We start from the raw sequence: 54,823 nt of genomic DNA on the forward strand, positions 1-54,823 counted from the left end.
CCCGGTCCCAGACCACTGTGGTCTCGCGCTGGTTGGTGATACCCACGGCGGCCAGCCCATCCGGCCCGGTGCCGGCGGCGGCGAGTGCCTCCTGCACCACCTGCTGGACGTTGGCCCAGATCTCCTCGGCGTCGTGCTCCACCCAGCCCGGCCGCGGGAAGATCTGCCGGTGTTCGCGCTGGGCCGAGGCGACGATCTCCCCGGCCCGGTCGAAGACGATGCACCGCGAGGAGGTGGTGCCCTGATCGATGGCGACGACGAACTCTCCGGTCACGGCAGCACCGTACCCGCCGGGAGCGTCCACCGTCTCTCCCCGTTCCACCCGTACGATCAACAGACGTGCGTGACATTGCCGTGTTCAGCGGGACCGCCCACCCGGAACTCGCCGCCGAGATCTGTGCCCACCTCGACGTTCCGCTGCACCCGGTGCGGGTGTCCCGGTTCGCCAACGACTGCCTCGAGGTGCAGTTGCAGGCGAACTGCCGGGAGCGGGACGTCTTCCTCATCCAGCCGTTGGTGCCGCCGGTGCAGGAGCATCTGGTCGAGCTGCTGCTCATGATCGACGCGGCCCGCGGCGCGTCCGCCGGCCGGATCACGGTGGTGCTGCCGCACTACGCGTACGCGCGGTCGGACAAGAAGGACGCCCCGCGCATCTCGATCGGCGGCCGGCTGGTCGCCGACCTGCTCACCTCGGCCGGCGCGCACCGGGTGCTCGCCATGACCCTGCACTCGCCGCAGGTGCACGGCTTCTTCAGCGTCCCGGTGGACCACCTGCACGCGCTGCGTGAGCTGGCCGCCCACTTCAAGGGCCGGGACCTGAGCAACACGGTGGTGGTGTCGCCGGACCTGGGCAACGCCAAGGAGGCGGCGGCGTTCGCCCGGATGCTCGGCACCCCGGTCGCGGCCGGCGCGAAGCAGCGGTTCAGCGACGACCGGGTGCAGATCAGCGCGATCATCGGTGACGTGGCGGACCGGGACGTCATCGTGCTCGACGACGAGATCGCCAAGGGCAGCACGGTGATCGAGCTGATGAGCCACCTGCGTGAGCGGAAGGTCCGCTCGATCCGGCTGGCCTGCACCCACGGCCTCTTCTCCAGCGGCGCGTTGAAGCGGCTGAGCGAGCAGGACGGGGTGCTGGAGGTGGTCTGCACCAACACGGTGCCGATCCCGGAGGAGAAGCGGGTGCCGAAGCTGGAGGTGCTCTCGGTGGCGCCGGCCCTGGCCGAGGCGATGCGGCGGATCCACAACGGCGAGTCGGTGAGCGCGCTCTTCGGCTGAGGCCGGCCCGGATGCCGGGCGGGTCAGCCGTCGGACGGGTGGGTGACCTGCCGGGCGGCCAGCCCCGTCGTGATCCGAACGACGGTGCCGGCCTCGCCGGTCTCCACCGCCATGGTGTCGCTGAGCTCCCGGGCCAGCCAGAGGCCCCAGCCGCCGGCGGTGTCCGGGGCGGGCCGCGCACGGTCGCTGAGCCGCCGCGCGCTGATCCCGTGACCGTGGTCGGCGACCTCGCAGACCAGCTCGCCGGCGCCACGCCACAGCCGCAGCCGGCCCTGCCCGCCGCCGTGCCGGACCGCGTTGGTGATCAGCTCGTTGACCGCCAGCACGAAGTCGTCGAGCCGCTGCCCCACCAGCCCCGCCGCGTGCGCGCACGAGGTGACCGAGTGCCGGAGCTCGGTCACCTGGGCCTGGGTGAAGGCCTCGGCGATGAGGAGGGAAGGTTCGATGGGCACAACCGTACGCGGTGCGGGGGGTTCTGCGTTCGTCATGGCCCCGTCCCGGCGATGGCTCTCGGTCATTTTCGCGGCATTTCCACCGTACGTCAGGGTTTCTCGCGCCGCACCTCGCGACCCGGCGGTGCGCGGCTGTGGCAGGGTGTCGCGCATGCCGTCGTCCCCGGAGGGCCTGGAGGTCCCGCTCTGGCGGTCCATCGCGGTGTTCCGCTTCGCCTCGCTCGCGTACGTGGGGGTGCTGGTCCTCCGCGACGCCCACCGCTACGCGCACCCGGTCGCCGCCGGCGGCGTACTCCTGGCGATGCTGGCCTGGACCGGGGTGACCACTGCCGGCTACGGGCGCCCGGCCGGACGACGCTGGCCCCTGCTCCTGGCCGACCTCGGCGTGGTGCTGGCGATCATGCTGGCCACGCCGTGGGTGATCGGCCACGCGGCGCTCTCCTCCGGCGTGCCCACGCTGACCGTCGCCTGGCTGGCCGGGCCGGTGCTGGCCTGGGCGGTCTCCGGCGGCCGGCGGCGCGGTGCGGTGGCCGCGCTCGTGCTCGGCGCGGCCGACCTGGCCACCCGGGAGCGGATCGGCCAGTCCTCGCTCACCGGGGTGATCCTCCTGCTGCTGGCCGGCGTGGTGGTGGGGCACGTGGCCCGGCTGGCCGTGGAGGCGGAGGCGCGGCTGCAACGCGCGGTGGAGCTGGAGGCGGCCACCCGGGAGCGGGAGCGGCTGGCCCGGGACATCCACGACTCGGTGCTCCAGGTGCTGGCGCTGGTCCGGCGGCGCGGCGCGGACCTGGACGGCGAGGCCGCCGAGCTGGCCCGGCTGGCCGGCGAGCAGGAGGCCGCGCTGCGCGCGCTGATCGGGCGGGCGGGCGCCGCGCCGGACGGGGCGGGGGACGCCCGGGACCTGCGCGACCTGCTCGACCGGTACGCCTCGGCGACCGTGCAGGTGGCCGCGCCGGCCACCCCGGTGCCGCTGCCCGGGCGGGTGGCCGGCGAACTGGCCGCCGCGGTCGGCGCGGCGCTGGACAACGTCACCCGGCACGCCGGCGGGCGCGCCTGGGTGCTGATCGAGGACGAGGGGGAGACGGTGACCGTCTCGGTACGCGACGAGGGCCCGGGAATCCCGGACGGACGGCTGGCCGAGGCCGCCGCGCAGGGCCGGCTCGGGGTGGCCCAGTCCATCCGCGGCCGGGTGGCCGACCTGGGCGGCGAGGTGCGCATCCTCTCCGGCCCGGGCACCGGCACCGAGATCGAGCTGACCGTGCCGCGGAGCGGCCGGTGAGCATCCGGGTGATGGTGGTCGACGACCACCCGATGTGGCGGGAGGGCGTGGCCCGCGACCTCACCGAGGCCGGGCACGTGGTGGTGGCGACCAGCGGGGAGGGGCGCCAGGCGGTGCGGGTGGCCGCGGCGGCCCGCCCCGACGTGGTGGTGCTCGACCTGCAACTGCCGGACGTCTCCGGCGTCGAGGTGGTCCAGGGGCTGCGCGCCGTCCTCCCCGAGGTGCGGGTGCTGATGCTGTCGGCCAGTGGCGAGCCCCAGAGCGTGCTGGACGCGGTCAAGGCCGGCGCCACCGGCTACCTGCTGAAGTCGGCCGCGCCGGCCGAGTTCCTGGACGCGGTGCGCCGCACGGCGGCCGGTGAGCCGGTCTTCACCCCGGGCCTGGCCGGGCTGGTGCTGGGGGAGTACCGCCGGCTGGCCGCCGCGCCGCCCGCCCCGCACGACGACGCACCCCGGCTCACCGAGCGGGAGACCGAGGTGCTGCGTCTGGTGGCGAAGGGGCTGTCGTACAAGCAGATCGCCGAGCGTCTCGGGCTCTCGCACCGGACGGTGCAGAACCACGTGCAGAACACGCTCGGCAAGCTCCAGCTGCACAACCGGGTCGAGCTGACCCGGTACGCGATCGAGCGGGGCCTGGACGGCTGAGGCTCAGCTCGCCTCCGGCGGCCGGGTCTCGTGGACGGCCAGCTCCTCCGCGGTCGCCCCGCCCCCGGCCGAGCCGGCGTCGTAGGCGACGTTGTCGGTCTCCTGGTCGGTGTGCGCGCCCTCGTCCGGCTCGACCAGCCGCCCGACCTGGTGGTCGGCGACGGTGCCGAGCTGGCCGTGGTCGTAGATGGAGACCGGGGAGTGCGGGTCGGAGGTCGGGCCCGGGTCGATCACGTCGGCGTCGAGCTGGGCCTGCGCGGCGGCCTCCTCGCTGTCCGCCTCCGCCGCGATGTCCGGGTCGACCGGGCCGGCCAGCGGGTCGTCGGCGGGCCGTTCGTACTGCTCGCGCTGGAGCTTGTAGTCCAGCGACTCGCCGTCGAGCTGCTCCTCGGCGGTGGTGCCGAAGCGGTCCACGGCGACCGGGGTGCGGTCGGCGGGCAGCTGGGCCGGCTCCGGCCCGTCCGCCTCGCGTCCGGTCAGCACGTCGTCGTTGGCGCTGGAGTCGTCGTCGGCGGTGTCCGGCAGGCCCTCCGCCTCGGGGTCGGACACGGGGGTGGGGTACTCGTCGTCGCGCATGACCGGGAACTACCCACTGCGCTCGCCGGATTAACCGCAACCGGCGGGGTGGATCGGGAGGAACGGGGTTAAAAGGGGCCTCAGCCGCGGAGCGGGGCCTCGTCCTCGGCGTGCAGCACGCACCAGACGACCTTGCCGTCGGGCAGCGGCGTGCTGCCCCAGCGCCGGGCCACCGTGTCGATGAGCAGCAGCCCCCGGCCTCCCGTGGAGGTGAGCGGGGCCAGCCCGGCGTACGCGGGCCGACGGTGGGAGTGGTCCCGGACCGCCAGGTGCAGGGCGCTGTCCCGGGGCGCCACCCGGACGGTCATGGGCGTCCCGGTGTGCGCCACCACGTTGTTGACCATCTCGGTGACCGCGATCGTGGCCGGCTCGGCCAACTCGGGCACGTTCCACCGGGCGCAGCCGTCGCTGACCAGTGCCCGCGCCTCCCGGGCCGCCGCCACGACCGGGGGCAGGTCGGCGGTGAGCACCGCGGCCAGCGGCGCGTCGCGCAGCGCGGCCTGCGCCGCGTCGAGGGACCGGTGGACCGGCGCGGCGCCGCCCGGCCGCCCGGCCGGGTCCAGCACCAGCAGGCCGGCGGCCGGCCAGTCGGCCGCCGCGAGATGCACCTCGTCGAGGACGGCCCGGGCCTCCGGATCGGCGATCCGCACGCCCGACAGGTCGACGATCACCGCCCCCGGCCGCTGCCAGAGACGGGCGAGCAGCGCGCCCCGGACGGCGTCGAGCCCGGCCAGGTCCAGCACGCCGGTCAGCCGGACCACGGCGGAGGACTCGTCCGTCTCCACCAGGCAGCGTACGTCCGTCGGCATGATCGTCCCATTGTGCATGCCCGCCCCCCGACGCGCATCAGTCCGGTCGGCGGGACTCATCAGCGGTCCGTCCGGGAACGCCGGCTCATCGCCGCCACGGTGCCGACGGCCGTGCCGGCCGCCGCCAGGCCGAAGGCCGCCGTCAGCCGGATCAGCTGCGCCCGCCGGCCCTGCCACCCGTCGGTCCGTTCCGCCGCCGCGTCGGCCCGGAAGACGTTGCCGGTGGCGTCCAGGCGTACGCCCGGGCCGAACTGGGTGCGTGCGGTGTACCAGCCCAGCACCCGCTCGGCCAGCGCCGGGGCGAGCCGCCACTGGAGCCCCATGAGCCGGGCCGCGCCCCCGGCGTACGCCTCCCGCCGTGGCCGGCGCAGCAGCCGGACGATCGTCTCGGCCACCATCTCGGGCGGGTAGACCGGCGGGGGCGGGGTCAGCTCCCGGCCGGTGTGGTTGGCGGCGTGCCGGAAGAACGGGGTGTCGATGCTGGCCGGCAGCACCGTGCAGAGCGAGATGTGGCCCCGGCCGGTGACCCGCAGCTCCTGCCGCACCGTGTCGGCCAGCCCCCGGATCGCGTGCTTCGTGGCGTTGTACGCCGACTGGTACGGCATGGCCACCTCGGCCAGCACCGAGGCGTTGTTGACCAGCACCCCGCCGCCGGCCGCGTCCAGCCAGGGCAGCGCCGCCTTCGTCCCGTACACGGTGCCGAGGAGGTTCACCTCGACCACCCGGCGGAACTCGGTCACCGGGATCTCGTCGAAGAGCCCCACCGTGCCCACCGCCGCGTTGTTGACCCAGGCGTCGATCCGGCCGAACTCGCCCGCCGCCCGCGCCGCGAGCCCCACCACCGCCTCCGGGTCGGTCACGTCGGTCGGCACGACCAGGGCGCGCCCGCCCAGCTCCCGGCAGCGGTCGGCGACCCGGCGCAGCGCCTCCTCGCTCCGGGCGGCCAGCACCACGTCGGCGCCCCGGCGGGCCAGCGCGTACGCGGTGGCCGCGCCGATTCCGCTGGAGGCGCCGGTGATCACGACAGTGGCGTCGTCGAGGCTGCGGGTGAGAGGCATTCTCCGCCGGTACCCCCGGTCCGGCCGGGTCATGCCGACGGAGTCGCCCGGATCACGGTTGCCGGGAGTCCGGGCGGGGCAGATTGACACGAACCCGACCGGGCCGCGCTGTCACCTTCGTGCGACGGTCTGCCGGGCGGGCTCCCGATCTGCCAGGTTTCGGCGCACCGGGGTCTGGTTAATGGGACCCTCTGACCGGAGGACCCCACCGCTCGCGAGAACGCATGGAGGTGCACCATGCGCGTCGGCCTTGTGTGTGCGCACGCCGGCCCGTCCGTCGACGGTCCCACCGTCGGGACGCACCAGCACATCGCGCGGGTGGCGGCCGAGCTCGCCGCACGGGGCCACGACGTCCGGGTGTACGAGCGCCGCGACGCGCCGGCCCAGGAGTCCGTCGACGTGGACGGCTACCACCTGGAGCGTGTCCCGGTCGGCCCGCCCGCCCCGCTGCCCACCGCCGAGCTGGTGCCGTACGTGACCGAGTTCGGCCGCTGGCTGGCGCAGCGGTGGTCCGGCGACTGGGCCCCCGAAGTGGTGCACGGGCACTACTGGGTCGGCGGGCTGGCCGCGGCCCACGCCGTCCGCGAGACCGACATCCCGGTGGTGCAGACCTTCCACTCCCTCGGCGTCGAGCAGTTGCGCCACCTCGGCGGGCGGTACGACGGGCCGGGGGAGCGGATCCCGCTGGAACGGGCGCTGACCCGGGCCGTCGACATCGCGGTCGCCCAGTGCAACGACGAGGTCGACGAGCTGACCCGGATGGGACTCCAGCGCACCTCGGTGGCGATGGTGCCGACCGGCGTGGACACCGCGCAGTTCCACCCCGACGGCGAGGCGGCGCCCCGCGACCAGCGGGCACGCATCCTCTCCGTCGGCGGGCTCACGCCGGGGCACGGCCAGGAGGACCTGATCCGCGCCATGCGGCTGGTCGGCGACGCCGAGCTGGTGATCGCCGGCGGCCCGCCGGCCGAGCAGCTCGCCAACCACGCCGAGGCGCGCCGGCTCCGTGAGCTGGCCGAGCGGACGGGGGTGGCCGAGCAGGTGAAGCTGGTCGGCGCGGTCCCGCACGACCAGATGGCCACCTGGTACCGCTCCGCCGACGTGGTCGCCTGCACCCCGCACTACTCGTCCGCCGGCCGGGTGTCGCTGGAGGCCATGGCCTGCGGAGTGCCCGTGGTCGGCTACGCCATGGGCGGCATCGCCGACGCGGTGGTCGACGAGGTGACCGGCAAGCTGGTGCCACCCGGGGACGTGCGCACGCTCGGGGTCACCCTGCGCCGGATCCTCGCCGACAACGCCGGGCGGTTCGCGTACGGGCACGCCGCGGTGGACCGGGTCCGGTGCAGCTACACCTGGGAACGGACGGCCGGGGCGCTGGAGCGGCTCTACGAGCGGGTGATCGGGCGCCGGAAGCCGGCCGAGACGCCGGCCCCCGTCGAGGTCGAGGTGGCCGCCGAGCAGCGCGGACCCGTCGAGGCGGCCTGACTCAGCGCCGCGCGCGGACGGCCGAGCCGGCGCCGATCATCGTCGGTTCCCGGTCCCGCGCCACCGCGTGGTGGTGCTGCGGCTCGGCGTAGCGGGTCAGGCCGACCACGGCGGCCAGCGTGACAAGGAAACCGAGCCCGGCCAGCCACTCCCGGCCCGGCCAGATCCGGTCGTTGAGCAGCAGCAGGCCGACGACCGCCGCGGGCACCGCCCCGGCGGCGTCCATCGCGGCCACGGCGGCGGTGGTCGAGCCGCGCTGCATGGCCAGGCCGAGCAGGAGCTGGCCCACGACCGAGTGGGCGATCAGCAGGTAGAGCAGCGGGTCCCGGACGAACGCCTCCACCGAGTCGGCCGAGGCGAGGGGCCGGGCCGCCACCGCGGCGGCGGAGAACGCCATCCCGGCCAGCGAGCCCAGCACCACCGAGCCGGGCGCGCCGTGCAGCCGGACGGCGAAGAAGCCGAGCACCGCGATCACACCGAGCGCCACCGCCAGGCCGACCAGCCCGGCGGTGCCGAGCTGCCGGGACGGCGCCGGCTGGGCGGCCAGCACCAGCGCGGTGATCCCGCCGAACAGGAGCACCAGCAGCGCCACCTCGGCGGCCGGCAGGCGCCACTTGAGCACCAGCACGCCGAGCACTGCGGTGACCCCCAGCCCGGCCGCCACGCTCGCCTGGACCAGGAACAGCGGCAGGTCGCGGCGGGCCAGGAAGGCCAGCACGAAGCCGACGACCTGGCAGGAGAGCCCGACCAGGTACGTCCGGTGACTGGCCAGCCGCAGCAGCAGCCCGGGATCGAAGGTGTGGTGCACGGTGGTCCGCGCCGCGGCCACCGACTGGAGGAGGTTGGCGAAGCCGTACGCGACGATCATCGCCGCCAGGAAGCACCAACCGGAGGAGACCACCTGGCGAGGATAGAGGTTACCGGTGGGTCAGCGCGCGGCCGGCCGGCCGAGCCGCGCCAGGATGTCGCCGTGCAGCGGGCCGTTGCTGGCGATGGCGCTGAGGTCGCCCGCGCCGTCCCCGGCCAGGGTCGGCCGCCCGGCCAGGTCGGTGAACGTGCCACCGGCCTCGGTGACGATCGGGACCAGCGCGGCGACGTCCCAGAGCGACAGTTCCGGCTCCACCATCACGTCCAGTGCACCCTCGGCCAGCAGCATGTAGCCGTAGAAGTCGCCGTACGCCCGGCTGCGCCAGGCGTCCCGCATGATCTGGAGCACCGGCCCCAGCCGGCCGGCCTCCTCCCAGCCGGTGAGCGAGGAGTAGCAGAAGCTCGCGTCGGCCAGGGTGGTCACCCCGGAGACCCGGATGGGCGCTCCGGAGGCCGGGCCCGGGCCCGCGAAGGCGCCCGCGCCGCTCGCCGCCCACCAGCGCCGGCCGAGCGCCGGCGCGGACACCAGCCCGAGCACGGCCCGATCCCCCTCCAGCAGCGCGATGAGGGTGGCCCAGACGGGTACGCCCCGGACGAAGTTCTTCGTGCCGTCGATCGGGTCGACGACCCAGCGCCGCCCGTCCGGGCCGGTGGCCGGCTGCTCGCCGTACTCCTCGCCGATCAGCCCGTCGCCGGGGCGGTGAGCGGCCAGCAGGGCGCGGATCTCCCGCTCGACGGCGGTGTCCGCGTCGGAGACGGGCGTCAGGTCGGGCTTTGACTCGACCCGCAGGTCGAGGGCGCGGAACCGGGCCGTGGAGAGGGCGTCGGCGGCGTCCGCGAGCCGGTGGGCGAGGGCGAGGTCGTCGGCGTACCCGGTCATGGTCGACACGCTAGCGACGCCCGCGCGGTCGCGAGCGGCGGGTCGCCGGGGTTCCGCCGGTCAGGAACCGGCGAGCGGGTCGCCGGGGTTCCGCTCCGGCTCGCGCGGATCGCCCTCACCGCTGCGGGAGGCCAGCAGCCGGCGGTACGAGGCCAGCCGGCGCGGGTCGGCCTTGCCGCCGGCCACCCAGGCGTCCAGCGCGCAGTCCGCCTCGTCGGCGGTGTGCTGGCAGTTGGCCGGGCAGTCGACGGTCGCCTCCACCAGGTCCGGGAAGCCGTGCAGCAGGCTCTCCGCGGAGACGTGGGCCAGCCCGAAGCTGCGCACCCCCGGGGTGTCGATGATCCAGCCCGGATCGCCGTCGGCATCCGGCTGCGGGGGCAGCCGGAGCGCCACGGCGCTCGTCGACGTGTGCCGGCCCCGGCCGATCGCGCTGACCGTGCCGACCGCCCGGCCGGCCTCCGGGACGAGGCGGTTGACGAGCGTCGACTTGCCCACCCCGGAGTGCCCCACCATGACCGACACCCGGCCGGCGAGCAGCGCGCGCAGCGCGGCCAGGTCCGAGTCCGGGCGGATCAGCACGTACGGCAGCTCCAGCTCGGTGTAGTAGCCGAGCACCGCCTCCGGGCCGGCCAGGTCGGCCTTGGTCAGGCAGAGCAGCGGCTCGATGTCGGCGTCGTACGCGGCCACCAGGCAGCGGTCGATGAACCCGGTGCGCGGCGGCGGGTCGGCCAGCGCGCTGACGATCACGAGCTGGTCGGCGTTCGCCACGACCACCCGTTCCAGCCGCCCCTCGGCCGTGGTGGCGTCGTCCTCGGCGGTGCGCCGCAGCACCGAGCGGCGCTCGGCGATCCGGACGATCCGGGCCAGCGCGCCGGGGGCGCCGGAGGTGTCGCCGACCAGGCTCACCCGGTCGCCCACCACCACCGACTTGCGGCCCAGCTCGCGGGCGCGCATGGCGGTGACGGTCGGGTCGTCCGGCCCGGCGTCGGGGAACACGCAGGTGTAGCGCCCCCGGTCGACGGCGATCACGAACCCGTCGACGGCGTCCTCGTGGCGGGGCCGGGTGCGCGTACGCGGGCGCGACGACCTGCCGGGTCGGACCCGGACGTCGTCCTCGTCGTACTCCCGCCGCTTCGTCGCCAGGACGTCCCCCCGTCGTCAGCTCTTGCCGGTCACCATCCCCGACCATAGTGCCGGGAACTCCGGCATGGTCTTCGAGGTGCACGAGACGTCGTCGACCTCGATGCCGGGGACGGCCAGCCCGGCCACCGCCGCGGCGTGCGCCATCCGGTGGTCGTCGTACGTCCGGAACGTCCCGCCGCGCAGCGGGCGGGGGCGGATCTCCAGCCCGTCGGTGGTCTCGGTGAGGTCCGCGCCCAGCGCGGCGAACTCCTTCGCCAGCGCGGCGACCCGGTCGGTCTCGTGCCCCCGGATGTGGCCGACGCCGGTCAGCCGGGACGGGGAGTCGGCGAGCATGGCCAGCGCGGTCAGCACGGGGGTCAGCTCGCCGACGTCGGAGAGGTCGGCGTCCAGCCCGCGGACCGTGCCGGTGCCCCGCACGGTCAGGCCGGCGGTGCCCAGCGTCACCTCGCCGCCCATCCGGTGCAGCAGCCCGCGGAGCTGCTCGACCGGCTGGAGGCTGCTGCGCGGCCAGCCCTGGAGGGTCACCTCACCGCCGGTGACCAGTGCGGCGGCGAAGAACGGCGCCGCGCCGGAGAGGTCCGGCTCGATCTCCCAGCCACGCCCGGTCAGCGGGCCCGGCTCGACGGTCCAGACGTCGGGGGTGGTGTCGTCGACCGCGGCTCCGGCGGCGCGCAGCATCTGCACGGTCATCCGCAGGTGCGGCGCGGACGGCACCGGCGGACCCTCGTGCCGGACCACCACACCCCTGTCGAAGCGGGGCCCGGCCAGCAGCAGCCCGGAGACGAGCTGGCTGGAGGCGGAGGCGTCGATGACCACCTCGCCGCCGGTGACCCGGCCAGCGCCCTGGACGACGAGCGGGAGGCTGCCGGTCGGCGGGGCGTCGATGCGGACGCCGAGGGAGCGCAGCGCGCCGATCAGCGGGCCGAGCGGGCGGGTCCGGGCGTGCGGGTCGCCGTCGAAGGTGACCCGGCCTTCGGCCAGGCCGGCCACCGGTGGAAGGAACCGCATCACCGTGCCGGCCAGGCCCACGTCGACGTGCGCGGGGCCGACCAGCGGATGGGGCCGGACCAGCCAGCGGTCGTCGTCGGAGACCGACATGTACGCGCCGAGCGCGCGCAGGCCACCGGCCATCAGCTCGGTGTCCCGGGCGCGCAGCGGCCGGTCGAGCGTCGACGGGCCGCTGGCCAGCGCGCCGAGCACCAGGGCCCGGGCGGTCATCGACTTGGAGCCGGGCAGGCGCAGCGTCGCGGCGACCGGGTCGCTCGCGGTCGGCGCGGTCCACGGCTGCGGCGGCCGCGTCGCGGTCAGATTCCCCACGCTCACATTCTGCCAACTCCGCGGGCCGGTGGAACCGGGCGTCGCGCCTGCTCCCGGTTGGCGGGACAGCCGGAACGCCGGCGGCGGGTTAGCGTTGGCGCCATGTGCGGGAGGTACGCGACGACCCGGAGCGCGGGGGACCTGAGCGCGCTGTTCGAGTCGTCCGACTCGACCGGCGGGGTCGGGCCCGACTTCAACGTGGCGCCCACCGATCCCGTGCCGCTCGTCCGGCTGGCGCCCGAGGGGCACCGGCTGCTCTCCGTCGGCCGCTGGGGGCTCGTCCCGCACTGGTCGCGCACCGCCGCGGGCGCCGCCCGCATGATCAACGCGCGGGTGGAGACGATCGCCACGAGCCGGGCGTACGCCCCGTCGTTCGCCCGCCGGCGCTGCCTCGTCCCGGCCGACGGCTGGTACGAGTGGGTCCGGCAGGCCGACGGCCGGCGGCAGCCCTACTTCATGACCCCGCGCGACGGCTCCGTGCTGGCCTTCGCCGGCATCTGGTCGGTCTGGGACCCGGACGGCGAGGCCCGGCTCACGTTCAGCGTGCTGACCACCGCAGCGGTCGGCGAGCTGGCCGAGGTGCACGACCGGATGCCGCTGCTGCTGCCCCGGGAGCGCTGGGCGTCCTGGCTCGGCCCGACCGACGAGCCCACCACGCTGCTCGCGCCGCCCGCTCCGGAGTGGCTCGCCGGGCTGGAGATCCGCCCGGTCTCCCCGGCGGTCGGCGACGTCCGCAACGACGGCCCGGAGCTGACCGCCCGGGTCCCGCTGGCGCGCGCGGAGGCCGACACGGAAATGACGCTGTTCTGATCACACTCCGCACATTGTCGTGTGCTGATTTGCCGGGGTTGCGCCTGAAACGTCGCCCGGCCGTTTAGCCATGTTTACCGAAGACTCTTGTCCCCGCCTGCGCAAGTGCGATAGAACACAGCGCCGGTGGTGGGCGTCTGTTCGCACGGGGCGGATGACACCCATCGATCCTTTGTGATCTTTGCCGGTCCCACGGGGGAGGTGGGTGTATTGACACGGGCACGTATGCCCCGCCCGCACGAGGTGGCCGCCGCGCGGCGAGATCCGCGACTGCTGCGGGCCCTGCGCGAGCGGCGCCAGGACGAGGCGTGGCGGACCAGAGGAACCTGCCAGAGCGTGGACCCGGAGACGTTCTTTCCGGCACCCAACGAGCCGGCCGACGCGGCCGTCGCGCTCTGCCGCAGTTGTGACGTCCAGGGGTCCTGCCTGGCCTGGGCGCTGGAGGTGGGCGACTGCCACGGCGTCTGGGGCGGCACCACGCCCCGCGAGCGGCGGGCCATGCTTGTCGCCTGGCGCGGCGAGGTGCAACCGGATCCGGACGCGGTCGACGAGGCCGGCCCGCCGGTCCGTGACCGCCTGCTCACGCTGGTGCCATCGGGCTGATTTTCGTTTCACCGTCGCCCGCGTTTCCCGCCATCGGGGGCGCGGGCGACCGCATTTCCGCACCTGACGGACGGAGGAGCCGGCGCCGCCCGCAGAATGGGCCGGTGCGGCACAGCGACGAGATCGGGACACCCCGCGGACCGGCCCGCGTCCACACCGACCTGCCGGCGGGCGGCGGCACCACCGTGCTGGTGCTCGGCCACGGCGCGGGCGGGGACGTGGACGCCCCGGACCTGGTGGCGGTCCGGGACGCGCTGGTCGGCGCCGGGGCGGGCGTGATCCGAGTGACCCAGCCGTACCGGGTGGCCGGCCGGCGCGCCCCCGCCCCGGCGGGGCACCTCGACGAGGCGTGGACGGCGGTGCTGGCCGAACTCCGCTCCCGCCACCCGGAGGCGGCCCGTTGGCTGGTCGGCGGCCGGTCCAGCGGCGCCCGGGTCGCCTGCCGCACCGCGCACACCGTCGGCGCGGCCGGGATCGTCGCGCTGGCGTTCCCGCTGCACCCGCCCGGGCGTCCCGACCGGTCGCGGGACGGGGAACTGCGCACCGGCCTGCCCACGCTCGTGGTCAACGGCGACCGGGACCCGTTCGGGGTGCCCGAGCCGGGCCCCGGCGTCGAGGTGGTGACCCGCCCGGGGGAGCGGCACGACCTCCGCGGCGACCCGGAGGGCACGGCCGCCGTCGTCCGCGACTGGCTCCGCGCCCGCGGCTGGCTCCCCGCCTGACCTGGTCTCCCGGACCCGCGACCGTCGGGCGCCGGGCGGGGCGACACGCGGCGGCGGCGTCGGGCCGGCGTGACCGTCGGTGGCGGCGGGTCGTTGCTACGGATGGTGTCGGGCGTTCCGGTTCGGGCGTCCGGGGCCACCCTCCCAGGCCCTTCCTGGTCCCAGCGTCGGTCGCGGCCGAGGCCGGGGCCAGGAACGGGTGGGGCGGTGACGGAATGTCCCGCCCCACGGCGCGCGTTACTACCTCCGGATGACGATTCCAGCCGAGGGGGGTGACCGGTGCCGACCGAGACACGGAGCCGGGAGCGGGACGAACGGGACGCGCGGCAGCTCAGGCAGCTGCTCGACGCGCCGGAGTGGCCCGCGGGGGCGACGACCGTGAGCACCGGCACACAGTCCGGAAGTGAATCTGCCGACAGGTGGGTACGCGTATCCTCGGCGGGAAAGCATCCGACGCGAGGGGACGTGCGGTTGACGACCGAGAAGACGGACGAGCGCAGGGCCCGCTTCGAGCGGGACGCGATGCCCTTCGTCGATCAGCTCTACGCTGCCGGGCTGCGGATGACCCGCAACCCGGCGGATGCCGAGGACCTGGTCCAGGAGACGTACCTGAAGGCGTACGCCGCCTTCCACCAGTTCGAGCAGGGCACCAACCTGAAGGCCTGGTTGTACCGGATCCTGACGAACACCTACATCAACTCCTACCGCAAGCGGCAGCGCCAGCCGGTGCAGGCCCCCACGGACGAGATCACCGACTGGCAGCTCGCCGAGGCGGAGTCGCACACGTCCAGCGGGCTGCGCTCGGCGGAGACCGAGGCGCTGGACCGGCTGCCGGACAGCGACGTCAAGGAGGCCCTCCAGCAGTTGCCGGAGGAGTTCCGCCTGGCCGTCTACCTGACCGATGTCGAGGGCTTCTCCTACAAGGAGGTCGCCGACATCATGAACACGCCGATCGGCACCGTCATGTCCCGGCTGCACCGGGGCCGTCGTAATCTGCGCAAGCTGCTCGAGCAGTACGCGGCGGAGCGGGGCTTCAGCGCCGCGCCGTCGAAGGGTTCGACCGCCGCTGCCGGCCGGGAGGTGTGACCGTGAGCTGTGGACAGCCGCATGAGACGGACTGCCGCGAGGTGCTGGCGGAGGTCTACCTCTACCTGGACCTGGAGTGCGGCGAGGAGCGCCGGGTCCTGATCCGGGAGCACCTGGAGGAGTGCGGGCCCTGCCTGCGCGAGTACGGCCTCGAACAGGAGGTGAAGGCGCTGGTCGCCCGCTGCTGCGGCAACGAGACCGCGCCGGAGCAGCTGCGCGAGCGGCTGCGGGTGCGCCTGACCGAGCTGGTGGTCTTCGAGACCACCGAGTCCCGCGAGCTGGCCGACTGACGGCGGCGGGAACGAGCTGGACACACCGGTGGCCCGGGTCCGTGCGGACCCGGGCCACCGGTGTGTCCGGCCCTGGGAGCCGGCGCCTCGCTGATCCGAAATCAGGAGTTGGGGCGCTTGCCGTGGTTGGCGCCGCTCTTCTTCCGGGCCTTCTTCTTGCGGGCCTTCTTTGCCATGCTCTGCCTCCTTGTGCTGGTCACGGTCCGGCCGCGGGCGAGCGCGGCGGAGGTCGCGTACCGGTTCCCGGGCGCCGGGAACCGACGGCGCTGATGCTAGTGCCGACGGCGGTGCCCGGGGACCGGTGGGGGCGGATCCGGCGTGCCGGGCGCGCGGTGCCGGACGTGAGCGGAGTCATGATTGGATACCGTTCGCAGGAACACCGGTCGAGAGGGAGGGCCCGAAGATGGCCGAGGAGATCCGCGCCGAGATGGTGGCGAACGTCTGGAAGGTCGTCGCGTCGGCCGGGGACACCGTGTCCGAGGGCGACACCCTGGTCATCCTGGAGTCGATGAAGATGGAGATCCCCGTCATCGCCGAGTCCGACGGTGTCGTGCAGCAGATCGCGGTCAACGAGGGCGACGTCGTGCAGGACGGTGACCTCATCGCGGTGATCGGTTGAGCGGGCTGCTGGTCCGCCGCGCCGAGCCGGCGGACTTCCCGGCGGTGGCCCGCCTGACGATCGCCGCGTACGAGGCCGACGGGCAGCTCAAGGGCGAGACCGGCTACGCCCCGGTGCTCGCCGACGTGGCCACCCGGGCGGAGACCGGGGAGGTGCTGGTCGCCGCCGACGAGGTCACCGGCGAGGTGCTGGGCGCCGTGACGTTCGTGCTGCCCGGCACCCCGTACGCCGAACTCGCCGGCCCGGGCGAGGCCGAGTTCCGGATGCTCGCCGTCGACCCCGCGGCGCAGGGCCGGGGCGCCGGGGCGGCCCTGGTCGACGCCTGCGTGGCCCGCGCCACCGAACTGGGCTGCTCGGCTGTGGTGATCTGCGTACGCAGCGGGCTGGCGACCGTGGCGCGGCGGCTCTACGCGCGGCTGGGCTTCGTGCGGGCGCCCGAGAAGGACTGGACCCCGGTGCCCGGCGTGGAACTGCTGGGCCTGCGCCTGGACCTGACGCCGCCCGCCTGACCGCGCCGCCGCACCCCGCCGGCCCGACCGGGCCGGCCCGGATCAGGACTCGTCGGCGATCTTCGCGAGCAGTTCGTCGGCCACCTCGAGGGCGATCTTCTTGCGCTCGTCGTCGGTGATCCCCGGGGTGCGGACCGCGAACCAGCTGCTGTGCACGGCGAACAGGGTCAGCACGGCGCGGAGCTGGGCGGCGGGGGAGTCGTCGCCCCGGCTCAGCTCGTGCCCCAGCCGCATCATCCGCTCGCGCATCTGCTGCCCGGCGGCGAGGCTCTTGAGCACCGTCTGGTTCTGCTCGAAGAACCGCATGACCCTGGGCAGCTCGCCGGCGAACATCGCGTCCGCGTACCGGCTGATCAGCTCGCGCCGGGTCGCCAGCGTGGCCGGTTGGGTGCCGGCCCACTCGATCAGCTCGTCCATCCGGCGCAGCCGGTCGTCGACGAAGCTGCTGACGATCTCGTCCTTGCTCTTGAAGTGGTAGTAGAGGGCGGCCTTGGTCACGCCGAGCCGCTCGGCGATCTCCCGGAGCGAGGTCTTCTCGTAGCCCTGCTCGGTGAAGAGCTCCAGCGCGACGGCCTGAATACGCTCCCGCGTGCCGCCTGTGCTCTCCCTCACCCGTACCACCCAATTCGCTTGACGGTTCCTGGTGTCCAACTTACCGTCCGGCTAGTAAGGTAGCTAGCCGGACGGCAAGTAAGTTGGTCACAGATCTTCGGGGGAGCTTACCCATGAGTCAACCAGCACAGGTGACAGCGAGGCCCAACGTCCGGGTCGTCCTGTTCGGCCTGATGATCGCGATGATGCTCGCGATGCTCGACAACATGATCGTCAGCACCGCGCTGCCGCGGATCGTCTTCGAGTTCGGCGGGGCCGACCACTTCACCTGGGTGGTCACCGCGTACGTGCTGGGCACCACGGTCTCCACCCCGATCTGGGGCAAGCTCGGTGACCTGTACGGCCGCAAGACGGTCTTCCTGACCGCGGTGGTCGTCTTCCTGATCGGCTCCGCGCTCTGCGGCATGTCCGGCTCCGGCTTCTTCGGCGGGGTCGACACCGGCATGATCGAGCTGATCGCGTTCCGCGCGGTCCAGGGCCTCGGCGCCGGCGGCCTGATGGTCGGCGTCATGGCGATCATCGGCGACCTGGTGCCGCCTCGCGAGCGGGGCCGGTACCAGGGCATGATCGCCGGCATCATGGCCATCGCCATGGTGGCCGGCCCGCTGGTCGGCGGCTTCATCACCGACAACCTCTCGTGGCGCTGGGCGTTCTACGTCAACCTGCCGCTCGGCGGCGTGGCCCTGCTGGTCCTCGCCACCACCATGCACCTGCCGAAGTACCGCACCGAGCACAAGATCGACTGGCTGGGCGCCGCGCTGCTCTCCGTCGGCATCACCGCGATCGTGCTGGTCACCACGTGGGGCGGCAACCAGTACGACTGGGCCTCCCCGCAGATCGTCGGCCTCGCGGCGCTCGCCCTGGTCGCCCTGGTGGCCTTCGGTCTCGTCGAGCGGCGCGCCCCCGAGCCGATCCTGCCGCTGGGCCTGTTCGCCAACCGGAACTTCGCCCTCATCTCGGTGATCGGCTTCCTGCTCGGCTTCGCCATGTTCGGCGCCATGAACTTCCTGCCGCTCTACCAGCAGACCGTGCAGGGCGCCTCGGCCACCAACAGCGGCCTGCTGCTGCTCCCGCTGATGTTCGGCATGCTGGTGGTCTCGCTGGTGGTCGGCCGGGCCATCACGAAGACCGGGCGCTACCGGGCCTTCCCGATCGTCGGCGGCGTGGTCATGACCGCCGGCATGGGCCTGCTGACCCAGCTCGACCTGGGCACCAGCAAGACCGTCTCCTCGCTCTACATGGTGGTGCTCGGCGTCGGCATGGGCTTCCTCATGCAGACCTCGATGCTCATCGCGCAGAACAGCGTGGAGCAGAAGGACCTGGGCGCGGCGAGCGGCGCGGCCACCTTCTTCCGGTCGATCGGCGGCTCGTTCGGCGTCTCGCTCTTCGGCGCGATCTTCGCCAACCGGCTCGCCGACTCCCCCGCCGGTCCGGCCTTCGCCAGCGGGGGCGGTGGCGAGGGTGGCGCCATGAACCTCGACAAGCTCAAGGAGCTCTCCGGGCCCGTGCGGGAGGTCGTGCTCGGGGCGCTCTCCGACGCCATCTCGCACGTCTTCTTCTGGGCGGTCTTCTTCACCGTGGCGGTCCCGGTGCTCGCCTGGTTCATCAAGGAGGTCCCGCTGCGGTCGTCGAACGACGCCCCGCCGGCGGACGCCACCCCGGAGGACCAGGCCGAGGCCGCCCTCGGCAAGGCCCCCGTCGCCTGACCCACCCGTCGCGGCCACGCCGAACCCGTCACCGGGTACGGCGTGGCCGCGCCGTTTGCGCGTCAGTGGCGGCGGAAGAGGCCCGTGAGGCGGTGCCAGAGGCGGCGCAGGAGACCGGCCGGGGCGTCCGGCGCCGGGCCGGCGATCAGGCTGTCGGCCAGCGCGCGGGTGGCCGGGTCGAGGTCAGGGGTGGCCAGCGCCAGGTGGGCCAGCGAGACGGCGATCGGCACGCGGCGCTCGCGGGCCACGGCCGCCACGTCGGCCAGCCGCTCGGCCACCGCCCGCGCCACGTCCGGGCGTACGGCGGGGTCCACCCAGGCGGCGGTGACCAGGGCGAACAACGCCGCCTCGGTGATCCAGTCCTCCACGCCCCAGACCAGTTCCAGCAGCGTCCGGCGCCGGGTGGACTCCGCCCACGGCTCGTCGGTGCGGTGGTGCAGCAGGCCGAGGCAGGCCCAGACCTGCACGCAGCGCACCCACAGCGACGGGTCCTGGCCGGCGAGCACCCGCCCCAGCGCGGTGGCCGGCGCGGCCGGCGGGTGCACCAGCAGGGCGAGCAGGTCGGACAGGTCCAGCGTGGCCAGTGCCACCGCGGCGTCGTACGCCGCCGGTGGGTGCGGCCAGGCCGGGTGGGCGAGCTGCCGGATCCGTTCCGCCGCCTCGGCCGAGGGGCTGGGCAGGGTCGGCGCGGCCACCGTGCCTTCGTACCGCCAGAGCTGGCGGGTGGTGGCCCGGCGGGGTTCGCGCGGGTCCGGGTCGGCCACCGCGGCCACCTCGACGGCCAGCCCCGGTGCGGCCGCCGCCGCGGTCCGCATGGCGCTCGGCGGTTCCAGCCCGTCGAGGCGTACGGCGACCGGGGCGCCGGCCTCGGCGGCGAGCGCCTGGCGCAGCGCGTCCAGCACCGGCCCGCCGGCCGGGGTCACCTGGCCGAGCCAGGGGCGGCCCCGGCAGCACTCGGCCAGGTCGCCGTGCTCGTGGGTGTCGTCGGGGTGGTCGCGGACGAAGTCGGCGAGGGCCACCAGGTGGGCCACGTCCCCGTCGCGCTGGAAGCGCAGCCGGTGCGCGGTGTGCACGGCGCAGTCGAAGCTCGGGTCCTTGGCCAGGGCCCGGTCGGTCCAGGTCAGCGCCTCGTCGAGCCGGCCGTTGTCCGCGAGGGTGCCGGCGATGTCGGCGTAGACCGCCAGGTCGTCGGGGTCGAGGGCGACGGCCCGTTCGAGGGCGGCGAGCGCGTCCCGGGTCCGGCCGGCGCTGCGGTACGCGTAACCGAGCCACACCTCGCCGAGTTTGGTGGGCTGTGCGCGTACCCCCCGGGAGGCCCAGGTGACGGCGAGGGCGACCTCGCCGAGGCGCCGGGCCAGCGCGGACGCCGCGCCCAGCAGCAGCGGGTGGGCGGGGTGCACGGTGACCGCGTTGCGGGCCAGGGTGAGGTACGGGCGCAGCGGGTCGCGCAGCCGGCGCGGGACCGGGTCGGGCGCGGCCGCGCAGATCTGCATGAGGATCCGGGCGGTGCGCTCGGGGTCGAGCCGTTCGGGCAGGTCGGGCGCGGTCACCCAGGGCACTGCCGCCCACTCGGCGGCGGGGGCGTAGCCGGTGGCCGCGGCCAGCAGGTCGAGCCCCTCGGCGGGGCGGCCGGCGGCCGCGAGCAGGTGGGCGCGGGCCACCACCGCGCCGACGAAGGCGTGGTGACCGAGCGGGAAGAGGTCCAGGTCGCCGCCACCGGCGGCGGCGAGCCGGGCGAGCGTCTCGTGCACCTCGGGCAGCGTGGGCGCCTGGACGAGCGCGGCGGCGACGTGGTCGGCGGCGTGCCGGAGGTCCCCCTCGGCCAGCGCCAGCCGGGCCAGCGCGAGCTCCTCCTCCGCGGAGAGCGCGGGGTCGTCCTCGGGCACGTCGTCCCTCTCGGGTGGTGGGTCCGCCAGCCGGGCAAGCCTAGGGGATCATGCGCCCGGATGGTGATCCACTGCGCACTACTGTTCGTTCCGTTGCTCGTTGCCGCTGAAAGGTGCAAGACTGAGCACCGAACGCGCGGCAATCGCGCAGGAGGGGGTCTTCCGTGACGCGTCCAGGGGCCGGGATGGCCGCCGACATCGACGAGCAGCCGGCCGGCTACGAGCGCCTGCTCTCCGCCGAGCACGCCGGGGCGATCGCCCGGGTCGCGGCGGTGATCGCCGAGCGCCGGCCCCGGCACGTGGTGTTCACGGCCCGGGGCACCTCCGACCACGCGGCGCTCTACGCGGCCTACCTCACCGAGATCCGGCTCGGCCTGCCCGCCGGGCTCGCCTCGCCCAGCACCGTCACCGTCTTCGGCGCCCGGCCGGACCTCTCCGACGCCCTGGTGGTCGGGGTCAGCCAGAGCGGCGGCTCGCCCGACCTGGCCGAGGTGCTGCGGGTGGCCCGGGAATCCGGCGCGCTGACCCTGGCCGTCACCAACAACCCCGACTCGCGGCTGGTGGGCACCGCCGAGCTGAGCATCGACATCGCCGCCGGCCACGAGCGGGCCGTCGCCGCCACCAAGACCTACACGGCCGAACTGCTCGCGCTGCTCATGCTCGTCGAGGGGGTACGCGCCGGCGACGGCGTCCTCCCCGCCGAGGAGCGCGCCTGCCTGGCCCGCCTGCCCGAACTGGCCGAGCGCACCCTGTCCGACGCCACCCCGGCCCAGCTCGCCCCCCGCTACCGGTTCGCCGCCCAGCTCGTCACCACCGGCCGGGGCTACGCGTACCCGACGGCCCGCGAGGCGGCGCTGAAGCTCATGGAGACCTCCTACCTGCCGGCGCTCGCCTTCTCCGGCGCCGACCTGCTGCACGGCCCGCTCGCCATGACCGACCCCGACGTGCCGGTGCTCGCCGTGGTCGGCTCCGGTCCCGGCGGGCAGTCGATGCGCGAGGTGCTGCCCCGGCTCGGCGAGCGCCGCGCCGACGTCGTGGTGGTCGGCTCCGCCGACGTCGAGGCGACCGCCCGGATGGCCGTGCCCGAGGTCGACGAGCGGTACGCCCCGCTGCTCGACATCCTGCCGTTGCAGCGGCTCGCCCTGGCCCTGGCCCTGGCCCGGGGCGAGGACCCGGACGCCCCGCGCGGGTTGAAGAAGGTCACGGCGACGATGTGAGGCCCGGCGTGGCACGCTGTTCAGCGTGTCCACCCTCCGTGACCTCGCCGAGGAGCACACCTCGCTCCGGCCGGCCGACATCGACCACCTGCACCGGATCGCCGGCGACTGGCAGCTCCTCTCCGACCTGTCCTTCGCCGACCTGCTGCTGTGGGTGCCGGTCGACGGCGACGGTACCTTCCTCTGCGTGGCCCAGGTCCGCCCGACGACCGCGCCGACCGCGTACCTCGACGACCAGGTCGGCCGGATCGTCGGCGGGCCCGAGGTGGCGCACCTGGAGGTCGCCCACCGGCAGGGCCGGATCTGGCGGGAGGGCGACCCGGTCTGGTACGGCGACGTGCCGGCCCGGCACGAGGCCATCCCGGTGCGGCTGCGCACCGCCGACGGGGAGTCCGGCGAGGTCGTGGCCGTGGTCGGCCGGGACACCAACCTCTCCACCGCCCGCACGCCCAGCCAGCTCGAACTGAACTACCTGACCACCGCCGACGACCTGGCCCAGATGATCGCCGACGGCACCTTCCCGCCGCCCCGGCACCCGGGCGAGACCACCTCGGCGCCCCGGGTCGGCGACGGCCTGGTCCGGCTCGACGCCAACGGGAAGGTCACCTACGCGAGCCCCAACGCGCAGTCCGCGTACCGCCGGTTGGGCTACGCCTCCCACCTGGTGGGGGAGGACCTGGCCAAGCTGCACCGCCGGCTCGCCAGCGACCCCCTGGAGGGCACCGACGCCGGCAACGCCGTGCTGGCCGCGCTGCGCGGCGAGGCCCCGCCCCGGCGGGAGATCGACGCCCGGGGCGCCACCATGCTCACCCGGGCGCTGCCGCTGATGCCCGCGGGCGTGCCGATCGGCGCGCTGGTCCTGGTCCGCGACATCACCGAGGTGCGCCGCCGCGACCGCGCCCTGATCACCAAGGACGCCACCATCCGGGAGATCCACCACCGGGTGAAGAACAACCTCCAGACCGTCGCCGCGCTGCTCCGCCTCCAGGCGCGCCGGGTGGCCATGCCGGAGGCCCGGGTCGCCCTGGAGGAGTCGGTACGCCGGGTCGCCTCCATCGCGCTGGTCCACGAGACGCTCTCCATGTCCAGCGACGAGGCGGTCGAGTTCGACGGCATCGTCGACCGGGTCGCCAGCGCGGCCACCGAGGTGGCGGCCACCGAGGTGTCCGTCGGCATGCGCCGCCAGGGCAGCTTCGGCGTGCTCCCCGCCGAGATCGCCACCTCGCTGGTGATGGTCCTCAACGAGCTGCTGCTCAACGCCGTCGAGCACGGCTTCCCGCCGGCCGGCGAGGAGGGTGCGCCCGGTCCCGAGGGCGCGCCGGAGCCGGCCGTGGTGGTCTCGGCGCACCGGTTCCGCAAGCAGTTGCACGTCTCGGTGGCCGACAACGGCCGGGGCCTGCCCGAGCAGTTCGACGCCGAGAAGGGCGGCAACCTCGGCCTCCAGATCGTCCGGGCCCTGGTCACCGGCGAGCTGCGCGGCACCATCGAGCTGCGCAACGGCGCCCGGGGCGGCACGGAGGCCGTCCTGATCGTCCCCCTGGCCCGCGGCACCGCCGACCGCCTCGCCGGCTGACCGCTCCCGGGTGTGGCCCCTCCCCGGCCGTGGCGGGGTGAGGGCTCACCGGGTGAGGAGGGCGACCGTGAGGCCGGGGCGGGGCCAGACCTGGCGGACCGTGAAGGCGTCGCGCAGGGCCTCGCCCTTGGCGCCGGGCACCGCCGCCAGCGGGTCGGCGCGCCGGCCCGTGACCACCAGCCAGACCCGGTCCACGCCGGCCAGGCACTCCGCCGGGCGGGCGCACTCGGCGGCCCACAGGTCGGCGCGCTGCCGCTGGTCGCGCACCACCAGCACGTCGCGCGGCCGCCGCGCCCCCAGGTGGTACGCCATACCCAGGTCGGGGAAGAGCCAGCTGTCCCGGGGTGAGTAGACGATCCCGTCGCCCGGCTGCTCGTGCTCGGCGACGATCCGGGCCACGCCCGCGTAGTCCACCGGTGCGCTCCGCGGCCACTCATGGGTGCGCCGCAGCGCCGCCTGGTCGGGCAGCCCGAGCAGGCCGGCCAGGGTCACCACGGCCAGCGCCGGCGCGAGGCGTACGCCGGCGAGCGCCGCCCCGGCCAGCAGGCAGGCGAACGGCACCGTGAAGACCAGGTACCGGGTCACCCAGAGCGGCACCGCCGTGCCGGCGGCGAAGAGCAGCAGCACCGGCAGCAGCACGGCGGCCCCCGGCAGCAGCGCCCGCCGGCCGAGCCGCCCCGCGCCGAGCGCGGCGAGACCGACGAGCAGGCCGCCCACCACCCCGCTCTGCGCCAGCGCGCCGGGCAGCGCGGCCAGGTCGTCGACGCGGACCAGGCGCACCCAGTCGAGCTGGCGGCCGCGCTGCCCTCCGGCCGCCAGCACCAGCGGGGCGACGAGCACGACCGCCGGCAGCAGCGCCACCAGCCACCGCCAGACGACGCCCGGTCCGCGCGCGCCCGCTGCCGGACGGCCGGCTGCCGTGGTGGCCTCGCCGGTCACGGGTTGCGCCTCGTCCGGCGCGTGGGCTTCGCGACCCTGACGGGATGGCGCCGAAGCCGGGGGTGTCGGGCCGGCCGGCGGGTCGAGTCCGGCCGCCGCCGGTCCACGCGCCGCGACCAGCAGCACGACGAGGGCGTGCGCGGCGAGCAGGGTGAGGGCGATCAGGTGGAGCAGCCCGAGCGCGGCCACGGCGACGGCGTACCCGGTGAAGCGTCGCCAGGTCGGCCGGTGCAGCGCACCGACCAGCAGCAGCGTGGCGAGCACGGCCAGCAGGGTGGCCAGGGCGTACGGGCGGGCCTCCTGCCCGTACCGGGAGGTGACCGGGAGGACGGCGAGGAGCAGGCCGGCGAGCAGCCCGGCCCGCGGACCGGCCAGCCGGGCGCCCAGCCGGGCGGTGAGCGCGGCGGCCCCGGCCATGGCCAGCGCCGAGGGCAGCCGCAGCGCGGTCGGCGAGGTGCCGAACAGCGCGGTCCAGCCGTGCATGAGCAGGTAGTACGGCCCGGTCGCCGCGTCGATGGTGCCGGCCAGCCGGACCAGGTCGGTGACCGTACGGGTGGCGGCGCTCCAGGTCGCCAGCTCGTCCCGCCACGGCTGCGCGTGCCCGATGCCGGCGAGCGTGACCACGAGGGTGAGCAGGCCGGGAGCCGTCCAGACCAGCCAACCGCGACGGTCGTGGGACGGTTCGGACTCGGCGGGCGGATGCACATCCCGCAGCGTCACACGGCGGCGGCGCCCGCCGTGCCGGTCCGCCGATTTGTCCCCACCCCTGGCGGGCCGGCGCGGTGGAGCCGAGCAACGGGTCGAATTACCCACCGCTGCCCGTGATGTGGGATCACACACTCGGTCATTGGCCGGTCATCGCCGGCTGTGGGAGCATGAGCCCTATGACCGCCGCTGTCATCCGCCGCTTCGTGGCCCGCCGCCACGTCGATTACGGCCGCGTCCGCAGCGCGATCTGTCCGGCCCACTGACGACGCCCGACCCATCCGTCTCGGGCGCGTTCCGCGCCGGCCGTCACCGACATCGCCGTCCTCGGCCCTCACCCAGGGCCGGCCGCCGCGTCCGCGCTTCCAGGCACAGCAGACAACGGAGGACGCCGCGATGGCGGTCAGCAGCACCACCACGAGCCGGCCCGACACCCCGGCGCCCGTCGCCCGGGCCCCGCGCCGGCCGCGTGGCGAGGGGCAGTGGGCGCTCGGTCACCGCGAGCCGCTCAACGCCAACGAGCGCATCAAGAAGGACGACGACCCGCTGAACGTGCGGGCCCGGATCGAGAACATCTACGCCCACCGGGGCTTCGCCTCGATCGACCCGCAGGACCTGCGCGGCCGGTTCCGCTGGTGGGGCCTGTACACCCAGCGCAAAGCGGGCATCGACGGCGGGCGCACGGCCGTGCTGGAGCCGCACGAGCTGGAGGACGAGTTCTTCATGCTCCGGGTGCGGGTGGACGGTGGCGAGCTCACGCTGGCCCAGCTCCGGGTCGTCGCGGACATCTCGCGGGAGTTCGCCCGCGACACCGCCGACATCACCGACCGGCAGAACATCCAGTACCACTGGATCCGGGTCGAGGACGTGCCGGAGATCTGGCGGCGGCTGGAGTCGGTCGGCCTCCAGACCACCGAGGCGTGCGGCGACTGCCCCCGGGTCGTGCTGGGCAGCCCGGTCGCCGGAGTGGCCCGGGACGAGGTGCTCGACCCCACGCCGGCGGTCGACGAGATCGTCCGGCGGTACGTCGGCGACAAGGCGTACTCCAACCTGCCCCGCAAGTTCAAGACCTCGATCTCCTGGCTGGTCGACACCCCGTACGAGGCGAACGACATCGCCTTCCTCGGCGTCGAGCACCCGGACCTCGGTCCCGGCTTCGACGTCTGGGTGGGCGGCGGCCTCTCCACCAACCCGATGCTGGCCAAGCGCCTCGGCGTGTGGGTGCCGCTGGCCGAGGTGCCGGACGTCTGGGCCGGGGTGGTCGGCATCTTCCGCGACTACGGCTACCGCCGGCTGCGCAACCGGGCGCGGCTGAAGTTCCTGGTGGCCGACTGGGGCGTGGCGAAGTTCCGCGAGGTGCTGGAGAAGGAGTACCTGGGCCGGGCGCTGCTCGACGGCCCGGCCGCGACGCTGCCGGCGAAGCCGGTCGACCACATCGGCGTGCACCAGCAGCGCGACGGCAACAACTACGTGGGGGCCGCCCCGATCGTGGGCCGGGTCTCCGGCAGCCAGCTCGCCCGGCTCGCCGACGTGGCCGAGGCGCACGGCAGCGGCCGGGTGCGGCTCACCCCGTACCAGAAGCTGCTGGTGCTGGACGTGGCGCCGGAGCGGACCGACTCGCTGGTGGCGGAGCTGCGCGGGATCGGCCTGGAGGCCCGGCCGTCGGCCTGGCGGCGCGGCACCATGGCCTGCACGGGCATCGAGTTCTGCAAGCTCGCCATCGTCGAGACGAAGCGGCGCGGCGAGGAGCTGGTGGCCCGGCTGGAGGAGCGGCTGCGCGACTTCGACGCGGACATCTCCATCCACCTCAACGGCTGCCCCAACGCCTGCGCCCGCACCCAGGTCGCCGACATCGGGCTCAAGGGCCAGCTCGTGGTGGGCCCGGACGGCCGGCAGGTGGAGGGCTTCCAGGTGCACCTCGGCGGCGGCCTGGGCATGGCCGCCGGGCAGACTGCCGGCTTCGGCCGCAAGCTGCGCGGCCTCAAGACCACCGCCGAGGAGCTTCCGGAGTACGTGGAACGCCTGGCCCGCCGCTACCTGGCCGGCCGGACCGAGGGCGAGAGCTTCGCCAACTGGGTGATCAGGGTCGACGAGGAGGAATTGCGATGAGCGATGCCCGATCTGCGCCTCTCTACTGCCCCTACTGCGGGGAGGAGGACCTGCGGCCGCACGAGGCCGGGCACGGCGCCTGGGAGTGCCACGCCTGCGCCCGGGTCTTCACCGTGAAGTTCACTGGCCTGCTGAGCCGGGCGGTGACCCGATGAGCGCCCTGCCCTCCGCCGCCGGCCTGGGCCTGGTCGGGATCGGCGGGCCGGCCCCGGCCGACCCGGCCCGGCGCGATCCGGAGGAGCTGCGCGCGCTGGCCGAGCGGGCGGGCCGGGAGCTGGAGGGCGCGCCCGCCCTGGAGATCGCCCGCTGGGCCGCCGAGACCTTCGGGGACCGGTTCTGCGTGACCAGCTCGATGGCCGACGGGGTGCTGGCCCACCTGGTCTCCCGGGTCGCCCCCGGGGTGGACGTGGTCTTCCTGGACACCGGCCTGCACTTCCCGGAGACGCTCAAGGTCCGCGACGAGGTGGCCCGGCGGCTGCCCGTGACCGTGCGGTCGATCCGCCCCCGGATGACCGTCGGCCAGCAGGACGGCCAGTACGGCCCCCGGCTGTTCAGCAAGTCGCCGGACGACTGCTGCCAGTTGCGCAAGGTCGAGCCGCTGGAACGGGCGCTGACCGGGTACGACGCCTGGGCCGCCGGGCTGCGCCGGGACGAGTCGCCGACCCGGGCCAACACCCCGGTGGTGGCCTTCGACGCCCGGCGGGGCAAGGCCAAGGTCAACCCGATCGCGGCCTGGAGCCAGCGGGACGTGGACGCCTACATCGCCCGCTACGACATCCCGGTGAACGAGCTGTTCGCCCGGGGCTACGGCTCGATCGGCTGCTGGCCCTGCACCCGCCGCACCCGGGCGGGGGAGGACCCGCGGGCGGGCCGCTGGGCCATGTTCGAGAAGACCGAGTGCGGCCTGCACACCTGACCGCCGAGCCGCCGGTGGTGCTCGTCGCGCACGGCAGCCGGGATCCGCGAGCGGCCGCGGCGACCCGGGCGCTGGCCCGGGCCGTGGCGGCCGCCCGTCCCGGAGTCCCGGTGCTGCCGAGCTGGCTGGACCACACCGACCCCGGTCCCGCCGCGGTGCTCGGGGACCTGGCCGCCGCCGGTCACCGCCGGGCGGTGCTGGTGCCGCTGCTGCTGACGGCCGCGTACCACCGGAAGGTCGACGTCCCGGCGGCTGTCGCGGCGGCACGCCGGGATGGCGCGGACATCGAGGTACGGGTGACCGACGTGCTGGGGCCGGCCGACGGCGCGGTGGACAGCCGGCTGCTGGCCGGGCTGCGCCGCCGGCTGGCCGAGGCGGAGCCGGGCGGCGTCGACGGCGTGGTGCTGGCCGCGGCGGGCACCCGGGATCCCCGGGCGCGTGGGTCGGTGGGGCGGGTGGCCGCGGCGCTCGGGGCCGAGCTGGGCGTGCCCTGCCGGGTGTCGTACGCCTCGGCGGCGCCACCGGGCGCCGGTGTCGCGGTGTCCCGGCTGCGTGCGGCGGGCGCCCGCCGGGTGGCGGTGGCCGCCTACTTCCTGGCTCCGGGCCTGTTCCACGACGCCGTCCGGTCGACGGCGGAACGGGCCGGTGCGGTGGCGGTCGCCGAACCGCTTACCGACCTTCCCGAACTGGCTGACCTGGTGCTGCGGCGGGTCGACGCCGTGCCGGTCGGGAGCGCGGTGTGACGCGCGTCGCCATCATGATCAACCAGGGTGGCGCGGGGGTAGCCGGATGTCATGTGCTCCGGACAGCAGAACGCCCCGGCCGGTGTCCGGCCGGGGCGTGCAGCGTGTGAGTCAGGCCGAGTGAGCGCGCAGCACCCGGAGCCCGCCGCGGCGCTTGACCGCGCGGCGCTCCTCCTCGCTCATCCCGCCCCAGACGCCGGCGTCCTGACCGGACTCCAGCGCCCACTGCAGGCAGTGGTCGGTCACCGGGCAGCGCCGGCAGACAGCCTTGGCCTGCTCCACCTGCAGGAGGGCCGGACCGGACGTCCCGATCGGGAAGAACAGCTCCGGGTCCTCGTCGCGGCAGACGGCATCGTGGCGCCAGTCCATGGCGGCAACACTCCTCATTCTTAAGTGGGTGGCCAGATAACGCTTCGTTGCTATTCCTATATGCGTCCGCATTGCCGATCGGTGACGGTCAGCATCCATCAATTCGGCGCTGCGTGAGCAGGCTTGCGGGCCCGTGGACCTGCTGGAACAGCTCAACCTGCCGAGCATATCCAGGCAATGTCCCGGTAACACGACTTCGCTTGTGAATACTTTCACGAACTGTCGTGATGTCAAGGGTGACGCTCGGAAAAACTCCGAACAGTGAGCGGGCTCACCACCCTTTTGTCCGGGTTTCAGAGCGCTCTGGTTACCCGGCGTGCCACAGTCGAGGATCAATATAGTACGGTCTGCGTGACGTTGCTGACATTTCCGGCACCTTCCCTCGGTGTGGCGGACACCGCCGGAGGCGGTGAGGGGTCCGCGTCAACCGACGGCAGTACCCGAGACCTAGCAGATTACTCTCAGTGCCGCGGGCACGGATGCAAATCTGACTTTTTCCCGCTCGCCGAGGTAGTCGCCGTCCAGCTGGAAGGCCAGGGGACGGGCCGCGAGCAGGGTGAACTCCGCCACGTCGTGCAGCCGGAGCACCTGTCGACCGTGCGGGTCGGGCCGCTGGGAGAAGAACTGGGTCACCGTGCGTGCCGTGCTGGCCACCTTCAGCCGCCGCATGGCGAGCACGTCCAGGCCGAGGTCGAACGAGGCGTCCGGGTTCGGGTTGATCTCCCGGTCGCCCAGGTACGTCCACGGCGCCGTGTTCTGGATGATGACCGTGCCCAGATCGGTCTCGGCGGTCTCCCCGGGGCGCTCCAGCGTGATGGCCGGGTGCCGGCGGTCGGAGGCGAGGAAGTACTGGCTCACCGTGGAGCGGAAGTAGAGCGCCGGGGTGGACACCCGGCCGCGCTTGCGGGCCTGCTCGACCCGCTGGATGACGGCCGCGTCGATGCCGAAGCCCGCGCAGAAGGTGAAGTAGCGGTCGTCCGCCCGGCCCAGCCCGATGGTGCGGGACCGGCCCAGCCGCAGCCCCTCCAGGATCATGCTGGTGCCGTCCGGCCACTCCCGGGGCAGGCCGAGCGCGCGGGCGAAGACGTTCGTCGAGCCGCCCGGGACGGTGGCCAGCGCCGGCAGCCGCTCCGCCGGGGTCTGCCCGGTGCGGAAGGTCGGCGGCTCGGCGGCCATCAGGCCGTTCACCACCTCGTTGACCGTGCCGTCGCCGCCGAGCGTGACCACCAGGTCGACGCCCTCCTGGGCGGCCTCCCGCGCCAGGTCCATGGCGTGGCCCCGCCGGCGGGTGTAGCGCACCGACAGGTCGACTTCGCTGCGCAGCGCCCGGACCAGCACGTCCCGGCTGCGCTCGCTGGTGGTGGTGGCCTTCGGATTGACCACCAGGACGGCCCGCATGGGCGGCACTGTACCGCGCCTACCCACGGGTATCGTGTCGCGCGTGACGATCGACTCCGGCCCGGTCCCCGGCACGCTCCGCTGGGCGGTGCTCCTGCTGCGCGCCGAGGCGGTGGCGCTCGGCCTGGTCGCCGCGTGGCTGATCTGGTCCGACCTGACGGCGCGCACCACCGACCTGACCTCGGCGTTGCTCGTGACCGCGTTCGCGGTCGGCGGGGCGGTCGCGCTGTGGGCGCTCGGCGGCGCGCTGGGCCGCCGACGGTCCGGCGCCCGGGCGCCGGCCATCGTGCTCCAGCTCATGCTGCTGCCGATCGGCTGGTACATGATCCAGGGCGGGCTCGGCTGGCTCGGGGTGCCGCTCATGGCGCTCGGCCTCGGCGTCACCGGCCTGCTCGTGAGCACCCCGACCAACCGGGCGCTCGGCTTCGAGTGAGGCCGCGCCGGCGCGCCGGACCGGTCAGTAGCCGGAGGCGCGGCGGGTGAGCAGGGAGATGGTGGCCCGGCCGTCGGCGGCCCGGGCGCTCGCCGAGGTGGTCAGTGCCGTGAGCACCTTCCAGGCGAACGACGACTCCGAGGGGAGCGTGGCGCCCCGCACGGTCGGCACGGTCACCTCGACGGTGAGGGCGTCCTCCGTGACCGCGAAGCGGCACTCCAGTTCGGCGTCGCGGGTGGCGATGGCGAGGAGCATGGCGCACGCCTCGTCGACAGCGATGCGCAGGTCCTCGATCTCGTCGAGGGCGAACTGGAGCCGGGCCGCGAGACCGGCGGTGGCGGTGCGCAGCACGCCCAGGTAGCCGCCGTCGGCGGGCACCGTGAGGTGCACGACGTCGTCGTCCGTCGTGGGCCGGCCGGTCAGTTGAGTCACGCCTCATCCCCCCGGTGCGGGACTCTACCCGGTCAGGCGTCCGGCCGCGTGGGGGCGGCCGGCACCTGCGCGGCGAGCTCGTGCAGCGCCGGCCCGGCCAGCCGGTACGGCACCCACTCGTCCATGGGCGTGGCACCGATGGCGGCGTAGAAGTGGGCGGCCGGATTCCAGTTGAGCATCCACCAGTCGAGCCGCCGGTAGCCGCGCTCGACGCAGATCGCGGCGAGGGTGGCGAGCAGCAGCCGGCCCGCGCCGGTGCCGCGGGCGGCCGGCCGGACGTACAGGTCCTCCAGGTAGATGCCGTGCACGCCCTCCCACGTGGAGAAGTTGAGGAACCAGAGGGCGAAGCCGATCGGCTCGTCGGCGTCATCCACCGCGACATGCCCGAACAGGGCCGGCGCAGTGCTGAACAGGGCGGCGGTGAGCTGCTCCTCGGTGAGGTGGCACTGCTCCGGGGCGCGCTCGTAGTCGGCGAGTTCGTGCACCATCGCGACGACGGCCGGCACGTCCTCGGGACGCGCCGGCCGGATCGTCGGTGCCTGGGCGGGCAGGCTCACGCCTGCTTGGTCTCCCAGAAGATCTTCGAGATCTCGTCGATCTTCGAGAGCAGCTCGTCGGCCTTGGCGGGGTCGGTGGCGCCCTTGGCGCCGGCCGCGCCGGCCAGCTTGGTGGTCTCGTTGAACAGCTGGTGCAGGTGCGGGTACTTCTCGAAGTGCTGCGGCTTGAAGTAGTCGGTCCAGAGCACCCACAGGTGGTGCTTGACCAGCTCGGCCCGCTGCTCCTTGATGATGATCGCCCGGGTGCGGAACTCCGGGTCGGTGTTCGACTGGTACTTCTCGCAGATCATTTTGACCGACTCGGCCTCGATCCGGGCCTGCGCCGGGTCGTAGACGCCGCAGGGCAGGTCGCAGTGGGCGCTAGCGGTCACCCGGGGCGTGAGGATGCGAGGAAGGCGCATCAGGGTCCTCCATGGGATGTTTGCGATGATCCAAGACGACATTACTCCTGGAGATGCTCCCCGGCGGGCGGGAGGTGAAACCCCGGTGCGTGCCGCTGACGACCACGCCGCGCCCGCGCTGCGCGGCCCCCTGTCGGCCGTCCTGGTCACCGGCCCGTCCATGGCACCCACCCTGCGGCACGGCGACGCCGTGCTGGTGCGGACCGGGGGCCGCCCGGTGCGCCCCGGCGACGTGGTGGTGGCGGTCTTCCGCAGCCGCCCCGACCTGCTCGTGGTCAAGCGCGCGGTCCGCCCGCAGGACGGCGGCTGGTGGCTGCGCAGCGACAACGACCTGGTCACCGACGACTCCCGGGCGTACGGGGTGGCGGACGTGCGGGGCCGGGTGGTGGCCCGGTACTGGCCGCGTCCCGGCCGGGTCACCGGGACGCCGCGACGGATATGACCCCGATCACATCCCGTTACGGCGTGCCTGACTATGCTCGGAAAGTGCCCGGGTGACCCCCCGCACCGCCGCCCCGCTGGCCGCTGACCACGCGCGCCGAGCCGGCCGGTCCGTCTGCTCGACAGATCCTGGAGTCACCGATGTCTACGTCCACCCCGGACCCCGCTGATCCCGTCTTCCGGTTGCACCTCGGCGGCAAGATGGCCGTCGCCTCGACCGTGCCGCTCACCAGCCGGGAAGACCTCTCCCTCGCGTACACCCCGGGTGTGGCCCGGGTCTGCGAGGCGATCGCCGCCGATCCCGACCTCGCCGACGACTACACCTGGGTGTCGCACACCGTCGCCGTGGTCACCGACGGTTCCGCCGTACTCGGCCTCGGCAACATCGGCCCGCGCGCGGCGCTGCCGGTGATGGAGGGCAAGGCGGTGCTGTTCAAGCAGTTCGCGGGCGTGGACGCCGTACCGGTGTGCCTGGACACCCAGGACGTGGACGAGATCGTGGCGATCGTGCGGGCGCTCGCCCCCTCGTTCGGCGGGATCAACCTGGAGGACATCAGCGCCCCGCGCTGCTTCGAGGTGGAGCGCCGGCTGGACGAGGCGCTGTCCATCCCGGTCTTCCACGACGACCAGCACGGCACCGCCATCGTGGTGCTGGCCGCCCTGCGCAACGCCGCCACCCTGCTCAACCGCAAGCTGGGCGACCTGCGCGTGGCGGTCAGCGGGGCCGGCGCGGCCGGCGTGGCCGTGACGAAGATGCTGGTGGCCGGTGGCGTCAACCCGGACCAGGTGGTGGTCTGCGACTCCAAGGGCATCATCGGCCGGCACCGCGAGCTGACCGGGACCAAGGCCGAGTTGGCCGAGACCACCAACGCCGACGGCCGGCAGGGCGACGTCACCGAGGCGCTGCGCGGCGCGGACGTCCTGGTCGGCGTCTCCGGCGGGCAGATCCCCGAGGCGGCGGTGGCCGGCATGGCGCCGGGCGGCATCGTCTTCGCGCTGGCCAACCCCACCCCGGAGGTGCACCCCGAGGTGGCCGCCCGGCACGTGGCAGTGGTCGCCACCGGGCGCAGCGACTACCCCAACCAGATCAACAACGTGCTCGCGTTCCCCGGGGTGTTCCGTGGCGCCCTGGACGCCCGGGCCACCCGGATCACCGACGGGATGAAGGTGGCCGCCGCCGACGCCATCGCCAACGTGGTGGCCGAGTCGCTCACCCCGGAGGCGATCGTGCCCTCCCCGCTGGACCCGCGGGTCGCCCCCGCGGTGGCGGAGGCCGTCGCCGAGGCCGCCCGTCGCGACGGGGTCGCGCGCCGCTGACCGTCGAGGGGCCCTTCTTATCGCGTTTTGCACAGGAAGGGCCCCTTCTTAACGGGCGCTCAGCTTGTTACGGTGCCGATCATGCGTGCCGCCTATGCCTCGGCCTTCGACGCCGACAACCCGCTCGCCGCGCTCACCGTCGGCGACCGCCCCGAGCCGACCCACCCGCAGGAGGACTGGGTCACCGTGCAGGTGCGGGCCAGCTCGCTCAACCACCACGACCTCTGGTCGCTGCGCGGGGTGGGCCTCGGCGCCGACCAGCTCCCGATGATCCTCGGCTGCGACGCGGTCGGCACCGACCCGGACGGCAACGACGTGGTCATCTACCCCGTGGTGCCCACCCCGGGCGACCCGCGCGGGGTCTCCATCCTCTCCGAGCACTACGCGGGCACCTTCGCCGAGCGGGTGGCCGTACCCCGGATGAACCTGCTGCCGCTGCCCGACGGCCTCTCCGTGACCGACGCGGCGTGCCTGCCCACGGCCTGGCTCACCGCGTGGCGGATGCTCACCACCAAGGGCCGGGTCGGCGACGGCGAGTCGGTGCTGGTCCAGGGGGCCGGCGGGGGCGTGGCCACCGCGGCCGTCGCGCTCGGCGTCGCCCTGGGCAAGCGGGTGTACGCGACCAGCCGCGACGCCGCCAAGCGGGAGCGGATCACCGCGCTGGGCGCGACCGCGCTGGAGCCCGGCGCCCGGCTGCCCGAGCGGGCCGACGTGGTGATCGAGACGGTCGGCGCGGCCACCTTCGACCACTCGCTGAAGTCGGCCGCCCCGATGGCCCGGATCGTGGTCTCCGGCGCCACCGCCGGCCACGAGCCCAAGGTGAACCTCCGCCGGGTCTTCGCCATGCAGTTGGAGATCCTCGGCACCTCCATGGGCACCCCGGAGGAGCTGACCGAGCTGCTGGCGTTCTGCGCCGAGCACGAGGTGCGCCCGGTGGTCGACAGCGTCGTGCCGTTCAGCCGGATCGAGGACGCGTTCGCCCGCCTGAACTCCGGCGACGTCTTCGGCAAGGTGGTCGTCGACCACACCGCCTGACCTGTGCCGCCGCCCTGGGCGACCGGTCAGAGATGGTCGTCCAGGGTGGCCACGCCGCCGCGGGTGGCGTCGGCGGGGAGCCGCTTCTTCGCCGCCGCGTCGCCGTAGAGCGTCCAGCGGAGGAACTCGACTGTGGTGTCGGCGACCACGCGCAGCGCCTTGCCGTCGCCGAGCAGGGCCCGCCCGTGGTCGCCCTTCGGCAGGCTGAGCATCGCCTTCGGCCACGGCACCGCGTCGTAGACCGCCTTGCCGGCGGCGTAGCCCACCACCTCGTCGGCCTCGCCGTGCACGAATAGCTGCGGCGCGGCGGCCCCGGCGAACGCGGTGCCGACGCCGAGCGCCGTGCCGGCGAACACGATGCCGGCGTCCAGGCGCTCGTCCCGGCCCGCCGTGAACAGCCCGATCGTGGTCACCCCGCCCGCGCTGTGCCCGGTCGCGGCCACCCGCTCCGGGTCCAGCCGGCCGCGCAGCGGGTCGCCCGCCTTCCCGTCGAGGGCGAGCACCTGGGTCAGCACGTACGACACGTCGGCCGGCTGGTTGAGCACGTCGAGCGGGTTGCCGTCGCCGCCGGCCCCGGTGTGCGGGAACTTCGGCGCGGCCACCACGAACCCGGCGGACGCCCAGCGGGTCAGCAGCACCTGGTAGTCCTCCGGCCGGACGCCCAGCCCGTGGCTGAACAGCACCACCGGGAACCGCCCGTCCGCCGCCGGCGCGGACCGCTCCGCCGCCCCACCGGCCGTGCCCTCCGCCGGGTACCAGAGCGTCACCGGCAGCGGGCGGTCGCCGTCGCGGTTCAGCTTCAGCTGGCGTACCCCGACGGCGAAGCTCTCCGTCGGGGCGTGCCCGGCGGGCACCCGAGGGCCGGGGGTGGTGGCCTTCGGCGGGGCGTCGGGCGCGGGTCGCCCGGCCGGGGTGGTGTCGCCCGAGCAGCCGGCCAGGCCCGTGCTGAGCAGGGCGGCGGCGGTGATCAGGGCGGCAGGGCGACGGCGCATGAACTCGATTGTGCCTCGCGTTGCGGGGTGGCCGGCGGGCATCGCACCCAGGGTGACGCGATCGGCTCGGCTGGTCGGGGCTTGATGGTGTGGCGCGGTCGTCTCAGCCGGCGGGCCGGCCCGCGCGCAGCCGGGCCAGGTCGGCGGCGTCCTTGGGGCGGCGCGGCCGCTCGGGCATCCAGACCGGGTACATCTCCTTGAACTCGATCTGGGCGGCGACGCTGATCACCGGGGCGGTGTGCGGGCCGATCCGGCCCGGCGGGGCGTCCAGCATCCCCTCCGGCAGCGGCGTGCCGGCCCACGGCCCGGCCCCGACCACCACCCGGCCCGCCGGGTCCCGGTCCAGGTACGCGAAGCTCAGCTCGACGTCGCCCCGCACCAGGTCGAGCTGCAGCTCGACAGGCATCCGGGGGTCGAAGCGCCAGCCCCGCCCGCCGAGTCGGGCGGCCAGCGGGCCGGCGTCGCGCCGCCAGCAGTACCAGTCGACGTCCACGTGCGGCCGGCTCACCGCGCCCAGGTGGAAGTCCATCGCCCACCCGCCGCGCAGCCAGACCGCGATCGTGGCCGCTCGGGTGACCTCGACCACCTCGCGGATCGCGTCGAGTTGCCGCCCCGCCAGCCCGTCCACCCGGGCGACGCTACCTCCCGGCTCGCCACCCCGCCGCCCTGTCGATCGCGGGCGGGCTCGGCCCCTTGATCGGCTCCAGCTCGCCGGGTGGAGGGGCCTGGAATCGGCGGACATGGCCGGTTCGCCGGGGTGGTGGGGTGCGGGGTCGGCGGATACGGCCGCTTCGTCGGAATGGCGGGGACTGCGGCCGGCGGATACGGCCGGTTCCGGGGTGGTGGGTGCGGGCGCGACGGGACACCGCCGGATCGGTGAGGTGGGGTGGATTACGCGTGGCCGGGCAGGGCGCGGGTGGTGAGGGTGGTGACGCCGGGGAGGACGGCGTCGGCGGGCAGACGGTCCCGGGCGCGGCGGTCGTCGTAGAGGGTCCACCGGAGGAAGTCCGTGGTGGCGGCGAGGACCTGCGCGAACCCGGGGCGGCCCGGGGTCAGGTACTCGCCGTGGCCCTGGCCGGGGAGGCCCAGGAAGGCGGCCGGCCCGAGGCTGCGGGCGTACGCGGCCCGGCCGACCGGCTCCGGCACGATCGGGTCCGCGCCGCCGTGCACGAACAGCATTGGCGCCACCGGACCGGCGAAGCTGCCGGCCAGCCCGCCGCCGGCGATCACGATGCCGGCACGCAGCCGGCGCGAGTGCCCCGAGGTGAACATGCCGGCAGTGGTGAAGCCACCCGCCGAGTGGCCGGCCGCGGCGAACCGGTCCACCGCGAGATGCCCGGCGAGCGGGTCCCCGGGCCGGGCGTCGAGGCGGACCAGGTGCCGGATCAGCCGCCAGCCGTCGGCCGGCTGGTTCCGCACGTCGGCCCGGGTGAAGTCCCGTGCCCGCAGGCTCGTCCGCGGGTAGGTCGGCGCGACCACCACGAACCCGGCCGCCGCCCACCGGGTGGTCAGCGGGGCGTGCAGGTCGGGGAGGCTGTGCAGCCCGTGGCTGTAGACGACCACCGGGAACCGCCCGGCGGCCACCGGCACGTCGGGCCACGGGACCGGCCCGGCCGCCGCCCCGCCGTCGGTCGGGCCGGAGGTCGCGCTGCCGCTGGTCAGGCTGGACGTGGCGTCGCTGCTCGGGTCGGATGTCGCCTCGCTGCCGGCCGGCCCGGCGGCCAGCCGGGTGGTGGCCGGCGCGGTCGCGTGCGCCGGGGCGGTGGGCTCCGCGGGGTACCAGACGGTGACCGGCAGTGGCCGGGACCCGTCGGGATCGACGACGAGGTGGCGGACGCCCACGGCGTACGGTCGCGGGGGCGCCGGGCGGAAGGCCGGGACCCGGTCGTCCGCGGCGACGGCCGGGCCGCAACCGGCCACCAGCGCCACCAGCAGCGCGGCGACCAGCCGCTGCACCCTCACGCCCTCACGGTAGGCGGCCGGCCGGCCGGTCCGGCCCCGCCGACCGGCCCGTCGCGCCTCCACCGGCCGGACCGCGCTGTGCCGCCACCGGCCCGGCGGGATCGTCCGCGTCGGCCGGCTTCGCTAGGGTCACGCGCATGGCTGAGAACTACACCGACCCGAGTGGCAACACCGCGCAGTTCCGCGCCTTCGTCGATTCGCCGGACAGCGCGGCGACCGCGGCGGAGGCCCCCTCCCGCCTGCCCCTGATGGTCGGCATCGGCGTCGCCGCCGTCGTGGTCGTCGCCGTCATCGCCTGGCTCGCCCTGAGCTGACCCGCCACCCACCCACCCGGCGCCCCCACCCGTCTGCCCGCCCGGGTCCCACCCGGTCCGGCCCGGGCCGTTGATCATGAAGTTGGCGGCGCGATCCATCCCGATTCGCCGCCGCCAACTTCATGATCGTCGCGGGCGGGCGGGCGGGCGGGCGGGCGGACGGACGGGCGGACGGGCGGACGGGCGGACGGGCGGGGTCAGAGGTTCAGGACTTCGCGGGTCTGGCGGGCGATCTCGCGTTCCTCGTCGGTGCCGATGACGCAGACCGTGACCTCGGCGCCGTCGGGGGAGATGACCCGGTCGCCGCTGCCGGCGTTGCGCTCGGGGTCCACGGCGATGCCCAGACGTTCCAGGCCGGCCAGTGCCGCCGCGCGGACCGGGGCGGCGTGCTCGCCGACCCCGGCCGTGAAGGTGATCGCGTCGACCCGGCCGAGCAGGGCGTAGTACGCGCCCACGTACCCGGTGAGCCGGCGGCGGTAGACGTCGAAGGCCAGCGCGGCGGCCGGGTCGCCGGCGTCGCGGCGGGCCAGCACCTCCCGCATGTCGTTGACCCCGGTCAGCCCGAGCAGGCCACTGCGGTGGTTGAGCAGGTCGTCGATGTCGTCGACGCCCATCCCGGCCTCGCGGCGCAGGTGGAAGATGATCGTCGGGTCGAGGTCGCCGCTGCGGGTGCCCATGACGAGGCCCTCCAGCGGGGACATGCCCATCGACGTGGCCACGCTGCGGCCGCCCTGCACCGCGCAGGCGCTCGCCCCGTTGCCCAGGTGCAGGGTGATGGTGTTCAGCTCGTCGTACGGCCGGTCGAGCAGTTCCGCCGTGCGCCGCGAGACGTACGCGTGCGAGGTGCCGTGGAAGCCGTACCGGCGCACGCCGTACCGCTCGGCGAGGTCGCGGTCGATGGCGTACGTGGCGGCGGCCTCGGGCAGCGTGTGGTGGAACGCGGTGTCGAAGACGGCGACCTGCGGGGTGTCCGGCAGCGCCTCCCGGGCCACCCGGATGCCGGCCAGGTTGGCCGGGTTGTGCAGCGGGGCGAGCGGGACGAGGTCCTCGATGGCGGCGAGCACCTGGTCGTCGATACGCACGGGGGCGCTGAACTTCCGCCCGCCGTGGACCACCCGGTGCCCGACCCCGGCCAGCCCCGTCAGGTCGAGCCCGTCGATGATCTGCCGGACGGCGCTCTCGTGGTCGGCCGGCCCGCCGCCCGGCTCGCCGACCCGCTCGACGGTGCCCTTGGCGCGGACCTCGTCGCCGTCGTACAGCCGGTACTTCACGGAGGAGGACCCGCAGTTGAGGACCAGGATGCGGCTCATTCCGACTCCCCGGCGGCGGCCTGGATGGCGGTGATCGCCACCGTGTTGACGATGTCCGGCACGGTGGCGCCCCGGGACAGGTCGTTGACGGGCCGGCGCAGGCCCTGCATGACCGGGCCGACCGCCACGGCCCCGGCCGAGCGCTGCACCGCCTTGTACGTGTTGTTGCCGGTGTTGAGGTCCGGGAAGATGAACACCGTGGCCCGCCCCGCCACCGGGCTGTCCGGCAGCTTGGTGGCCGCGACCTGGGGGTCGATCGCCGCGTCGTACTGGATCGGGCCCTCGACCAGCAGCTCCGGCCGGCGCTCCCGGACCAGCTTGGTGGCCGCCGCGACCTTCTCCACGTCGGCGCCGAAGCCGGAGTCGCCGGTCGAGTAGGACAGCATGGCCACCCGCGGCTCGATGCCGAACCGGGCGGCCGTGTCGGCCGAGGAGATGGCGATGTCGGCGAGCTGGGCGGCGTCCGGGTCGGGGTTGACGGCGCAGTCGCCGTAGACGAGCACCCGGTCGGCGAGCAGCATGAAGAACACGCTGGAGGCGACGGAGACCCCCGGCACGGTGCGGATGATCTCGAAGGCCGGCCGGATGGTGGCCGCCGTGGTGTGGGTCGCCCCGGAGACCATGCCGTCGGCGCGGCCGGTCTGCACCATCATCGAGCCGAAGTAGTTGGGCTGGGCCACGATGTCGTGCGCCAGCTCGACGGTGACGCCCCGGTGGGCACGCAGCTTGGCGTACTCGGCGGCGAACTCGTCGCGCCACTCGCTGGTGACCGGGTCGACCACCTGCGCGTCGCCGACGTCGATGCCCAGCTCGCGGGTGCGCCGGGCCACCTCGTCGGGGCGACCGAGCAGGGTCAGGTCGGCGACGCCCCGCCGCAGCAGCACCTCCGCGGCGCGCAGGATCCGCTCCTCGGTGCCCTCGGGCAGCACCAGCCGCCGGCGCTGCGCCCGGGCGCGGTCGATCAGGTCGTTCTCGAACATCAGCGGGGTGACCCGCTCCGACCGGCTGACCCGCAGCCGGCGGGCCAGGTCGACGGTGTCCACGCAGCGCTCGAAGGCGCCCAGCGCGGCCTCCACCTTGCGCGGGTTCGCCACGCTGGGCCGGCCCTCGATGCGGCTGGACGCCGCCACCGTGTCGTAGCTGTCGCTGGTCACCGAGAGCACGGCCAGCCCGGTGTTCAGCGCCTCGAACAGGCGCATGGCCCGCGGGTCGGGCTGCTCGCCGAGGGTGAGGACCAGGCCGGCCAGGGAGACCTGGCCGGCGACGTGCGCGGCGCCGGCCGCCACGAGCAGGTCGTCCCGGTCGCCGGGGGTGATCACCAGCGCCCCGTCGGTGAAGTGCTCCAGCAGGGTGGGCACGTGCGCGGCGCCGACCACGTAGTCGAGCACGTCCCGGTCCAGCGCGGCCTGGTCGCCGGCGAGCAGGGTTGCGCCGAGCGCCGCCGCCACCTCCGCCACCGTCGGCGCCGACACGGTCGGTACCTCCGGGATGGCGTACGCGGGGACGGGCAGTTCGGGAAGCGTCATGGGCTCGGGCACCCGGTTGGCGACCACCGCCACCACCGTCGCCCCCAGGTCCTCCAGATCGTGGTACGCCCCGCGCAGCGCCCCCGCGATCGCCTCGGGCGCCTGCCCGAAGCCGTCCACCACGGGGACCACGACGCTGCTGAACTCGGTCGCCAGCCGGGCGTTGAAGGCCAGCTCGCGCGGGCCCGCCCCGTCACCGTCGGCGAAGTCGCTGCCCACCACGACCACCGCCGGGCACTGCCGCTCGACCGCCCGGTAGCGGGCCACGATGCGGGAGATCAGCTCTTCCCGGCGGCCGTCCGCGACCAGGGCGGCGGCCTCGGCGTACGTCGCGCCGTGCAGTTCCTCGATCGGCAGCCGCACCCGGTAGCGCTCGGTGAGCAGGGCGAGGATCGGGTCGGGGCCCTGACCGGAGACCAGCGGCCGGAACGCGCCGATCCGCTCGACCTGCCGGGACAGCAGCTCGGCCAGCCCGAGTGCGACCGTCGACTTGCCCCCGCCCGACCCCACGCTGGTCAGGTACACGCTGCGCGCCACGACCTCACGCTACAAGATCGCGGGGTGCCTCGCCCGGGTCCTTGGACCCCTCACCGGCGGCCCGGAGGAGCGCGTCGCTCTTCGCCACCCAGGCCGCACCGAAGGCGAAGACGGCGGCCGTCTCGCACCACAGCACCGGCTTGAGCGTGTGCCGCACGTCGGCGGGCAGTTGGGTGCTGGCGAGGGCGAGCAGGATCGCCAGCAGGATGATCCCGCCGCAGGCGCGGTAGAACCGCACGGCGGACGGGGACGGCGGCACCCCGACCCGGTCCGGGCGGGTGAACAGGGCGAGGCAGAAGACCGCGAGCAGCACGAAGAGCGCCGCGGCGGCCACCTGGTGCACCACGCCGACCCACCTGTCGCTCTGGCTGGTGGTGCCGGCCGCCGCGCCCACCGTGGTGGGGAAGAGGGCCACCGCGACCGCCAGCACCCCGGCGACGGTGCCCAGTGCGTCGTCCGGCCAGCGGTACCGGTACGCGATCAGGAACACCCCGATGGCGCAGAGCGCGCCGACGAAGACGTCGCGCATCTCGGTGTGGTAGTAGCCGCTGAGCGAGTCGAGCAGGGTGAGCCGGCGCGTCGCGACCAGGTGCCCGACGACCAGCGCCACCGGCAGCGCGATGCCGACGGATCCGATGCCGAGGCGCAGGTGGCGGACCGTCACCGCGTCCTGCGGCGGCTTGCGGGGTTCGGGGTTCATCCGTGCCTCCCCGGAGTCGGGCCGCGGGCGTTCCGGTGCGGCCTCGTCGGTCGCCTCGCTCTCCAGTGGACGCGACGGGCGCCGTCCGCGTCAACGGCCGGTTCACCCGCCGGCCGGTGCCAGCTCCCGTTCGTACACCTGGCCCGTCAGGTCCGCGCCGAAGCTGTGGTGTGGTTCCTCCTGGACCAGGCGGAAACCCCGGGAGAGGTAGATGCCGCGGGCGGCGACCAGCGGGTGGTTGGTCCAGAGTCGGATGCGGGCGTATCCCGCCCGGCGGGCGAAGGCCAGGCACTCGTCGACCAGCCGCCCGCCGAGCCGTCGGCCCCGGGCCGCGGGGTCGACCAGCAGGATCCGCAGCTGGGCCGTCTGCTCGTCGGCCGCGACGCAGAAGACGCAGCCGACCCGCTCCCCGTCCAGCTCGGCGATCCAGGCAGCCTCCCGGGCCGGGTCGTGGCCGGCGGCGTAGTCGGCGACGATCCGCGCCACGAGCGCCTCGAAGCTGCTGTCCCACCCGAACTCGGCGGCGTACGTCTCGCCGTGGGCCAGCACCACCCAGCCGAGGTCACCGGGACGGCCCAGCGGGCGAATGAGGATCTCCGCGCTCATCGACACCCCTCCACCACTGAAACAGTCGTTTCAGTGGCAGAGTAGCGCTGTGAGCCAGCACGAGCGACCCGGGAGCGCCCGCCGGGACGAACTCCTGGAGCGGGCGTACCGGTACGCCCTGGCGCACGGGCTGGCCGAGCTGTCGCTGCGCCCCCTCGCCGCCGCCATCGGGTCCAGCCCTCGGGTCCTGCTCTTCCTCTTCGGCTCCAAGGACGAGCTGATCCGTGCCCTGCTCGGCCGGGCCAGGGCCGACGAGCTGGCCGCGCTCCGGCGGGCCCGGGAGGCGGGCGGCGCCGACGACTTCGCGGCGGCGGTGCGGACCACCTGGGGCTGGCTCGTGGATCCGGCGCACCGGCCGATGCTGGTCCTCTGGGTGGAGGCGTACGGCCGCTCGCTGAGCGAGCCGGACGGGCCGTGGGCGGGATTCGCCCGGCAGACGGTGGAGGACTGGCTCGGGCTGCTGACCGAGGTGGACGGCGGCGGCGACGGCGGCCGGGACCCGGCCCTCGGCCTGGCGGTGCTGCGCGGCGCCCTGCTCGACCTGCTGGCGACCGGCGACGCCGAGCGCACGACGGCAGTCGTGGAGCGGTACCTGCGCCTCATCGGCGCGGCGGCCCGCTGAAGTCGAGCAGGGTGAGCCGCCCGGAGGCGACCAGGTGCCCGGCGATCAGGCCGATCGGCAGGGCGAGGCCCACGGCGCCGACGCCGAAGCGCATCCCCGAGAGAATCGGTTGACGCGGCTAACACTGTTAGCTAGGGTCCAAGCTAACAACGTTAGCCAACACAGGGGCGGTGCCGTGATGACCGGAACGACGACCATGGAGACGCGACCCACGACGACCGGCGGCGGTCACGTCCGGGACCGGATCGGCCGGGTGCTGCTCTGGCTGGCGGCGGTCGCAGCGGCGGCCGCGGCCCTGGGGGCGTACGCCGCGGTGGCCGACGCGGAGCCGGCCGTCACGGTGGTCGAGACGTGGCGGGCGTACGGCTTCGTGGTCTTCGCCGGGCTCTTCGCCCTGCTGGCCGTGCGGCCCCGGGGCTACCGCGGGGTGTGGCCGCTGGTCATCTTCCACAAGGTGGCCATGACGCTGACCGCGCTCGCCTACACGCGGAACGCCGCGATCGAGGGGACCGGCAACATCCTGGTCTGGGACGGCGCCCTGTCGGTGCTGCTCGTCCTGGCCTTCGTGCTCTGCCGCGGCTGGGTGGCGGAGCCGCGCCGGTGAACCGCCGCGAGGAGATCGTTGACGCGGCCGAACGCCTGCTGGAGCGCGCCGGGCCGGAGGCCGTCACGATGCGCCGGCTCGCCGACGAGCTCGGCATCCAGGCGCCGTCGTTGTACAAGCACGTCGCGGGAAAGCCCGAGATCGAGGCCGCCCTCCAGGAGCGGGCGTTGCAGCGGCTCGCCGCGGCCCTGGAGTCGGCGCCGGACCTGCCGTCCCTCGCGGCCGCGTACCGCGACTGGGCGCTCCGGCATCCCCGGCTGTACGAGATCGCCACCCGGCTGCCGCTGGCGCGCGACCGCCTGGCGCCCGGCGTGGAGGCGGCCGCCGCGGCGCCGCTGCTCCGGGTGACCGGGGGCGACCTGACGGCGGCACGCGCGCTCTGGGGCCTGGCGCACGGGCTGGTCGACCTGGAACTGGCCGGCCGGTTCCCGCCCGGGGCCGACCTCGACGCGGTGTGGGCGCACGCCATGGCCGAGCGGGTCGCACCCGGGGGCGGCTCGGGCGCCGCGGGCTGAGCGTCCGGCCGCGCGGTCGGGGGCGACGGCGTCAGGGGGTCACTCGTCGTCCTCGTCGTCCAGCCGGGCCAGCCAGGTGGCGAACCGCTCGATCGGGGTCTCGAACTCGGGATTCAGGTCCACGAAGTCGCGCAGCCGCTCGCCCAGCCACTCCAGGCTCACCTGCTCGTCGCCCCGGCGCTCGACCAGTTCCTCGATGCCACGGTCGGTGAAGTACATCTGCGTCCTCTCGACGGAGAAGGGCCGCCACGCGGGAGGGGCAGCGGCCGTCGTACGGTCGCTGCCCCTCGTGCCGGCGGTGCGGTCAGGTCACGGGCGGGGGAGGGCCGCCTCGATCAGGGCGTTCTGCTCGACCTCGTGCATCTTCGCCGAGCCGACCGCCGGGGCGGCGGCGGCGGGGCGGGAGATGCGGCGCAGCCGGACCTCGGGCAGGTGCTCCAGCAGGTTGAGCGCGACGAACGACCAGGCGCCCTGGTTGGCCGGCTCCTCCTGGACCCAGGCGAAGTCCTCGGCGTTGGGGTACTGCGACAGGGCGGCCCGCACCTCCTCGACGGGCAGCGGGTAGAGCTGCTCCATGCGGAGGATCACGGTGTCGGTCACGCCCCGCTCCTGCCGGGCCTGGAACAGGTCGTAGTAGACCTTGCCCGAGCAGAGCAGCACCCGCTTCACCTGCTCCGGCGCCGGAGCGGCGGTGTCGGCCAGCACCGGCTGGAAGGTGCCCGTGGTGAAGTCCTCCACCTGCGAGACGCAGAGCTTGTGCCGCAGCAGCGACTTCGGGGTGAAGACCACGAGCGGCTTGCGCTTGGGCGACAGGGCCTGGCGGCGCAGCAGGTGGAAGTAGTTCGCCGGGGTGGTCGGGATGGCCACCCGCATGTTGTCCTCGGCGCAGAGCTGGAGGAACCGCTCCGGGCGGCCGGACGTGTGGTCCGGGCCCTGGCCCTCGTGGCCGTGCGGCAGCAGCAGGGTGACGGCGGAGCGCTGGCCCCACTTCACCTCGCCGGAGGAGATGAACTCGTCGATGACCGACTGGGCGCCGTTGACGAAGTCACCGAACTGCGCCTCCCAGGCGACAAGCGCGTTGACGTTCTCCACCGAGTAGCCGTACTCGAAGCCCATGGCCGCGTATTCCGACAGCAGCGAGTCGTGCACGAAGAAGCGGGACCGCTCGCCGTCGCCGGTGAGCGACTTCAGCGGCAGGTAGTCGTCGCCGGTCTTCGCGTCGACCACCGACGCGTGCCGCTGGACGAAGGTGCCGCGGCGGGAGTCCTGCCCGGCGAGCCGGACGGTGACCCCGTCGTGCAGCAGCGCGCCGAACGCGATGATCTCGCCGAAGCCCCAGTCGATGCCGCCCTCGACGGACATCTTGCGCCGCCGCTCCAGCAGCTGCTGGATCCGCTTGTGCGGGGTGAAGCCCTCCGGCAGGTTGACGTGCGCCTCGCCGATCGCCTTGACCACGGCGGCGTCGGTGGCGGTCTCGACCTGCGGCTCCGGCTCGTCCTCGCGGCGCGGCCGGCTGAGCTGGCGCGGCGTGGTGGCGGCGTCGCGGGTGGCCTTGAAGACCCGCTCCAGCTGCGACTGGTAGTCGCGCAGCAGCTCCTCCGCGTCCTCCACGGTGATGTCACCCCGCCCGATGAGCTCCTCGGTGTAGAGCTTCCGGACCGACCGCTTCGAGTCGATGATCTTGTACATCTGCGGGTTGGACATCGACGGGTCGTCGCCCTCGTTGTGCCCGCGCCGGCGGTAGCAGACCATGTCGATCACGACGTCCTTGTTGAACGCCTGCCGGTACTCGAAGGCGAGCCGGGCCACCCGGACGACGGCCTCGGGGTCGTCGCCGTTGACGTGGAAGATCGGCGCCTGGATCATCCGGGCCACGTCGGTGCTGTAGAGGCTGGACCGGCTGTATTCCGGGGCGGTGGTGAAGCCGACCTGGTTGTTGACCACCACGTGCACGGTGCCGCCGGTGCGGTAGCCGCGCAGCTGGGACAGGTTGAGGGTCTCGGCGACCACCCCCTGGCCGGCGAAGGCGGCGTCACCGTGCACCGCCAGCGGCAGCACGGTGTAGCCCTCCAGCTTGAGGTCGATCCGGTCCTGCTTGGCGCGGACGATGCCCTCCAGCACCGGGTCCACGGCCTCCAGGTGCGACGGGTTCGCCACCACCGACACCTTGACGGCGTGCGCGCCGTCCGGGGTGGTGAACTTGCCGTTCTGCCCGAGGTGGTACTTCACGTCGCCCGAGCCCTGCGTGGAGCGCGGGTCGAGGTGCCCCTCGAACTCGGAGAAGATCTTCTCGTACGGCTTGCCGACGATGTTGGCCAGCACGTTGAGCCGGCCGCGGTGGGCCATGCCGATGACGACCTCGTCGAGCCCGCCCTCGGCCGAGCACTCCAGGACCTCGCCGAGCAGCGGGATCAGCGACTCGCCGCCCTCCAGCGAGAAGCGCTTCTGGCCGACGTACTTGGTCTGCAGGAAGGTCTCGAAGGCCTCGGCGGCGTTGAGCCGGTTGAGCACGTGCTTCTGCTCGTCGGCGCTTGGCTTCTCGTAACGGCGCTCGATCCGCTCCTGGATCCAGCGGCGCTCCTCCGGGTCCTGGATGTGCATGTACTCGATGCCGACGCGGCGGCAGTAGGAGTCGCGCAGCACGCCGAGGATCTCGCGCAGCTTCATCCGCTGCTTGCCGGCGAAGCCGTTGACCGGGAAGACCCGGTCCAGGTCCCACAGGGTCAGCCCGTGCTGGAGGACGTCCAGGTCGGGGTGCTTGCGGATCTTGAACTCGAGCGGGTCGGTGTCGGCCATGAGGTGGCCGCGCACCCGGTACGCGTGGATCAGCTCGTGCACCCGGGCGGTCTTGTTGATCTGACCCTCGGAGTCGACCGCCACGTCCCGCACCCAGCGCACCGGCTCGTAGGGGATGCGCAGCGAGGTGAAGATCTGGTCGTAGAAGCCGCGCTCGCCGAGCAGCAGCTCGTGCATCACCTTGAGGAACTCGCCGGACTGGGCGCCCTGGATGATCCGGTGGTCGTACGTGCTGGTCAGCGTGATGATCTTGCTGACCGCCAGCTCGGCCAGGGTCGCCTCGCTCATGCCCTGGTACGGCGCCGGGTACTCCATCGCGCCGACGCCGATGATGGCGCTCTGGCCCTGCATGAGGCGCGGGATCGAGTGGACCGTGCCGATGCCGCCCGGGTTGGTCAGCGAGATCGTGGTGCCGGCGTAGTCCTCCATGGTCAGTTCGTTGCGGCGGGCGCGCCGGACCACGTCCTCGTACGCCTGCCAGAACTGCCGGAAGTCCATCTGCTCGCAGCCCTTGATGGAGGGCACCACGAGGTTGCGGGAGCCGTCCGGCTTGGCCAGGTCGATGGCGATGCCCAGGTTGACGTGCTCCGGGCGGACCATCGCCGGCTTGCCGTCGACCTCGGCGAAGGAGTTGTTCATCTCCGGGTGCTCGACAAGCGCCCGGACCATCGCGTAGCCGATCAGGTGGGTGAAGCTCACCTTGCCGCCGCGACCGCGGGCCAGGTGGTTGTTGATCACGATGCGGTTGTCCACCAGCAGCTTCGCCGGCACGGCGCGGACGCTCGTCGCGGTCGGCACGGCGAGCGAGGCGTCCATGTTCTGGACGATCTTGGCGGCGACCCCGCGCAGCGGGGTGGTGCCGGCGCCGCTCACGGCCGGCGCCTTGGCGGCCGGCTTGGCCGGGGCGGCCTTCTTCGCGGGAGCCGGCTCCGGGGCCTTCGCCGCCGGCTTGGCGGCCGGCTTCGCCGGGGCGGGCGCGGGCTTGGCGGCGGGCTGCTGGCTGACCGTGGCGACGGCCTCCTGCTGCTCGGCCGGCTCGGGCCGGGCGTCAGCCGGGGCGGGCTTGGCCTCGGGGCGCGGGGTGGCGGCACCCGGCGCCGGCCGGTAGTCGGCGAAGAAGTCGTGCCAGGCCGAGTCGACGCTCGAGGGGTCGGCGAGGTAACGCTGGTACATCTCCTCGACGATCCACTCGTTCGGGCCGAAACCCGCCAGTGGGTTCTCCTGCGAAGTCTGCTGGGTCGACACGGCCGCTAATCGCCTCTTTCACGCGGTTGTGAATGTCACGCGGTGGCTCCCGTGCCCGTTTCGGGACGCACGGGAGACGGGTCCCAGGCTACGCCGTGCGATCGGCGCAGGCATTCTCGCCTCCGGCTGGTGGTCCGTTTCACAGAAGATGCCAGAAGTTCGGCAAACGCTGCGTGGCCCGTCGACTCCTGCTAGGCGACGACGGCCCCGGTCGGTGACGCGCTGTCACCGGCCGGGGCCCTGTCGGAATCGACCTCAGGAGATGTCGCGACGCCTGATGGTCAGGACACCGATCACGCCGGCCACCACGGCGTACCCGATCAGCACCGCCGCACCCGCCCAGCGCGGCGGGTTGCCGGGGATGTCGGCGCCGCTCACCATGAGCGACGACGCCAGCGACGGCACGAGGAGCTGGAGCTGGTTGATCCAGTCACCGAACTTCGCGGCCAGCAGGCCGATGGCGATGGCCGCGCCGATGGCGCCGCCCAGGTAGAGCAGGATGCCGGTCACCGTGGCGCCGATCTGGCTGCGGATCAGCACGCCGAGCCCGACGCCCAGCACCGACCAGAGCAGGTACGCCAGCCCGTTGAGGGCCACCGCGCGCCAGACCGCCCCGCTGCCCAACTGGGCGCCGACGTCCGTGGCGTTCAGGATCAGCGGCGCGAACACGAGGTTCAGCAGGGTGGTGCCCACCCAGAAGAGCAGTGCCAGCGTGCCGGCGGCGACCAGCTTGGCCACCATCACGGCGGTGCGGTGCGGCGCCGTGAGGAACGTGGTGGTCACCGTCTGGTGGAAGAACTCGCTGGTCACCACCACGATGCCGAGCAGCATCACGATGAGCAGCCCGAAGAACTGGCCGTTGGTGTAGAGGTTGGCGGCCAGGCTGTCGGCGCTGGAGACGGCCTGCACCTGGTCCGCCTGGTCGGCCGGCACCTCGCCCATGTTCCCGCTGGTCAGGGCCTCCGTCTGCAACCAGTTGAAGAGCAGCGCGAGGCCCCACAGCGGCACGGTGATGAGCGCGAAGACCCACCAGGTGTTCGTGGTACGGATCTTGAGCAGCTCGGATCGGACCAGGTTCATCGGATCTCCGCCTTTCCGGCCGTTAGCTCCAGGAAGACACCTTCCAGGTCGGGGCGTTCGGTGGTCAGCTCGTGCAGCTCCACCTTGGCGGCGAGCGCCACCCGGCCGACCGTCGGCGCGTCCACACCGGTCACCAGGAGCACGCCGTGCCCGTCGGTGTCCACCGTGGCCGCCTGCTCGCGCAGGGCCGCCGTCAGCTCGTCGGCCTGCGGGGTGCGTACCCGGATCCGGGAGCCGTGCGTCATCGAGCTCATCACCTGCTCGACGGGCCCCTGCCGGACCAGCTTGCCGGCCGCGATGATCACCACGTCGTCGGCGAGCAACTGCATCTCGGAGAGCAGGTGGCTGGAGACCAGCACGGTGCGTCCCTCGGCGGCCAGCCCTTTGAGGAAGCCGCGCATCCAGCGGATCCCCTCCGGGTCCAGGCCGTTGGCCGGCTCGTCGAGGATCAGCACCCGCGGGTCGCCGAGCATGGCGGCGGCGATCCCGAGCCGCTGCTTCATGCCCAGCGAGTAGCCCTTGAACTTGCGCTTGGCGGCCGGGGTGAGCCCCACCAGGGCGAGCGCCTCGTCGGCCCGCCCGCGGGGCAGGCCCGCCGCCGCGCAGATCACCCGCAGGTGGTTGATCCCGGTGCGGCCCTTGTGCGCGCTGGACGCCTCAAGCACCGCGCCCACCGTGCGCAGCGGGTCGGCCAGGTCGGCGTACCGGTGGCCGCCGATGGTGGCCTCGCCCGCGGTCGGCGTGACCAGGTTGAGCAGCATGCGCAGGGTGGTCGTCTTACCGGCGCCGTTCGGGCCGAGGAAACCGGTGACCCGGCCCGGCTGGACGGTGAAGGACAGGTTGTCCACCGCCCGGACGTTCTTGTATTCCTTCGTCAGTCCGGACACCACGATCTGGCCGGTCCCGGCGTTGGGGCTCCACTGCCCGTCGGACATCGTTCTCCTCTCCTGCCACGGCGGGCTTCGGGGCACGCCGGTGGGGACGCCGTTGCGGGGCGCCGAGCACAGCCTTCCAACCCCGTGCAAGGGGGTCAATCAGGCGGGATGCGTACGCCCTCCTCCCCTGGGGGCAGGAGCGGATCATCCCCAGGGAGGAGAGATCAGGCCGGCGGCAACGCGATCCAGGTGGCCCGGGCCTGCCCGAGCAGCGCTCCGTCCGGGCCGTAGAGGCTGGAGTGGACCTCGGCCTTGCGTCCTGAGCCGCCCACCATGGCCCCGGTCACCACGCACTCGTCGCCGGGGCGCGGCAGCGCCGTGACCTGCGCGGCGATCCGACCCAGCACGTACGGGCGGCCGGGCGCGATCACCGCCCAGCCGCCGGGGCAGTCCAGCGCCGCCCAGACGGTGGCCGGCACCACCTCGGCCGGGGCGCGGAACGGCGCGGCGGTCCGCCCGTCGGGCAGCCGGCCCGGGAAGATCCGCAGCCCCGCCGGGTTCGCCGGCCCGCAGACGTAGCAGCCGGGGAAGGGATGGTCCACCAGACCCGGGTACGCCTTCGCGGCGGCCTCGGCCGTCGGCCGGTCCACCGGCGGCACCACGGCGTCGACCGGCTCGACCCGGCGTACCTGGGCGATCACCTGGCCGTCCGGGTCGCGGATCTCGCCGTCGGCGGCGGTCAGCGGGGTCTCCAGCGGGGGCGGCTTGCGCAGGGTGACCTCCACCGGGCCCCGGTCGTCCACCGCGGCGGCGAAGATCCCGGCGCTCCAGCCGCCGTTGCCCGAGCCCTCCGGTCCGTGGAAACGGGACTCGATGATCATGTGGCACCTCCGGGTTCCGACCGCCGGCCTCGTCGCCGGGTCCGCCCGGGCAGCCTCGCACGCGGGCTCCGGCCCGCCGCAGGTGAGGGGGTGTGCCGGTGCGCCGGCCGCCGTTCACCGGATCGACACCCCTCATCCCAGGGGCCGGCAACCCGGGCACCTTACACAGATACCCATGGCCGTTCTGCACGCCGCTGGCGCACCCCTCACGACCAGCGGATACACCCTGCTGATCGCCGACGACCCGACAGTGGTCGCGGCCGCGCAACGCCTGCGTCACGAGGTGTTCGCCAGCGAACTCGGCGCCACCCTGCACCCGGGGGCCGCCGGGCTCGACACCGACGAGTTCGACGCCCACTGCGACCACCTGGTCGTGCTGCGCGAGGGCACCGACGAGGTGGTCGGCACCTACCGGCTGCTGCCGCCCGGACGCACCGACCGCCGGTACGCCGACGGCGAGTTCGACCTGGCCCCGCTGGCCCCGCTCCGCGACGACCTGGTCGAGGCGGGCAGGTCCTGCGTGCACCCGGACCACCGCTCCGGCGCCGTGATCAACCTGATGTGGGCCGGGATCACCCGCTACCTGCACCTGCGCGGCTCCCGGTGGCTGGGCGGCTGCGCCTCGGTGCCGGTGAGCGACGGCGGGACCGCCGCCGCCGAGGTCTGGTCCCAGGTCACCGCCCGCCATCTGGCCCCGCCGCCGCTGCGGGTGACGCCCCGCCGGCCCTGGTTCGCCGAGGCCCCCGCCACCGCCGACCCGGAGTTGTCGCCCGACGGCTCCAGGTCGGGGCGCGGCGACAGACGCGCCGAGCTGGAGTTGTCGCCCGCCGAGCGCCGGGCGCTGGTCCCGCCGCTGCTGCGCGGCTACCTGCGGCTCGGCGCCTGGGTCTGCGGGGAGCCGGCGTACGACCCGGACTTCGACTGCGCCGACTTCTACGTGCTGTTCTCGCTGGACCGGATGAACCCGCGCTACCTGCGGCACTTCCTGGGTGCGGCGGCGTGACCGGCGACGGGCTGTGGCGCCCCGCGTCGGGCTGCGGGCCGCGCTGTCTGCCGGCGGCCACCGCGCCGGACGTGTCGCTGCCGCGCCGGGCGGGGCGGCTGCTCGGCGTACTCGCAATGCTGCTGGCCGGGGTCGGCCTGGCCGCGCTGCTGCCGCTGCTGCCGGCAGGGGTCCGGCGGGCCGCGCTGCGCGGCTGGGCCCGGTGGACGCTGCGCGCCCTCGGCGTGCGGCTGCTGGCGCGCGGCCGCCTGCCGCGCGGGCGGGCGCTGCTGGTCGCCAACCACGTCTCCTGGCTGGACGTCCTCGCGGTGCTCGCGGTCGCCCCCGCCCGGATGCTGGCCAAGCGGGAGGTCCGCGACTGGCCGGTGGTGGGCGCGCTGGCCGCCGCGGCCGGCACGGTCTTCGTGGACCGGTCGCGGCCGCGGGAGCTGCCGGCAACCGTCGGCCGGGTGGCCGCTGCGCTGCGCGCCGGGCACTCCGTGGCGGTGTTCCCGGAGGGCACGACCTGGTGCGGCGCGGCGCCCGGCTGCCGGCCCGGCCGGGGTTTCCGGCCGGCCGTCTTCCAGGCCGCGGTGGACGCCGGGGTGCCGGTCGTCCCGCTCGGGCTGGGCTACCGGTACGCGGGCGACCCGAGCACCCTGCCCGCGTTCCTCGGCGAGGAGACGCTCTGGGAGTCGGCCCGCCGGGTGCTGGCGGCCCGGGACCTGACCGTGGCGGTGACGGTGGCCGCCGCGCTGCACCCGGCCGGCGGGGCCGACCGGCGGGCGCTGGCGCGGGCGGCGGAGTCGGCGATCCAGCCGGCCCCGGTCCGCGCGCCGGTCCGGCGCCGGGCGACGACCGGCGTGCGGATCGTCCGGCCGGTGGCGCCGCCGCCGGTGGGGGCGGAGGTGGGGCTGGACCTGGTGGCCTGACGCGAACGCGACACAGTCGCGACAGTCTTGTTCAGTCGCGATGTATCGCGTTATGCTTCTCCCATCACTCGACGCGCCGCCGACCGGCGTGTCACCGAGGGGAGGACGCCATGACCCGCTGGAAGGTCGACGGTCCGCAACGGATCACCCTGGACGAGCCGGTCACCCGGCTGGACGTCCGGCTCATCAGCGGCCGCCTCAACGTGGTCGCCTCCGACGGGCCGGCCCGGGTGGACGTCACCCGGGTCAGCAGCCAGCCGGTCATCGTCGAGCTGCGCGACGGCCGGCTCGTCGTCGCCCACGAGCGCCCGCCCCGCTGGCCCGGGATGCTCTGGTGGCTCGGCCAGCTCGGCCGCCGGTTCCGGGCCGAGGTCTCCATCGCCGTCCCCGCCCACGTGCTGGCCGACCTGCAACTGGTGGACGGCTCGCTGGTCGCCTCCGGCCTGCGCCGGGACACCCGGGTCGACGTCACCTCCGGTCAGGTCACCCTCATGGGGCTGCGCGGTCACACCTCGGCGAAGGTCACCTCGGGCCCGGTCGAGGCGCTCGGCGTCGGCGGCGACCTCAACCTGGAGACGGTCTCCGGCGAGCTGATCCTCGCCGACAGCGCGCCCGAGCGGGTGCGTGCCCACGCCGTCTCCGGGTCCATCACCTGCGACCTGGACAACCCGCGCGGCAGCGAGATCCGGCTCAGCGCCATCTCCGGCAGCATCACCGTCCGGGTCCGCGAGGACAGCGACCTCACCGTCCACCTGCACACCACCTCCGGCCGGATCACCAGCGGCTTCCCGCAGGTCAGCGCCGGCCAGCACGGGTTCGGCGCGGTGAAGGACAGCCACGGGGTGCTCGGCGGGGGCGCGGGTAAGCTCTGGGCGTCCGCGACCTCCGGCAGCATCGCGCTGCTCGCCCGTCCCATCGAGGACGCCGACGACGTGGAGGAGCTGCCGTGACCGCCGTGTTCAGTCACGGGCGGCTCCGGCTCTACCTGCTCAAGCTGCTCGACGACGGGCCGAAGCACGGCTACGAGCTGATCCGCCTGCTGGAGGACCGCTTCCTCGGCCTCTACGCGCCCAGCGCCGGCACCATCTACCCCCGTCTGCAACGGCTGGAGGTGGAGGGGCTGGTCAGCCA

The 54,823-nt window shown here is 74.3% G+C and carries 59 protein-coding genes and 1 pseudogene (2 of these 60 only partly in view); 30 read left to right on the forward strand and 30 right to left on the reverse strand.

Annotation, left to right across the window (positions count from 1 at the left end; all coding sequences use genetic code 11):
* Window positions 1-274, reverse strand: partial view of a glycerol kinase GlpK gene (glpK, locus tag GA0070603_RS24690; protein WP_167544586.1) — the 5' end (the start) only. Its footprint begins 1,211 nt before the window's first position; only the first 274 of its 1,485 coding nucleotides appear in the window; its start codon is at window positions 272-274; the stop codon falls past the left edge of the window.
* Window positions 275-339: 65 nt separating this feature from the next.
* Between glpK and GA0070603_RS24695 the strand changes: the two genes are divergently transcribed.
* Window positions 340-1,278, forward strand: coding sequence for a ribose-phosphate diphosphokinase (locus GA0070603_RS24695; protein WP_091318453.1), 939 nt, complete (start codon window positions 340-342; stop codon window positions 1,276-1,278).
* A 23-nt stretch (window positions 1,279-1,301) separates the two neighbouring features.
* Here the strand turns inward: GA0070603_RS24695 and GA0070603_RS24700 are convergent, their stop codons facing one another.
* Window positions 1,302-1,766, reverse strand: a complete 465-nt coding sequence (locus GA0070603_RS24700) for an ATP-binding protein (RefSeq protein ID WP_091322283.1) — start codon at window positions 1,764-1,766, stop codon at window positions 1,302-1,304.
* Window positions 1,767-1,881: 115 nt separating this feature from the next.
* On the opposite strand from GA0070603_RS24700, the gene macS reads away from it, so the two are divergent.
* Window positions 1,882-3,006, forward strand: a complete 1,125-nt coding sequence (gene macS, locus GA0070603_RS24705) for a MacS family sensor histidine kinase (protein WP_091318455.1) — start codon at window positions 1,882-1,884, stop codon at window positions 3,004-3,006.
* 11 nt (window positions 3,007-3,017) lie between these two features.
* Window positions 3,018-3,650 carry a response regulator gene (locus tag GA0070603_RS24710; RefSeq protein WP_187399752.1) on the forward strand — a complete coding sequence of 211 codons (633 nt, stop codon included), beginning with the start codon at window positions 3,018-3,020 and terminating at the stop codon, window positions 3,648-3,650.
* 3 nt (window positions 3,651-3,653) lie between these two features.
* Here GA0070603_RS24710 and GA0070603_RS24715 read toward each other — a convergent pair whose 3' ends face one another.
* The 3 genes from GA0070603_RS24715 to GA0070603_RS24725 all read right to left on the reverse strand — a co-directional run bounded on the left by GA0070603_RS24715 (window position 3,654) and on the right by GA0070603_RS24725 (window position 6,093).
* Window positions 3,654-4,226, reverse strand: a complete 573-nt coding sequence (locus GA0070603_RS24715; protein ID WP_091318460.1) for a DUF5709 domain-containing protein — start codon at window positions 4,224-4,226, stop codon at window positions 3,654-3,656.
* Between the two features lie 80 nt (window positions 4,227-4,306).
* The gene (locus tag GA0070603_RS24720; RefSeq protein ID WP_244282602.1) at window positions 4,307-5,035 is read right to left on the reverse strand and encodes an ATP-binding protein; all 729 of its coding nucleotides are present in this window, start codon (window positions 5,033-5,035) and stop codon (window positions 4,307-4,309) included.
* 59 nt (window positions 5,036-5,094) lie between these two features.
* Window positions 5,095-6,093 (reverse strand): SDR family oxidoreductase, encoded by a 999-nt coding sequence (locus tag GA0070603_RS24725; RefSeq protein WP_091318466.1) that lies wholly within the window; start codon window positions 6,091-6,093, stop codon window positions 5,095-5,097.
* Between the two features lie 237 nt (window positions 6,094-6,330).
* On the opposite strand from GA0070603_RS24725, the gene GA0070603_RS24730 reads away from it, so the two are divergent.
* Window positions 6,331-7,578: a glycosyltransferase gene (locus GA0070603_RS24730; RefSeq protein WP_091318468.1), complete on the forward strand. Its 1,248-nt coding sequence runs from the start codon at window positions 6,331-6,333 to the stop codon at window positions 7,576-7,578.
* Here the strand turns inward: GA0070603_RS24730 and GA0070603_RS24735 are convergent.
* From GA0070603_RS24735 to aroA, 4 genes and pseudogenes are all read right to left on the reverse strand, one after another.
* Window positions 7,479-8,446: pseudogene (locus GA0070603_RS24735) on the reverse strand (hypothetical protein). The gene GA0070603_RS24730 and the pseudogene GA0070603_RS24735 overlap by 100 nt on opposite strands.
* A 60-nt stretch (window positions 8,447-8,506) precedes the next feature.
* On the reverse strand, window positions 8,507-9,325 hold the full coding sequence (gene hisN, locus GA0070603_RS24740) for a histidinol-phosphatase (protein ID WP_091318474.1): 819 nt from the start codon (window positions 9,323-9,325) through the stop codon (window positions 8,507-8,509).
* 60 nt (window positions 9,326-9,385) lie between these two features.
* Complete coding sequence (gene rsgA, locus GA0070603_RS24745) at window positions 9,386-10,321, reverse strand: ribosome small subunit-dependent GTPase A (protein WP_091322285.1); 936 nt, start codon at window positions 10,319-10,321, stop codon at window positions 9,386-9,388.
* Between the two features lie 162 nt (window positions 10,322-10,483).
* Window positions 10,484-11,785: a 3-phosphoshikimate 1-carboxyvinyltransferase gene (gene aroA, locus GA0070603_RS24750; RefSeq protein ID WP_091322287.1), complete on the reverse strand. Its 1,302-nt coding sequence runs from the start codon at window positions 11,783-11,785 to the stop codon at window positions 10,484-10,486.
* A gap of 102 nt (window positions 11,786-11,887) precedes the next feature.
* On the opposite strand from aroA, the gene GA0070603_RS24755 reads away from it, so the two are divergent.
* The 5 genes from GA0070603_RS24755 (at window position 11,888) to rsrA (ending at window position 15,296) form a co-directional block, all read left to right on the forward strand.
* Entirely contained in the window at window positions 11,888-12,595 is a 708-nt protein-coding gene (locus GA0070603_RS24755; protein ID WP_091318476.1) for an SOS response-associated peptidase, read from the forward strand.
* A 210-nt stretch (window positions 12,596-12,805) separates the two neighbouring features.
* The gene (locus GA0070603_RS24760) at window positions 12,806-13,198 is read left to right on the forward strand and encodes a WhiB family transcriptional regulator (RefSeq protein ID WP_091318479.1); all 393 of its coding nucleotides are present in this window, start codon (window positions 12,806-12,808) and stop codon (window positions 13,196-13,198) included.
* Window positions 13,199-13,302: 104 nt separating this feature from the next.
* Window positions 13,303-13,920: an alpha/beta hydrolase family protein gene (locus GA0070603_RS24765; RefSeq protein ID WP_091318481.1), complete on the forward strand. Its 618-nt coding sequence runs from the start codon at window positions 13,303-13,305 to the stop codon at window positions 13,918-13,920.
* Window positions 13,921-14,199: 279 nt separating this feature from the next.
* Window positions 14,200-15,006: a sigma-70 family RNA polymerase sigma factor gene (locus tag GA0070603_RS24770; protein WP_091318484.1), complete on the forward strand. Its 807-nt coding sequence runs from the start codon at window positions 14,200-14,202 to the stop codon at window positions 15,004-15,006.
* Window positions 15,007-15,008: 2 nt separating this feature from the next.
* A complete protein-coding gene (rsrA, locus tag GA0070603_RS24775; protein WP_091318486.1) occupies window positions 15,009-15,296 on the forward strand; it encodes a mycothiol system anti-sigma-R factor in 288 nt (95 codons plus the stop codon).
* A 101-nt stretch (window positions 15,297-15,397) separates the two neighbouring features.
* Here rsrA and GA0070603_RS32675 read toward each other — a convergent pair whose 3' ends face one another.
* Window positions 15,398-15,472 (reverse strand): 50S ribosomal protein bL37, encoded by a 75-nt coding sequence (locus tag GA0070603_RS32675; protein ID WP_369700219.1) that lies wholly within the window; start codon window positions 15,470-15,472, stop codon window positions 15,398-15,400.
* A gap of 227 nt (window positions 15,473-15,699) precedes the next feature.
* On the opposite strand from GA0070603_RS32675, the gene GA0070603_RS24780 reads away from it, so the two are divergent.
* Together GA0070603_RS24780 and GA0070603_RS24785 are read left to right on the forward strand one after the other, a co-directional pair.
* Window positions 15,700-15,915 (forward strand): biotin/lipoyl-binding carrier protein, encoded by a 216-nt coding sequence (locus tag GA0070603_RS24780; protein ID WP_089012714.1) that lies wholly within the window; start codon window positions 15,700-15,702, stop codon window positions 15,913-15,915.
* Window positions 15,912-16,424 carry a GNAT family N-acetyltransferase gene (locus tag GA0070603_RS24785; protein ID WP_091318488.1) on the forward strand — a complete coding sequence of 171 codons (513 nt, stop codon included), beginning with the start codon at window positions 15,912-15,914 and terminating at the stop codon, window positions 16,422-16,424. Before GA0070603_RS24780 ends, GA0070603_RS24785 begins: the two co-directional genes overlap by 4 nt.
* A gap of 42 nt (window positions 16,425-16,466) precedes the next feature.
* Here GA0070603_RS24785 and GA0070603_RS24790 read toward each other — a convergent pair whose 3' ends face one another.
* Window positions 16,467-17,036, reverse strand: a complete 570-nt coding sequence (locus GA0070603_RS24790) for a TetR/AcrR family transcriptional regulator (RefSeq protein ID WP_091322288.1) — start codon at window positions 17,034-17,036, stop codon at window positions 16,467-16,469.
* Window positions 17,037-17,149: 113 nt separating this feature from the next.
* On the opposite strand from GA0070603_RS24790, the gene GA0070603_RS24795 reads away from it, so the two are divergent.
* Window positions 17,150-18,742 carry an MDR family MFS transporter gene (locus GA0070603_RS24795; protein ID WP_091318491.1) on the forward strand — a complete coding sequence of 531 codons (1,593 nt, stop codon included), beginning with the start codon at window positions 17,150-17,152 and terminating at the stop codon, window positions 18,740-18,742.
* Between the two features lie 62 nt (window positions 18,743-18,804).
* Here GA0070603_RS24795 and GA0070603_RS24800 read toward each other — a convergent pair whose 3' ends face one another.
* On the reverse strand, window positions 18,805-20,628 hold the full coding sequence (locus GA0070603_RS24800) for a tetratricopeptide repeat protein (RefSeq protein ID WP_091318494.1): 1,824 nt from the start codon (window positions 20,626-20,628) through the stop codon (window positions 18,805-18,807).
* A gap of 185 nt (window positions 20,629-20,813) precedes the next feature.
* On the opposite strand from GA0070603_RS24800, the gene GA0070603_RS24805 reads away from it, so the two are divergent.
* On the forward strand, window positions 20,814-21,845 hold the full coding sequence (locus GA0070603_RS24805) for an SIS domain-containing protein (RefSeq protein ID WP_091318496.1): 1,032 nt from the start codon (window positions 20,814-20,816) through the stop codon (window positions 21,843-21,845).
* Window positions 21,846-21,870: 25 nt separating this feature from the next.
* Complete coding sequence (locus GA0070603_RS24810) at window positions 21,871-23,418, forward strand: PAS domain-containing sensor histidine kinase (RefSeq protein WP_091318498.1); 1,548 nt, start codon at window positions 21,871-21,873, stop codon at window positions 23,416-23,418.
* Between the two features lie 45 nt (window positions 23,419-23,463).
* Here GA0070603_RS24810 and GA0070603_RS24815 read toward each other — a convergent pair whose 3' ends face one another.
* Window positions 23,464-25,062, reverse strand: a complete 1,599-nt coding sequence (locus GA0070603_RS24815) for a glycosyltransferase family 39 protein (protein WP_244282604.1) — start codon at window positions 25,060-25,062, stop codon at window positions 23,464-23,466.
* A 396-nt stretch (window positions 25,063-25,458) separates the two neighbouring features.
* Between GA0070603_RS24815 and GA0070603_RS24820 the strand changes: the two genes are divergently transcribed.
* From GA0070603_RS24820 to GA0070603_RS24830, 4 genes are read left to right on the forward strand one after another with little or no spacing between them, the layout of a single operon-like run.
* A complete protein-coding gene (locus GA0070603_RS24820) occupies window positions 25,459-27,171 on the forward strand; it encodes a nitrite/sulfite reductase (RefSeq protein WP_091318500.1) in 1,713 nt (570 codons plus the stop codon).
* The gene (locus tag GA0070603_RS31305) at window positions 27,168-27,326 is read left to right on the forward strand and encodes an IS1 family transposase (protein WP_139131928.1); all 159 of its coding nucleotides are present in this window, start codon (window positions 27,168-27,170) and stop codon (window positions 27,324-27,326) included. Before GA0070603_RS24820 ends, GA0070603_RS31305 begins: the two co-directional genes overlap by 4 nt.
* Complete coding sequence (locus GA0070603_RS24825) at window positions 27,323-28,087, forward strand: phosphoadenylyl-sulfate reductase (protein ID WP_091318501.1); 765 nt, start codon at window positions 27,323-27,325, stop codon at window positions 28,085-28,087. The genes GA0070603_RS31305 and GA0070603_RS24825 overlap by 4 nt, the downstream gene beginning before the upstream one ends.
* Window positions 28,069-28,830 (forward strand): sirohydrochlorin chelatase, encoded by a 762-nt coding sequence (locus GA0070603_RS24830; protein ID WP_244282605.1) that lies wholly within the window; start codon window positions 28,069-28,071, stop codon window positions 28,828-28,830. Before GA0070603_RS24825 ends, GA0070603_RS24830 begins: the two co-directional genes overlap by 19 nt.
* A 111-nt stretch (window positions 28,831-28,941) precedes the next feature.
* Here the strand turns inward: GA0070603_RS24830 and GA0070603_RS24835 are convergent, their stop codons facing one another.
* On the reverse strand, window positions 28,942-29,199 hold the full coding sequence (locus GA0070603_RS24835) for a WhiB family transcriptional regulator (protein WP_088975879.1): 258 nt from the start codon (window positions 29,197-29,199) through the stop codon (window positions 28,942-28,944).
* A gap of 447 nt (window positions 29,200-29,646) precedes the next feature.
* Window positions 29,647-30,597, reverse strand: coding sequence for a diacylglycerol/lipid kinase family protein (locus GA0070603_RS24840; protein WP_091318503.1), 951 nt, complete (start codon window positions 30,595-30,597; stop codon window positions 29,647-29,649).
* Between the two features lie 43 nt (window positions 30,598-30,640).
* Here GA0070603_RS24840 and GA0070603_RS24845 point away from each other — a divergent pair, with 43 nt between their 5' ends.
* Entirely contained in the window at window positions 30,641-31,030 is a 390-nt protein-coding gene (locus GA0070603_RS24845) for a hypothetical protein (protein ID WP_091318506.1), read from the forward strand.
* A 24-nt stretch (window positions 31,031-31,054) separates the two neighbouring features.
* On the opposite strand, the gene GA0070603_RS24850 is transcribed toward GA0070603_RS24845, so the two are convergent.
* From GA0070603_RS24850 to sodN, 3 genes are all read right to left on the reverse strand, one after another.
* Window positions 31,055-31,462 (reverse strand): ATP-binding protein, encoded by a 408-nt coding sequence (locus GA0070603_RS24850; protein WP_091318508.1) that lies wholly within the window; start codon window positions 31,460-31,462, stop codon window positions 31,055-31,057.
* A 32-nt stretch (window positions 31,463-31,494) separates the two neighbouring features.
* Entirely contained in the window at window positions 31,495-31,950 is a 456-nt protein-coding gene (locus GA0070603_RS24855) for a GNAT family N-acetyltransferase (RefSeq protein ID WP_091322291.1), read from the reverse strand.
* Between the two features lie 65 nt (window positions 31,951-32,015).
* Entirely contained in the window at window positions 32,016-32,420 is a 405-nt protein-coding gene (gene sodN / locus GA0070603_RS24860) for a superoxide dismutase, Ni (protein WP_091318510.1), read from the reverse strand.
* 85 nt (window positions 32,421-32,505) lie between these two features.
* Between sodN and GA0070603_RS24865 the strand changes: the two genes are divergently transcribed.
* From GA0070603_RS24865 to GA0070603_RS24875, 3 genes are all read left to right on the forward strand, one after another.
* Entirely contained in the window at window positions 32,506-32,862 is a 357-nt protein-coding gene (locus GA0070603_RS24865; RefSeq protein WP_091318512.1) for a S24/S26 family peptidase, read from the forward strand.
* A 140-nt stretch (window positions 32,863-33,002) separates the two neighbouring features.
* A complete protein-coding gene (locus GA0070603_RS24870) occupies window positions 33,003-34,178 on the forward strand; it encodes an NAD(P)-dependent malic enzyme (RefSeq protein WP_091318514.1) in 1,176 nt (391 codons plus the stop codon).
* Between the two features lie 72 nt (window positions 34,179-34,250).
* The gene (locus GA0070603_RS24875) at window positions 34,251-35,213 is read left to right on the forward strand and encodes a zinc-binding dehydrogenase (protein WP_167544588.1); all 963 of its coding nucleotides are present in this window, start codon (window positions 34,251-34,253) and stop codon (window positions 35,211-35,213) included.
* 26 nt (window positions 35,214-35,239) lie between these two features.
* Here the strand turns inward: GA0070603_RS24875 and GA0070603_RS24880 are convergent, their stop codons facing one another.
* From GA0070603_RS24880 to GA0070603_RS24890, 3 genes are all read right to left on the reverse strand, one after another.
* The gene (locus GA0070603_RS24880) at window positions 35,240-36,205 is read right to left on the reverse strand and encodes an alpha/beta hydrolase family protein (RefSeq protein ID WP_091318517.1); all 966 of its coding nucleotides are present in this window, start codon (window positions 36,203-36,205) and stop codon (window positions 35,240-35,242) included.
* Between the two features lie 103 nt (window positions 36,206-36,308).
* Window positions 36,309-36,833, reverse strand: coding sequence for a nucleotidyltransferase domain-containing protein (locus tag GA0070603_RS24885; RefSeq protein WP_091318521.1), 525 nt, complete (start codon window positions 36,831-36,833; stop codon window positions 36,309-36,311).
* 263 nt (window positions 36,834-37,096) lie between these two features.
* A complete protein-coding gene (locus tag GA0070603_RS24890) occupies window positions 37,097-38,167 on the reverse strand; it encodes an alpha/beta hydrolase family protein (protein WP_091322293.1) in 1,071 nt (356 codons plus the stop codon).
* A gap of 137 nt (window positions 38,168-38,304) precedes the next feature.
* Between GA0070603_RS24890 and GA0070603_RS31610 the strand changes: the two genes are divergently transcribed.
* A complete protein-coding gene (locus GA0070603_RS31610; RefSeq protein ID WP_167544589.1) occupies window positions 38,305-38,481 on the forward strand; it encodes a hypothetical protein in 177 nt (58 codons plus the stop codon).
* A 197-nt stretch (window positions 38,482-38,678) separates the two neighbouring features.
* Here GA0070603_RS31610 and GA0070603_RS24895 read toward each other — a convergent pair whose 3' ends face one another.
* From GA0070603_RS24895 to GA0070603_RS24910, 4 genes are all read right to left on the reverse strand, one after another.
* A complete protein-coding gene (locus GA0070603_RS24895; RefSeq protein WP_091318524.1) occupies window positions 38,679-39,791 on the reverse strand; it encodes an acetate/propionate family kinase in 1,113 nt (370 codons plus the stop codon).
* A complete protein-coding gene (gene pta / locus GA0070603_RS24900) occupies window positions 39,788-41,854 on the reverse strand; it encodes a phosphate acetyltransferase (RefSeq protein ID WP_091318527.1) in 2,067 nt (688 codons plus the stop codon). Before pta ends, GA0070603_RS24895 begins: the two co-directional genes overlap by 4 nt.
* A gap of 4 nt (window positions 41,855-41,858) precedes the next feature.
* A complete protein-coding gene (locus tag GA0070603_RS24905) occupies window positions 41,859-42,554 on the reverse strand; it encodes a hypothetical protein (RefSeq protein WP_091318530.1) in 696 nt (231 codons plus the stop codon).
* Window positions 42,555-42,656: 102 nt separating this feature from the next.
* Window positions 42,657-43,160 (reverse strand): GNAT family N-acetyltransferase, encoded by a 504-nt coding sequence (locus GA0070603_RS24910; protein WP_091318533.1) that lies wholly within the window; start codon window positions 43,158-43,160, stop codon window positions 42,657-42,659.
* 49 nt (window positions 43,161-43,209) lie between these two features.
* On the opposite strand from GA0070603_RS24910, the gene GA0070603_RS24915 reads away from it, so the two are divergent.
* From GA0070603_RS24915 to GA0070603_RS24925, 3 genes are all read left to right on the forward strand, one after another.
* Entirely contained in the window at window positions 43,210-43,782 is a 573-nt protein-coding gene (locus tag GA0070603_RS24915) for a TetR family transcriptional regulator (RefSeq protein WP_091318536.1), read from the forward strand.
* A 178-nt stretch (window positions 43,783-43,960) separates the two neighbouring features.
* Complete coding sequence (locus GA0070603_RS24920; RefSeq protein ID WP_139131930.1) at window positions 43,961-44,386, forward strand: hypothetical protein; 426 nt, start codon at window positions 43,961-43,963, stop codon at window positions 44,384-44,386.
* Window positions 44,383-44,901 (forward strand): TetR/AcrR family transcriptional regulator, encoded by a 519-nt coding sequence (locus GA0070603_RS24925; RefSeq protein WP_091318543.1) that lies wholly within the window; start codon window positions 44,383-44,385, stop codon window positions 44,899-44,901. The genes GA0070603_RS24920 and GA0070603_RS24925 overlap by 4 nt, the downstream gene beginning before the upstream one ends.
* A gap of 39 nt (window positions 44,902-44,940) precedes the next feature.
* Here the strand turns inward: GA0070603_RS24925 and GA0070603_RS24930 are convergent, their stop codons facing one another.
* The 5 genes from GA0070603_RS24930 to GA0070603_RS24950 form a co-directional block, all read right to left on the reverse strand.
* Complete coding sequence (locus GA0070603_RS24930) at window positions 44,941-45,120, reverse strand: DUF6104 family protein (protein ID WP_089009804.1); 180 nt, start codon at window positions 45,118-45,120, stop codon at window positions 44,941-44,943.
* A gap of 90 nt (window positions 45,121-45,210) precedes the next feature.
* On the reverse strand, window positions 45,211-48,942 hold the full coding sequence (locus GA0070603_RS24935) for a multifunctional oxoglutarate decarboxylase/oxoglutarate dehydrogenase thiamine pyrophosphate-binding subunit/dihydrolipoyllysine-residue succinyltransferase subunit (RefSeq protein WP_091318545.1): 3,732 nt from the start codon (window positions 48,940-48,942) through the stop codon (window positions 45,211-45,213).
* A 255-nt stretch (window positions 48,943-49,197) separates the two neighbouring features.
* Entirely contained in the window at window positions 49,198-50,022 is an 825-nt protein-coding gene (locus GA0070603_RS24940) for a DUF2705 family protein (protein ID WP_091318548.1), read from the reverse strand.
* On the reverse strand, window positions 50,019-50,957 hold the full coding sequence (locus GA0070603_RS24945) for an ABC transporter ATP-binding protein (RefSeq protein WP_091318550.1): 939 nt from the start codon (window positions 50,955-50,957) through the stop codon (window positions 50,019-50,021). Before GA0070603_RS24945 ends, GA0070603_RS24940 begins: the two co-directional genes overlap by 4 nt.
* 164 nt (window positions 50,958-51,121) lie before the next feature.
* Window positions 51,122-51,778, reverse strand: coding sequence for a hypothetical protein (locus tag GA0070603_RS24950; protein WP_091318553.1), 657 nt, complete (start codon window positions 51,776-51,778; stop codon window positions 51,122-51,124).
* A gap of 175 nt (window positions 51,779-51,953) precedes the next feature.
* Between GA0070603_RS24950 and GA0070603_RS24955 the strand changes: the two genes are divergently transcribed.
* From GA0070603_RS24955 to GA0070603_RS24970, 4 genes are all read left to right on the forward strand, one after another.
* A complete protein-coding gene (locus GA0070603_RS24955) occupies window positions 51,954-52,781 on the forward strand; it encodes a GNAT family N-acetyltransferase (RefSeq protein WP_091318555.1) in 828 nt (275 codons plus the stop codon).
* Window positions 52,778-53,692 (forward strand): lysophospholipid acyltransferase family protein, encoded by a 915-nt coding sequence (locus GA0070603_RS24960; RefSeq protein WP_091318558.1) that lies wholly within the window; start codon window positions 52,778-52,780, stop codon window positions 53,690-53,692. Before GA0070603_RS24955 ends, GA0070603_RS24960 begins: the two co-directional genes overlap by 4 nt.
* A 110-nt stretch (window positions 53,693-53,802) precedes the next feature.
* The gene (locus tag GA0070603_RS24965; protein ID WP_091318561.1) at window positions 53,803-54,642 is read left to right on the forward strand and encodes a DUF4097 family beta strand repeat-containing protein; all 840 of its coding nucleotides are present in this window, start codon (window positions 53,803-53,805) and stop codon (window positions 54,640-54,642) included.
* Window positions 54,639-54,823 carry the 5' portion of a PadR family transcriptional regulator gene (locus GA0070603_RS24970; protein WP_091318564.1) on the forward strand. 442 nt of this gene lie beyond the right edge of the window, so the window shows 185 of its 627 coding nt (coding positions 1-185); it begins with the start codon at window positions 54,639-54,641; the stop codon falls past the right edge of the window. Before GA0070603_RS24965 ends, GA0070603_RS24970 begins: the two co-directional genes overlap by 4 nt.

Source organism: Micromonospora chersina, from assembly GCF_900091475.1.
GTDB classification, from domain to species: Bacteria; Actinomycetota; Actinomycetes; order Mycobacteriales; family Micromonosporaceae; genus Micromonospora; species Micromonospora chersina.

Bases quoted from the DNA above. Each gene is read 5' to 3' on its own strand.
- GA0070603_RS24920 (WP_139131930.1), top strand. From the start codon at position 43,961: ATGACCGGAACGACGACCATGGAGACGCGACCCACGACGACCGGCGGC.
- GA0070603_RS24945 (WP_091318550.1), bottom strand. From the start codon at position 50,957: ATGTCCGACGGGCAGTGGAGCCCCAACGCCGGGACCGGCCAGATCGTG.
- GA0070603_RS24955 (WP_091318555.1), top strand. From the start codon at position 51,954: ATGGCCGTTCTGCACGCCGCTGGCGCACCCCTCACGACCAGCGGATAC.
- GA0070603_RS24880 (WP_091318517.1), bottom strand. From the start codon at position 36,205: ATGCGCCGTCGCCCTGCCGCCCTGATCACCGCCGCCGCCCTGCTCAGC.
- macS (WP_091318455.1), top strand. From the start codon at position 1,882: ATGCCGTCGTCCCCGGAGGGCCTGGAGGTCCCGCTCTGGCGGTCCATC.
- GA0070603_RS31305 (WP_139131928.1), top strand. From the start codon at position 27,168: ATGAGCGATGCCCGATCTGCGCCTCTCTACTGCCCCTACTGCGGGGAG.
- GA0070603_RS24965 (WP_091318561.1), top strand. From the start codon at position 53,803: ATGACCCGCTGGAAGGTCGACGGTCCGCAACGGATCACCCTGGACGAG.
- GA0070603_RS24820 (WP_091318500.1), top strand. From the start codon at position 25,459: ATGGCGGTCAGCAGCACCACCACGAGCCGGCCCGACACCCCGGCGCCC.
- GA0070603_RS24835 (WP_088975879.1), bottom strand. From the start codon at position 29,199: ATGGACTGGCGCCACGATGCCGTCTGCCGCGACGAGGACCCGGAGCTG.
- GA0070603_RS24715 (WP_091318460.1), bottom strand. From the start codon at position 4,226: ATGCGCGACGACGAGTACCCCACCCCCGTGTCCGACCCCGAGGCGGAG.
- GA0070603_RS24940 (WP_091318548.1), bottom strand. From the start codon at position 50,022: ATGAACCTGGTCCGATCCGAGCTGCTCAAGATCCGTACCACGAACACC.
- sodN (WP_091318510.1), bottom strand. From the start codon at position 32,420: ATGCGCCTTCCTCGCATCCTCACGCCCCGGGTGACCGCTAGCGCCCAC.
- GA0070603_RS24795 (WP_091318491.1), top strand. From the start codon at position 17,150: ATGAGTCAACCAGCACAGGTGACAGCGAGGCCCAACGTCCGGGTCGTC.
- GA0070603_RS24840 (WP_091318503.1), bottom strand. From the start codon at position 30,597: ATGCGGGCCGTCCTGGTGGTCAATCCGAAGGCCACCACCACCAGCGAG.
- GA0070603_RS31610 (WP_167544589.1), top strand. From the start codon at position 38,305: ATGGCTGAGAACTACACCGACCCGAGTGGCAACACCGCGCAGTTCCGC.
- GA0070603_RS24825 (WP_091318501.1), top strand. From the start codon at position 27,323: ATGAGCGCCCTGCCCTCCGCCGCCGGCCTGGGCCTGGTCGGGATCGGC.
- GA0070603_RS24905 (WP_091318530.1), bottom strand. From the start codon at position 42,554: ATGAACCCCGAACCCCGCAAGCCGCCGCAGGACGCGGTGACGGTCCGC.
- GA0070603_RS24720 (WP_244282602.1), bottom strand. From the start codon at position 5,035: ATGCCGACGGACGTACGCTGCCTGGTGGAGACGGACGAGTCCTCCGCC.
- GA0070603_RS24950 (WP_091318553.1), bottom strand. From the start codon at position 51,778: ATGATCATCGAGTCCCGTTTCCACGGACCGGAGGGCTCGGGCAACGGC.
- GA0070603_RS24870 (WP_091318514.1), top strand. From the start codon at position 33,003: ATGTCTACGTCCACCCCGGACCCCGCTGATCCCGTCTTCCGGTTGCAC.
- GA0070603_RS24930 (WP_089009804.1), bottom strand. From the start codon at position 45,120: ATGTACTTCACCGACCGTGGCATCGAGGAACTGGTCGAGCGCCGGGGC.
- GA0070603_RS24755 (WP_091318476.1), top strand. From the start codon at position 11,888: ATGTGCGGGAGGTACGCGACGACCCGGAGCGCGGGGGACCTGAGCGCG.
- GA0070603_RS24780 (WP_089012714.1), top strand. From the start codon at position 15,700: ATGGCCGAGGAGATCCGCGCCGAGATGGTGGCGAACGTCTGGAAGGTC.
- GA0070603_RS24710 (WP_187399752.1), top strand. From the start codon at position 3,018: ATGGTGGTCGACGACCACCCGATGTGGCGGGAGGGCGTGGCCCGCGAC.
- GA0070603_RS24700 (WP_091322283.1), bottom strand. From the start codon at position 1,766: ATGACGAACGCAGAACCCCCCGCACCGCGTACGGTTGTGCCCATCGAA.
- GA0070603_RS24730 (WP_091318468.1), top strand. From the start codon at position 6,331: ATGCGCGTCGGCCTTGTGTGTGCGCACGCCGGCCCGTCCGTCGACGGT.
- GA0070603_RS24805 (WP_091318496.1), top strand. From the start codon at position 20,814: ATGGCCGCCGACATCGACGAGCAGCCGGCCGGCTACGAGCGCCTGCTC.
- hisN (WP_091318474.1), bottom strand. From the start codon at position 9,325: ATGACCGGGTACGCCGACGACCTCGCCCTCGCCCACCGGCTCGCGGAC.
- GA0070603_RS24855 (WP_091322291.1), bottom strand. From the start codon at position 31,950: ATGGTGCACGAACTCGCCGACTACGAGCGCGCCCCGGAGCAGTGCCAC.
- GA0070603_RS24910 (WP_091318533.1), bottom strand. From the start codon at position 43,160: ATGAGCGCGGAGATCCTCATTCGCCCGCTGGGCCGTCCCGGTGACCTC.
- GA0070603_RS24895 (WP_091318524.1), bottom strand. From the start codon at position 39,791: ATGAGCCGCATCCTGGTCCTCAACTGCGGGTCCTCCTCCGTGAAGTAC.
- GA0070603_RS24725 (WP_091318466.1), bottom strand. From the start codon at position 6,093: ATGCCTCTCACCCGCAGCCTCGACGACGCCACTGTCGTGATCACCGGC.